This window comes from Polaromonas sp. AET17H-212 (assembly GCF_002379085.1).
Classification (GTDB): domain Bacteria; phylum Pseudomonadota; class Gammaproteobacteria; order Burkholderiales; family Burkholderiaceae_C; genus Polaromonas.
This window is the reverse complement of sequence record NZ_NBZW01000002.1, coordinates 337156-392752: the sequence shown is the minus strand read 5'-3', so window position 1 is coordinate 392752 and position 55597 is coordinate 337156. Positions and strand designations below refer to the sequence as shown.

The window sequence follows — 55597 nt, the reverse complement described above, 5'->3', positions numbered from 1 at the left end:
CACCTACCCACCCACACCTTCCACGGCCTGGCCCCCGGCCCGAAGCTCTTGGTGCTTGGCGCGGTGCACGGCAACGAGGTCTGCGGCGCAAAAGCCATCGCGCAGCTGTTGCAAGACATCGACAGCGGCCAACTGGCCATCGAACGCGGCACGGTGACCTTTGTGCCGGTCACCAACCCGCTGGCCTACCAGCGCAAACAGCGCACCGGCGACCGCAACCTGAACCGCAACATGGCGCCAAGTGCGATTCCGCAGGATTTTGAAGACCGCATCGCGAATGTGCTGTGTCCGCTGCTCGATGCGCATGAAGTGCTGCTGGACCTGCACTCCTTCCACACCGGCGGTGCACCGTTTGTGATGATCGGCCCGCAGAACAACACGGGCACGCTGGAGCCCTTCAACCAAGCCGAACAGGAAATGCAGCTGGCCCTGTGCACCGGCGCTCCGCGCATTGTCGAAGGCTGGCTGGACACCTATGCGCGTGGTGTGCAGCGCCGTGCGGCAGCGCCGGTACCTGCAGGCTCGGCCCGCGCCCAGACGCTGGTGACCAACCCCAACTACGGCGTGGGTACCACGGAGTACATGCGTTCACGCGGCGGCTACGGCGTGACGCTGGAATGCGGCCAGCACGACGATCCGCAGGGGATTGAGGTGGCGCGCCACGCGATTGTGCAAACGCTGGCACTGCTGGGCATGGCATCCCTGCCGCTGGAACCCTTGCCTGCCGAGCGCGAGATCCTGCGCCTGGTCGATGTGACAGACCGCGAGCACGCGGGCGACCGCTTCAGCCGCGAGTGGCGCAGTTTTGATGCGGTGCAGGCCGGTGAGGTGATTGGTGTGCGCTACAGCGGCGCCGAGGTAAAGGCGCCGCATGACGGTTTTGTGGTGTTTCCCAACCCGCGCGCCGAGCCGGGGCAGGAGTGGTTTTACATGGCGAGGCGCCGGGGCTGATTTCAATCAAAAAGTGCCCGCAACCCAATAAACACGAGCGCTAGCAGCTATGATATCAGGAGCATTGACGGCCCAAGATCAGGCCTCAGGGTGGCCACCACGCTTTCGACGTTGAAGCAACGCCCAGACCATGAGCGCCACAATGACCAGGTTGAGCATGAGCAGCAAGGCGCCATGCCAGCTTGGCCGGCGCAGCAGTTCGGCAATTTCAAACGGAACATAGATGCCGCCGCTGACCGCCGCCAGAACCTCGGCCCAGGCCTTCTCTCCGTAGAGACCCCAGGCTTCGACAAAACGCACCAGCGCATACAGCGCCGCACCGGCGGCCAGCAGCATCAGCCGGCTGTCGTGCAGGTTGGACGCGGCTTCCAGAAAAATCTGCGGGTAACGCGAGGCCGGGTTCAGGTGCCAATGTTCAATGAGCCTGGCCGCCGCGGCGTGCACGTCGGTGTGGATCAGCAGCAGCAGGCCGCTGCCGGCCACCAGCACGACCGCGCCCTTGAAGGCCTCGAACAGCGCAACCGTCCTGATCGCCGCAGAACGGGCTCTGGCGGAAGTTTGCGGGCCAAGTTCGGGAGCGCCCATGATGTTTCAGCGTGTGCAGCCTCAAGCCTGCTTACTCGTAACGCTTGCCGGCCGCCATCAGCTCGTCCGTGCCGATGACCTGATTGAGCCCGTCAAAGTCCAGCATCTGCTTTTGCCACGGCGCGGTGGTCTGGTGCTGGTGCAGGCTCGCGTAATAACCTTGCAGCGTGTGCGTCACGGCGCGCACCGTGCCGCCGGGGAAGATAACGATGCGGAAACCGCGTGCGCCGAGTTCGGTGGCGCTTTGCACCGGCGTCTTGCCGCCTTCGACCATGTTGGCCAGCATGGGAATGCGCTGCGCAAAACGGGCGCAGGCCGTGTCCATCTGCTCGGGCGTGCGTAATGCCTCGATGAACAGGGCATCGACGCCGCACTCAAAATACCGCTCGGCGCGCTCCAGCGCCGCGTCCAGGCCCTCGACGGCAATGGCATCGGTACGCGCCAGGATCAGCGTCTCGGCGCTGGTGCGAGCATCGAGCGCGGCCTTGAGCTTACCGACCATCTCCTGCACCGGCACCACGGCCTTGCCGTCGAGGTGGCCGCAGCGTTTGGGAAAGGTCTGGTCTTCGAGCTGGATCATGGCGGCGCCGGCGCGCTCGAAACCCCGGACCGTGCGCATGACATTGAGCGCATTGCCAAAGCCGGTGTCGGCGTCGACGATGACCGGCAGGCTCACACGCTCGGTGATGCGGGCCAGCGTGTCGGCCACTTCGGTGAAGGTCGTCAAGCCCACGTCAGAGCGGCCCAGGCGCGTGTAGGCGATCGAGGCGCCTGACAGGTAAAGCGCCTCGAAGCCGGCCTGCTCGGCCACCAGCGCGCTGAGCGCGTCGTAGACACCGGGGGCCAGCACGGGCCGGGCTTGCGCCAGGCGCTGCTTCAATGAAAGCTTGGGGTTCATGGCTTGGTTTCCAGTAACGTGGCCGCGCTGCGCGCCGCGATGTAGCCGCCCGCAATCGCGCTGAGCAGGCCGTTGCCCGAGAGATAACCCCAGACCGCGTTGCCCGAGACACCGCGCGCGGCGCCGCCGGCGGCCAACAGATTTTTTAACGGGCTGGCGTCTTCGTGCAGCACGTGGCACTGAGCGTCGATGTCGAGCCCGCCCTGGGTGTGAAACAGCGCGCCTGTCACCTTGACGGCGTAGAAAGGTGCTTGCAGCGCACGTTTGAAGACGCGGCCGTCGGGCGCCGCGGCGCCAGGGGCCACAGCCGCCAGCGTGGCGTGCAAGGCGCCGACATCGCAGCCGATCAGTGCGGCCAACGCCGCCTCGTTATCGCAGCGTTTGAGGGCGCCGGCGGCTTCGGCCTCGCGGAAATCGGGAAAGCTGCGCGCGAACGTGAGCAAGGCCTCGTCGAACACATTCCAGGCCACGCTGCCGGGCTGGGCCAGCACCTGCACGGCGGCTTCCGAATAACCGCCGGTTTCGTCGTGAAAGCGCCGGCCCAGCGCATTGATCTGCAGCGCGCCTTCCATCATCAGCGCCCACGAGATCAGCGCGCCCTGCGGCACGGCCCAGGAGCCGTGGCCCTGGTAGCCGCCGAGGTCGGCCAGGCGCGCACCCAGCGCGCGGCCCCAGGCGATGGCGCTGCCGTCGTTGCCGGTGTGGCCGGCAAAGGTGGCGCCCTTCATCTCGGGCAAGAGCTGCTGCACCATGGCCGCGTTGCCGCCAAAGCCGTTGCAGGCCAGGACCAGCACGTCGCAGGACAGCTGCTCCAGCGTGCCGTCGGGCCGTTCGTAGGCGACGCCCAGGACTTCATCGCGCGCATTGAGCCAGAGCTCGCGCACCAGCGCGCGGGTCACGATGGGCACGTCGGCCGTTTCGGCGGCCTGCTGCAGGCGCGCCATCAGGCCGGCGCCGGTTTTTTCGGGCACGGCGTGCATGCGGTGCCGGCTGTGGCCGGGGTAAAGGAAATCGTCGAGCAGCACAAAGTCCAGCCCGTGGCGCGCCTGCAGGGCGTCGATCGCCGGGCCGATCGCCTCGGCATAAGCCGTGGCCAGCTGCGGAGCCGCCGTGCCATGGGCCTTGGCCTGGATGTCGGCCGCAAAACGCTGCGGGCTGTCGTCAATGTTTTTGGACTTCTGCACGCGCGTGTTGGGTGCGGGCACAAAGCCCGAGGACAGCGCGGTCGAGCCGCTGGGCACGGCGTCGCGCTCGAGCACCACACACTCGATGCCGGCGTCACGCAGCATCAGCGCCGCGGTCAGGCCGCAGGCGCCGGCGCCCACAATCGCGACCGGCACATGGACCGGGGCATCCATGCGTTCGGCGCGGCGGATCACGGGCAGTGTCATGACAGCGACTGGATGAATTCTTCGCAGCGCATCACCTGCGCGATCGTGCCCATGTCGGCCAGCGAGGTCGCATGGACGTCGGGCTTGAAGGCCGCGCAGCCGTCGCTCAACACGATGGTGTGGTACTCGCGCATGTGGGCATCACGCACGGTACTGGCGACGCCGCCGTTGGTGACAATGCCGCAGACGGCCACGGTGTCGATGCCCGCATGGCGCAGCACCCAGTCGAGCTGGGTGTTGAAAAACGCCGAGTAGGCGACCTTGCAGACCGACACATCGATCAGCGGCTGCAGCTCGGCCACATTGGCCTGGCCGGTGCTGCCGGGGGCGAAGTCGCCGCGGCGCAGAAACGGGCGCAAGGCTTTGAGATGCGGCGAAACCATGGGTTCGCCCTGGGCATCGGGCCAGAGCGTGAACTGGCTCGCCGCCACCAGGCCGCCGCCCGCCTTGAGTGCACGCACCACGCCGGCCACGCGGCCGGGCAGTTCACGCGCGGCCGCGCTGGCCGCGCCGCCGCGCGCATAGGCCCCGTCGGGCGCGAGGAAATCGTTTTGCAAATCAACGATGATCAGTGCGATTTTTTTCGGTGAAGTTTTCATGGTGGTATCAGGAGGGTTTGACCAGCAGGTTGCCAAAGCTGTCGACCGTCGCGTGAAAGCCGGGCTCCAGCCAGACCGTGGTGTCGGGCTGCTCGAGGATGGCCGGGCCATCGATGCGCGCACCCACCGGCAAGTCGAGGCGCGGGTAACGCACCGCCGCCCACCAGCGCCCGGCGTGGAACACCTGCTGCTCACCGCTAGGCTGCGTCGAGCCGGCGCCCGTCGGGGCCAGCACCGCGAGGTCGAACTTGGGCCGCACGCCGATGCGGGCGTAGCGCAGGTTCATGACACGGATCGCGATGCCACCCAGCACGCGGCCAAAGGCGGCGAGGTAAGCCGCTTCAAACGCGGTTTGAATCACTGCCGCGGTAATCAGGTCCACCTGCGTCACCGGCAAAGGCACTTGCACCGTGTGGGTCTGGCCCGCGTACAACATGTCCAGCGCAATGACTTGCTGCACCTCGGAGAAACGCACGCCGGCCGAGTCCAGTCGTTGCTGGCAGGCCGCCGCGACGCTGGTGATGCGCTGGCGCAGGTCGGCGATGTCGAGCTCGGCCAGGCCTTTGTTCAGGGTCTGCACCGCATCGTGCCGCATGTCGGCCATCACGCAGCCCAGCGCCGAGGTGACGCCGGGGTAACGCGGGACGATGCCGGTGGTTACGCCGACTTCGCGCATCATGGCGCACACATGCAGCGCGCCGCCGCCGCCAAACGGCATGTAGGCAAAGTTGCGCGGATCATGCCCGCGTTCGATGGACACCACGCGGATCGCGCCGGCCATCTTGGCGTTGGCCACCGTCAAAATGGCCTCGGCCGCCGCCATCACGTCCAGCCCCAGGAGCTGCGCCACATGTTGCTCGATGGCGGCGCGCGCCTTGCCGGCGTCCATGGCCGCGAGCAGACCGCCACCCAGCGGGCGGTCGGCGGCGATCCGGCCCAGCAGCACGTTGGCGTCGGTCACGGTCGGGCGGGTGTTGCCGCGGCCGTAACAGGCCGGTCCCGGGTTGCTGCCGGCCGACTCGGGGCCGATCTGCAGCATGCCGCTGGCATCGACCGAGGCGATGGAGCCGCCACCGGCGCCTATGGTCTCGATCTGGATCATGGGTGAGCGCACCACCATGCCGAACTCGATGGAGGTCTGCGCCGACAGCGCCGCTTCGCCCTTGGCGACCAGCGACACGTCAAACGAGGTGCCGCCCATGTCGCCGGTGATGGCGTTGGGGAAACCGGCCGAGCGGGCAATCGCCGCGCAGGCAATCACGCCGGCCGCCGGGCCCGACAGCGCGGTGCGCACCGGCACGTCGCAGGCGGTCTGGCGCGACATCACGCCGCCGTTGCTCTGCACGATCAACAACTCACCGGCAAAACCCTGGCTGCGCAGATCCGACTCCAGGCGCGTGAGGTAGCTGCCGACCACCGGTTGCAGCGCGGCGTTGAGCGTGGCCGTGGAGCAGCGTTCGAACTCGCGGATCTCGGGCAGGACCTCGCTGGCAGCGGTCACATGGGCGTTGGGCCAGAGCTCGCGCACGGCCGCGACGGCGGCGCGTTCATTGGCCGGGTTGGCATAGGTGTTGATGAAGAAGACGCAGACCGCCTCGCAGCCCGCGGCCAGCAGGGCTTGCGCCTGGGCGCGAACCTGGTCCAGGTCCACGGCGGTGTGGATACTGCCGTCGGCCAGCACGCGTTCATCGACCTCGAGCCGCAGGTCGCGCGGCACGATGGGCTCGAAGCTGCCGCGCAACCCCCAGGTCTGCGGCCGGTCGCGCCGGCGCATCTCCAGCACGTCGCGAAAGCCGCGCGTGGTGATGATGCCGGTGCGCGCCACCTTGCGCTCGAGCAGCGCATTGGTGCCCACCGTCGTGCCATGCACGATGGTGGCGATGCTGGCCGCGGAATCGGCGACGCGGGCCACGCCGTTCATGAAACCGCGCGCCTCCTCGCCGCGTGTGGAAGGCACCTTGACGATGCGCGCGCTGCCACTGGCTTCGTCCAGCACAAACAAGTCGGTGAAGGTGCCGCCGACATCGACGCCGACGATCAATTGCCCGGCGGTGCTCATGCGCCCTCCTTCTTCGCGGCGCCTGCCGTCACATAGCCGAGCGCCTGATCGCGCTCACGCGAACCCTGCAAGCGATCCGCAGGTGCGCCGAAACCGCCGCCGCCCGGTGTCTGCAGGCGCACGCGTTCGCCTTTTTTCAGCTTGATGCCGACCATCTTGGAGACCATCGGGGGTGTTTTCCATTCATTGTTGTTCTCGTAGCTGAAGACATTGACCGCAGCCTCGCCACCGCCCGCAATGCCCTTGGGCGCGGACTTGCCGCGCTCGCCGAAGATGAAGACCTCGGCGTCCTGCTCGAGCAGTTCGATCTCGTAGTTCGCGCCCAGTCCGCCGCGGTACTGGCCGTCGCCGCCGGAGTCGGCGCGCAGTGACCACTCGGTGAAACGCACCGGGTACGCCGCTTCCAGAATCTCCAGCGGCGGAATCGTGGCGGTGGAGATCGGCGCATTGCCGTGGCTCAGCCCGTCGCCGCCCGAGTGGCCGCCGTGGCCGCCGCCGAAGAAGCTGAACATCACCCAGCGCTGGCCCTGGCGGGCCGCATCCGTGCGGTGCCCGGCGATCGACAGCGCGTTGATGGTGCCGTAGGCCTGGGCCACGGCGCGTGTCGGATCAGCCTGCGCCGCCGCGCTGAAAATCACGTCGATCATGCGCAAGATGGTTTCGGTGTAGCCGCCCACGGGCCGCGGCCGCGCCGCGCTGATGACCAAGCCGTCGGGCAGCACGAAGTCCACCGCGTCGAGCACGCCGGCATTGGCCGGCACGTCGGGAAACAGGTGCTTGAGCGCCACATAGCAGGCGGCAATCGCCGTGGCGCGCGAGATGTTGACCGGGCCGGCGCACTGCGGCGAAGTGCGCGAAAAATCGAGTGTCATGCGTTCGCCCTGCACCGTCATGTCGAGCGCAATCGTCAACGCTTCGTCCTTGACGCCGTCGTTGTCCAGGATGTCACCGAAGGAGTAGCGGCCATCGGGCAGCGAGGCAATGTGCGAGCGCATGAGGCGGACGGCGCGCGCGCGCAGCTCACCCATGGCCTGCAGCACCAGCGCGTCGCCATACTCGTCGAGCAGGCCATGCAGACGGCGCACGCCGAGCTCGAGCGCGGCGAGCTGGCCGTTGAGGTCGCCCCAGAGGCTGTCGGGCAGACGGGTGTTGGCCTGCAGGATGGCCAGCACATCGGCGTCGAGTGCACCGGCGCGCACGATGCGCACCGGCGGAATCTGCACCGCTTCTTGCCAGCACTCGGTGGCCGCCGGGTTGTAGTTGCCGGGCACCGCGCCGCCCACGTCATGCCAGTGCGCGGCCGAGGCCAGGTAACAAAACAGTTTGCCGCCGCGAAAAAAGGGCCGCACCAGCTTGAAATCGTTGGCATGGGTGCCTCCCTCGTAAGGGTCGTTGAACAGCCAGGTGTCACCGTCGGCCATGCCGTCGGCCGGATCGCCGGGCGCGCTGCGCTCGCGCGCCACCCGGGCTGCCGCGCGCACGGCAAAGGCCATGGCGCCGACAAACACCGGCAGGCCCGACTTGCCCTGCACCAGCGTGTCGCCCGAGCCGGCGTCATACAGGCCGTGGCAGGCGTCGTGCGCCTCGGCAATGATGGGGTTGAAGGCGCTGCGGTACAGCGTGGCGTCCATCTCGTCGGCGACCTGCTCCAGCCGGCCCTTGAGGACGGCCAGGGTAACGGGGTCCATCACCGGCCCAGTGGAAATATCAGTCATTGAACAGGCTCCTTGCCAAATCGGATTCGCAGTTGGTTCATCAATCCGCCGCTGCGTGCCATGTCCAGCAGGAAGTCGGGGATGGGCTCGCAGGTCAGGCGCTCGCCAGCGCCTGAAATCACCGCGAGATGTGTGGTATCGAGTGCGACCTGCTCGGCTTCCTGCAAACGCTCAGCCTCCGGACAGGTCAGCAGCAGCAGGCCCACATTGAAGGCGTTGCGGAAATACAGGCCGCTGAACGACGGGGCAATCACCGCCGCCACACCAAGCTTGACCAACACGGCGGCCGCCTGCTCGCGCGAGGAGCCAATGCCGAAGTTGGAGCCGGCCACGATCACGTCGCCCGGCCGCACCTGGCCGGCGAATTCGGGGCGCACGGATTCGAGGCAGTAGGTGGCAATCTTGTCGATGCCGTGTTTCATGGCATGGCCGGGCGCCAGCACGTCGGTGTCTATGTCGGCACCGAGCTTCCAGACACGGTGGGTGGCCGCCGCCTGCGTCATGCCAGCACCTCACGCGGATCGGTGATGACACCGCGCAGCGCCGAGGCGGCCACGGTGTAGGGTGAGGCCAGGTAGACCTGCGCGGTCGCCGAGCCCATGCGGCCCTTGAAGTTGCGCGCCGTGCTCGAGATCACCGTGGTGTTGTCACCGATGGTCTCGCCATAACCGGCGCAGGCGCCGCAAGCGGTAGGAAACAATTCGGCGCCGGCATCAAGCAGCACCTGCAGCACGCCCTCTTCGCGCGCGGCGTTCTGGTCCTTCTGGCTGGCCGGCGCCACCATCAGGCGCACGCCGGTCGCCACGCGCTGGCCGCGCAGCACCTCGGCGGCGGCGCGCAAGTCGTCGAGCTTGGCGCCGGTGCAGGCGCCGATGTAGGCCACGTCCACCGGGGTGCCACTGTAGCGGCCCACCACATCGGCATTGGCCGGGCTGTGCGGCGCGGCCACAAACGGCGCCAGAGTGCCGGCATCGAATTCGTGGCGGGTCAAAGCAGCGCCTTCATCGGTATGCCAGCCGCTCGTGTCGGGCGTCGGCGCACCGGCCGCCGCCAGCCACGCCGTTGTCGTTTCATCAGGCGCGATCAGGCCCGCCTGCGCACCCAACTCGGCACTCATGTTGGACAGCGTCATGCGCTCCTGCATGGCCAGCGCCTTGACGGCAGGGCCGGCAAACTCCACCGCCTGGTACTGCCCGCCGTTCATGCCGAAGCGGCCAATCATGTGCAGCATCATGTCCTTGGCGGTCACGCCTTTTTGCAGGCGGCCGCGCCAGTGCATCTGCAATGTCTGCGGCACACGCAGCCAGATCTCGCCGGTCACCACCACGCCCAGCATCTCGGTGCTGCCGATACCGAACATGTAGGCGCCGAACGCCCCGCCGGTGGGCGAATGCGAGTCACCACCGACACAGAACATGCCGGGCCGGATGTGGCCGTGCTGGGCCACCACCACATGGCAGATGCCCTGGCTGTCGTACACATGGGGCAGGTCCTGCTCACGCGCCCAGTCGCGCGCAATGCGTACGATCTTGCGCGACTCGTCGTCACGCTCGGGCACGTAATGGTCCATCACCAGCACCACACGCGACTTGTCCCAGATCTGCGCGCCGAGTTCTTCCAGCATGGGCTTGAGCCGGCGCGGACCGGACGAGTCGTGGAACATCGCCAGATCGACCTTGCAGGTCACGATGTCGCCGGGCGAGACCGACGACCGTCCGGCCGCCCGGGCGATCAGCTTTTGGGCGAGGGTCTGCGGCGCAGGTGCTGGCGTGTTCATTCCGGTTTGGCTCCCGAAAACTTCACCACCCTGGCCCAGCGCTGGATTTCGCCCTGCACGAACTTCGAAAATTCTTCCGGTGAATTGCCGACAGCCTGCGCGCCTTCGGCATCGAGCCGGCGGCGCACCTCGGGCGCGGCAATCGCCTGCCGCGCGGCATCGCTGATGCGTTTGGCCAGCTCGGGCGCCATGCGTGCAGGGCCGAACAGGCCGAACCAGGCGCTCGACTCGTAACCGGGCAACACTTCGGCAATGGCGGGCACGTCCGGAAAAGCAGGCAGGCGTTTGGCGCTGGTCACGCCCAGCGCCTTGAGTTTGCCGGCCTTCACCTGCGCCTGGGCGTTGCCGATCGCGGCAAACATCAGTTCGACCTGGCCGGCGATCACGTCCTGAATCGCCGGCGCGGTACCGCGGTAGGGAATGTTCACGATGAAGGCGCCCGACTGCATCTTGAACAGATCGCCCGCCAGATGCAGCGATGAGCCCACCGCACCGATGGCAAAGTTGAGCTGCCCCGGTTTGGCCTTGGCCAGGGCAATCAGCTCGCGCACGTCTTTGGCCGGCACCGAGGGGTGGGCCACCAGCACCGAGGGCGAGGTCGCCACGCAGGTCAGCGGCGTGAAGTCGCGGATCGGGTCAAACGGCAGGGAGGGGTACAGCGAGGCATTGATGGCGTGGCTGGTGAAACTCATCAACAGCGTGTTGCCATCGGGCGCGGCCTTGGCCACGGCCTCGGCCGCGATATTGCCGCCGGCGCCGGGCCGGTTTTCGACGATCACCACCTTGCCCAGCAAGCGCCCCAGTTCGGTGGCCAGCGTGCGGGCCAGCGTGTCGGTGGAGCCACCGGCCGGTGCGCCGACCAGGATGCGGGTGGGCAGAGCTTGCGCAGACACTCCGGCCGCCAGCAGAGCCGCAGACGAAAGCAAAATCTCACGACGTTTCATGTTCAGACTCCAATAGGGATCAAAGGCCCAGGTAGGCGCGGCGCAACTCGTCGCTGCCGAGCAGGTCCGCCGGTTGGCCGGAAAAACGGATACCGCCGTTTTCCATGACATAGGCGCGGTCGGCGATTTCCAGCGACTGGCCGACGTTCTGCTCCACCAGCAGCACCGCCAGGCCGTCCTCGCGCAGCTTGCGGATCAGGCCGAACATCTCGTCCACCAGCAAGGGCGACAGCCCGAGCGAGGGCTCATCCAGAATCAGCAGGCGCGGTTCGGCCATCAGGCCGCGGCCGATCGCCAGCATCTGCTGCTCGCCGCCGCTCATGGTGCCGGCCAGCTGCGGCAGGCGCTCCCGGAGGCGGGGGAAAATGCCGAAGACCTTCTCGAGGTTGCTGGCGCGGCGCTCACGCGCACGCGTGAAGGAGCCGAGCTCGAGGTTTTCCAGCACGGTGAGGTTGGGGAACACCTTGCGCCCTTCCGGCACCTGGATCAGGCCGGCTTTCACCACCTCGCGGTAATGCGCGCGGCTCAGGTCCTGGCCGTCAAACAACACGCTGCCGGCCCAGGCCGGGTAGATGCCGCAGATCACGTTGTTCAGCGTGGACTTGCCGGCGCCGTTGCTGCCCAGCAGCGCCACGGTTTCGCCGGCCTGGACCGTCAGGTCCATGCCGCGCAGCACTTCGACCTGGCCGTAACCGCCGCGCAAGCCGCGGATTTCAAGCAATGCAGTCATGTCCTTGCTCCTGCCAGGGCGCCGGCACGCAGGCGCGCGGCCGTGCCGTGGCCCAGATAGGCCTCGACCACCTTCTCGTCGGCGGTGACCACGGCCGGTGTGCCCTGCGCAATCAGCTGGCCCTGGGCCAGCACCCAGACATGTTCTGCCAGGTTCATGACGGCCTGCATCACATGTTCGATCATGAGCACGGTGACGCCGCTTTGCGCGATGCCGCGCACCACCGGAATCATCTCGGCGATTTCCTGCGGGTTCAGGCCGGCCAGCACCTCGTCGAGCAGCAGCAGGCGCGGCCGCGTGGCGAGCGCCCGCGCGAGTTCCAGCCGCTTGCGACCGGCCACCGTCAGGTCGGACGCCGGCTTGTCGAGCAGGGCCGTCAAGCCGACGCGCGCGGCGACCTCTTCGGCCTGGCGCAACGCGCTGCGCCTGTCCTTGAGATGCAGGTGCGCACCGACGGCGATGTTCTCGCGCACGGTCTGCGTGGCAAACGGCTGCACGATCTGGAAGGTGCGCGTCATGCCCTGGCGCGCATTGAGGTGCGGCGCACGGCCGGTGATGTCCTGGCCGTCGAACACCACGCTTCCGCTGTCGGGCTTCAGGAAGCCGGACATCAGCGCAAACAGCGTGGTCTTGCCCGCACCGTTGGGGCCGATCAGGGCGGTCAGGCTGCCGCGGGGCACGTCCAGGCTCACGTTCTGCACGGCCTGCAGGCCGCCAAAGGACCGGGACAGGCCCTGGATGGAAAGCAGGGAATCAGCCACCGCGGCCTCCTTTCTTGTGTCCGCGCCCGCGCCACAGCGACCTGGCCGTCGCGCCGAGCCCGCCAATGCCACGCGGCATGAACATCACGATGGCCACCAGCACCACGCCATAAATCACCATGTTGATGCCGGGCAGCTCGCCGAACAGGTTGCGCGTGATGTCGGCCAGCACATGCAGCACCAGCGCACCCAGCACCGGGCCCCAGAGCGTGCCCAGGCCGCCGACGATGGCGGCGACCAATGCCTCGACCGAGGTGTGGGCGCCGTAGGCAATGCCGGGGTCGATGTACTGGAACACCTGCAGATAAAAAGCGCCGCCCGCCCCCATGAAGCCGCCCGACAGCGCAATCGCGCCGAGCTTGATGCCGAAGGGGCTGACGCCAATCGCGCGCGCCGCGTCCTCGTTGTCGCGCACCGCCTGCAGGTAGGCACCAAAACGCGAGTTCTTGAGCCACCAGCTCACCAGCAGCGCGGCCGCGACAAAGCCGAGCACGACGTAGATGTAGCCCTTGCGCGAGCCGAACTGCATGTTGGCAAAGGACTCCTGCAGCGGCAGCATCAGGCCGACGCCGGCGCCGGTAAACGGCACGGACAGGGCCAGGATGCGGAACACCTCGGCAAAGGCCAGCGTCACCAGCGCGAAATACGAACCCTTGAGGCCGTAGCGAAACGACAGCGCGCCGACAAAAACACCAACCCCGGCGCTGCCGGCCACCGCCAGGCCCAGCGCCAGCCAGGCATTGAGCCCGCCCTGCAGCTGGGCGATGGCCTGGATGTAGGCGCCGGTGCCGAAGAACAGCGCGTGGCCAAACGAGAACTGCCCGCCAAAACCGCCCAGGATGTTCCAGGCCTGGGCCAGCAGGGCCGCATACAGCGCCATCATCACGAAGTTCAGGATCACGCCAGAATCCGTCACCAGCGGAATGCTGGCGACCAGCGCCACAAACAGCACAATGCCGGTCAGATCTTTCATGCTGCTGCTCATGCCTTGGCTCCAAACAGGCCCTGCGGGCGAAACAGCAGCACCGCAATGAAGATGGCAAAAATGCCGATCTGTCCGAGCGACTCACCGAGGTACAAACCGCCCAGCGACTCGACCACGCCGATCAGCAGGCCGCCGAGCAAGGCGCCGCCAAAGCTGCCCATGCCGCCCAGCACCACGATGGTGAAGGACACCAGCACAAAGCCGCCGCCGACCTGCGGGTTCACGTAATAGGCCGGCAGCAGGAAACAGGCGGCAGCGCCCAGGCAGGCCAGGCCGATGCCGAAACTCATGGCATAGACATGGTCGACGTCGATGCCCATGAGCTTGGCACCGTGTTTTTCCTTGGCGACCGCGCGGATGGCACGGCCCAGATCGGTCTTGCCGACAATCCACAGCAGCAGGCCGGACACCGCGAGCGCGCCGGCAAAGGCCACCAGCTTGGGCAGCGCGATCATGGCCGGGCCGATCGCCACGGTGGTCAGCGTGTAGGCGGTGTCGATGGTGCGCGTGTCGGACTTGAAGAACAGCAGGGCCGCGTTCTCCAGGATGATGGACAGGCCCAAGGTCACGAGCAGGATGTTTTCGTCCTTGCCATGGCTGGCGCGGTTGATGATCAGGCGCTGCAGCGCGTAACCAAGCACAAACATGCCGGGCACGACCAGCGGCAGCGCCAGGTAGGGGTCTATGCCCAGATGCTGCTTGAGCATGTAGACGGCATACAGCGCGATCATCAGGGCCGCTCCGTGGGCAAAGTTGATGATGTGCAGCACACCGTAGATCAGGGTCAGGCCCAGCGCGATCAGCGCATAGACCGCGCCCGTGGTCACGCCATTGAGCAGGGAGGGAAAAAGGATGCTGAGGTCAAACATGGGTCACACAGGAAAGTGGCGCGGCCGCTGGCACCGGGCCCGGCCAGGCGCATGAAGGCGCTGGCGCAGGCACGGTGCGAACGGTGCTTTTTCAGGCCCGCAGCGGGAACAGGGGATCGGCTTCGCGGTAGTCGCGCGGGATGATGACCTTGATGTCGTTCTTCAGGACCTGCGTCATCAGCGGCTGGGCGCCCATGTTCTGTCCGTTGACGAATTTGGTCGCACCGTAGGGCATGATGTGATCGGAGAAAGTGCTGTTCTGCAGCGCGTTGATGATGGCCGCGCGGTCGGCTGACTTGGCCTTGTCGATGGCATCGGCCAGCAGGCGCATCGAGGTGTAGGTCATGAACACCTCGTAACTGAAGAACAGGCCCTGGGCCTCGACCCGCTTCTTGAGCTCGGCCGAGCGCTTGTCCTTGGGGTTGAACCAGTGGTTGCAGTCGATGATGCCGTTGGCCGCGTCCGGAAATTCCTTGACGAACTTGTAGCTCGACGCCGCGCCGCCGAGCACCGAATAAATCGCCTTGGGGCTGACTTTCTGCTGCTGCATGGTGCGCACCAGCAGCGCGTACTCGTTGTAGTAGTTGGCCGGGATCACGATGTCGGGATTGACCGCCTTCATGCGCAGCACGATGTTGTTGAAGTCGCGCGTCGGGTTCGCGTGTTTGATCACTTCCTTGACCTCGTAGCCGTAGCCGGGCAGCTCGCGCGCCAGCAGGTTGGCGGTGCCGGTGCCGAACAGCGACTCTTCGTGAACAATCATCACGGTTTTGGCGGGCTTGCCGGCGGCGGTGTTGAGCACATGCAGGTTGGCCACGGCGGTCTCGGCGCACTTGCGGTAGCCGGGGCCGAAGCGGAAGGTGTTTTTCAGGCCGCGCTCGACGATCTGGTCGGCCACGCCGACATCGACCACGTGCGGCAGGTTGTATTTGGCGGCCGCCTGGGTGGTGGCCAGGCAGATCGCCGAGGCAAAAGCGCCGACAACAGCGGACACACCCGCTTCATTCATTTTTTCAACCTCGGCAACGCCGGCCTGCGGCTGGGACTGCGCGTCACCGAGCAGCGCCTCGAGCTTGGCACCACCCATGGACTTGATGCCGCCGGCCTTGTTGATGTCCTCAATCGCCATCAGCGCGCCCAGGCGGCACTGCTGGCCCGAATAAGCCAGCGCGCCGGTCACGGGGTGCAGCACACCGACCTTGATGGTCTTGGGCTGCGCGCCCCCGACCAGGGGAAACGCCAGAGCCGAAGCGGCCGCAGCAGATTGGGACATGAAATGGCGACGGGTACTCATGGCATTCTCCTAAAGTGGATTAATGGAACTTGGCGGACAACTCTTTGCTGACCCACACCTTGGCATCGATGCTGCCAACGCGCGACAACTGCATTTCATACTCGTACCTGTCCGGGCGGTACAAACCATGCAACCATTGAATCGGACGGTCCTGGTCGTCGTAGACCAGGCGGCGCACGGCCAGCAGGGCCGAGCCGACCGCGACGTCCAGATGTTGGGCCACCATGACATCTGCCAGCCGCGCGGATATGGTCTGGTGGGCACGGCCGACCTTGACCCCGGACTCTTCGAGCAGAACGAGAATCGGTTTTCTGGCCAGCTCGCGCCGCCCGAACTTGCGGGCGATGTCGGCCGGCACATACGTCGTGATGTGGGACACCGGGCCTTCCCGTGTGCTGCGCACCCGGATCGCTTTCTGCACCGGGTCGCCCGCCTTGAGTTGCAGGGCATTGGCGACGCTGGCGGACGCGGTGACCAGCTCCACCTCCAGCACGTTGACCGAGGTTTTCAGCCCCATGCTGACCAGGTTTTCCAGCAGGCCGGTGAGCTGGGCCCGCTGCCCGGCCTGGCCGTGCGGTGCGGCCTGCGAGGCGCCAAGGTCCAGGGCCCGCGTGCCACGACCCGGCTCGCGCGAGATCAAGCCCTCGGACGCCAGTTGCTCCAGCGCCCGGCGCACCGTGACACGCGCCACGCCGAACTGCTGCATCAGCGCCAACTCGCCGGGAAATCCGTCGGCAAACCGGCCTTCATGCAACTGCTCGCGGAGCACCAGATAGATCTGGTGGTACTTCGTCATGGGCAATGCGGGTGACATGTGCCGATGGTAGGAACAGTCCTATTGTTCTGTCAATAGGACATTTGCATCGTCAAGCCAACCAAGGGTTTCCCCGCACCATGCAGCATTAAACCGCACCAGATGCGGGCGCCGCGCACCAGAACCGGCATCAAAACAGGCCTCGGAACCGGCGCCGGTCCGGCCTCCCCCACGCCGCGCCTGCTCCTTTGCGCCAGAGCCAAGCGCGCGACGACCTCGGGCCGCGCCGCCGGCCTCCCTCAGCTTTTGGCGTACTCCGAAAACGTCTTGCGGAACTTGGCGACCTTGGGACTGGCCACCGCCATGCAGTAGCCCTGGTTCGGGTTTTTCTCGAAGAAGTCCTGGTGGTACTCTTCGGCCGGCCAGTAGTTGGCCACCGGCAGCACCTCGGTGACGACCGGTTTGCCGAACAGCTTTTGCGCGTTCAGTTCATGGACCATGTCCTCGGCCACCTGCTTCTGCTCGGGCGTCGAGTAATAGATGCCGCTGCGGTACTGCGTGCCGCTGTCGTTGCCCTGGCGGTTCAGCGTGGTCGGGTCGTGGATCACGAAGAAAATTTCAAGAATCGCCCGCAGGCTGATCTGTGCCGGGTCATAGACCAGCTTAACGACCTCGTTGTGGCCGGTGGTGCCGGTGCACACCTGTTCATAGCTGGGCTGGCTGACATGGCCGTTGCTGTAGCCCGACTCGACGTCCACGATGCCGCGCACCTGCACAAACACCGCTTCGGTGCACCAGAAGCAGCCGCCGCCCAGCGTGATGGTCTGCAGGCTGGTGCCGCTTGATGGGTCTTGGGTCATGGGTCATCCTTGTTTGGTTACGATCGGTCAGTTCCGGCTTGTGTTGGCGGCCTGACCGAATGGTAGTGAATTCAGGCGTTGATCATCCGGCAAACCGGAAAACCCTGGGGCCGTCCTGCCGCCGACCCCGCCCCTGTCTCCCGAAGCTCATGAGTCCAATCGGCCGCCAGCCCTTTCTGCACCTGCGCAAGCAGCTATTTATTTGAGAGCATTCTGAATGATGTCCCTGGGTGAACTCAAGCCGATTCTCGCCACGCTGGTGCTGCCGCCCGCGGCGCCCCTGCTGCTGGTCCTGCTGGGCCTGTTGCTGGCCCTCCGCAAAAAGGCGCTTGGCCTGCTGCTGGCCTTTGCCGGTCTGGCCCTGCTCTGGCTCCTGAGCTGCCACGCGGTCGCCGTGTGGCTGGCGCAGAGCATCCTGCCGCAGCACACGCCGGTGACGGCGGCCACGCTGAAAAGCAGCGGTGTGCAGGCGATTGTGGTGCTGGGCGGCGGCGTGCATCCGGTGGCGCCGGAGTATGGCGAGGCGCAGTCCTCCGCCGCCGCGGCCATGCGCCTGCGTTACGGCGCCTGGCTGGCGCGCCAGACCGGCCTGCCGGTGGCGTTTGCCGGCGGCATGGGCTGGGGCGCGGCGGATGCACAAGTTCTGTCGGAAGGCGAAGTCGCACGCCGCATGGCCGAGCAGGACTATGGCCTGAAGCTGCGCTGGGTCGACGACCGGTCACGCGACACGGCGGAAAACGCCAGCCTGCTCAGGCCGCTGCTGCAAAAGGACGGCGTGCAGCGGATCGCGCTGGTCACCCATGCCTGGCACATGCCGCGTTCGGTGCTGGCGTTCGAGCGCGCCGGCTTCGCGGTGACCGCGGCGCCCATGGGTTTCATGCTGCCCAGCCGCAACGGCGTGCTGGAATGGCTGCCATCGTCCGATGGGCTGGACGCGTCACGGCTGGTGCTCAAGGAGTGGCTGGCCCTGCGCATTGCCCGGCCTTGATCTGCCGCAAGCTTTACCGAACCTTCACCTGCCCGTGCCCGGATAAAGTGGGCAGGTCCCTTGACGGACCGGGAGCAAGGCACTACATTACTAACCAGTCAGTCAGTAACTCATGTCCATCTCCAGATTCCTCAGCGATACCACCGCCACGCTCTCGGCCAAACGCGAGCGGCGCAAGGAAGCGCGCCCCGGCGAACTGCTGGACGCCGCGCTCGACCTGTTTGTCGAAAAAGGTTTTGCCGCGACCCGCGCCGAAGAGGTGGCCGCCCGCGCCGGCGTTTCCAAGGGCACGCTGTTCCTGTATTTTCAGAGCAAGGAAGAACTGCTCAAGGCCGTGGTGCGCGAAAACATCTCGGGCCGCTTCAAGGAGTGGAACGACGAGTTCGAACGTTTTGAAGGCACGGCCGCCGAAATGCTGGCCTACTGCATGACGGTGTGGTGGGAACGCGTGGGCGCCACCCGGGCCTCAGGCATCACCAAACTGATGATGAGCGAAGCCGGCAATTTCCCGGAAATCACCGCCTTCTATCAACAGGAAGTCATCCTGCCCGGCCAGGCGCTGATTCGCCGCATCATGCAGCGCGGCATCGACCGCGGCGAATTCCGGCCGATGGACCTGGACTACGCCATCTACAGCGTGGTTGCACCCATGATTTTCCTGATTCTGGCCAAACATTCCGCGGCCACCTGCGCCGACCCCAGCCTGCCGGGCAACGCCACCAAATACATCGCCACCCAGGTCGACACCATCCTCCACGGGATCTGCGTGGCGCCCGCCACCGCCAAGGCGAAAAAATGAAACCCTGGATCAAATGGGCCATCGCCCTCCTCCTCTTGCTGCTGCTGGCCACGGCCGTGTGGGGCACGCTGTCGGCACGCAAAAAACAGCAGCAGGCGCTGGCCGATGCCACGGCGGCCAAGGCGCAGACCGTGGTCGAACTGGCCGCCACCGATGTGTTCCAGGCCAAAACCGTGGAGCTCAGCCAGGGCCTGCCGGTGTCCGGTTCGCTCAAGGCCGTCAACTCGGCCTTCGTCAAGACGCGGGTGGCCGGCGAACTGCAGGGCCTGACGGTGCGCGAAGGCGACACCGTCAAGGCCGGGCAGGTGCTGGCACGCATCGACGCCAGCGAGTACCAGTCGCGCATGCGGCAGGCGCAGGAGCAGGCCGATTCGGCCAAAGCACAAATCGACATCGTGCAGCGGCAGTACGACAACAACCAGGCCCTGGTCAACCAGGGGTTCATTTCCAAAACGGCGCTCGACGCCTCGCTGGCCAACCTCAACGCGGCCAAAGCCAACCACCGGGCCGCCCTCGCCGCGGCCGAGGTGGCCAGGAAATCGCTGGACGACACGGTGCTGCGCGCGCCCCTGTCGGGCCAGGTCGCGCAGCGCCTGGCCCAGCCCGGGGAACGCCTCGGGGTGGACGTGCGGGTGCTGGAAATTGTCGACCTGAGCCGGCTTGAAATGGAAGCCAGCCTGAGCGCGGCCGATGCGCTGACGGTGCGCCCCGGCCAGAGCGCCGTGCTGCAGATCGAAGGCAGCGCGCAAACCGTCAAGGCGACGGTGGCACGCATCAACCCCAGCGCCCAGGGCGGCAGCCGCAGCGTGCTGGTGTACCTGGGCATCGACAACACGGCCACACCCCTGGGCCTGCGCCAGGGCCTGTTTGCACAGGGCACGCTGGGCACGACGCGCATGCAGGCCCTGGCCGTGCCGCTGAGCGCCGTGCGCACCGACAAACCCGCGCCGTATGTGCAGGTGGTGGACAACAACCGGGTCGTGCACAAGCCGGTGGAGCTGGGCCTGCGCGGCAGCAGCGCCACCGACGCGGGCCAGGGCACCCTGGTGGCCGTCAAGGGGCTGGCGGAAAACGCCGTGGTGATCGCCGGCGCGGTGGGTGCCTTGCGCGAGGGCACGGCGGTGAAGTTCACGCAGGCGCCCGCCTGGACCCAGGCCGCACCCGCTGCGCCAGCCTCCGCCAAAACCGCGCCGTAAGCTGGTATGTGGTTCACGCAGGTCAGCCTGAAAAATCCGGTCTTCGCGACCATGGTCATGCTCGCCATCGTGGTGCTGGGCCTGTTCTCCTACCAGCGCCTGCAGGTCGACCAGTTTCCGAACATCGACTTTCCGGTGGTGGTGGTCACCACCGAATACCCCGGCGCTTCGCCCGAGATCGTCGAGAGCGAAGTCACCAAGAAAATCGAGGAAGGCGTCAACTCGATTGCCGGCATCAACGCCCTGACCTCGCGCAGCTACGAAGGCCAGTCGGTCGTCATCATCGAATTCCAGCTGCAGATCGACGGCCGCAAGGCTGCAGAAGACGTGCGCGAAAAAATTGCCTCGCTGCGTCCGCTGCTGCGTGACGAGGTCAAGGAGCCGCGCGTGTTGCGTTTCGACCCGGCCAACCGCGCCATCTGGTCGGTCGCCGTGTTGCCCATGGCGGCAAGCGCAGATGGCAAAGCGCCGGCAGTAGTTGGCGCAGCGGCCCTGCCCACCGCGGTCGAACTGACCAACTGGGCCGACCAGGTGCTCAAGAAACGGCTGGAAAACGTGCGCGGCGTCGGCTCGGTCAGCCTGGTGGGCGGCAGCAAGCGTGAAATCAACATCTACCTGAACCCGCAGGCCATGGAAGCCCTGGGCATCACGGCCGACCAGGTGGCAAGCGCCGTGCGCAGCGAAAACCAGGACCTGCCGGTGGGCGCCATCCGCTCGCTGGCGCAGGAACGCGTCGTGAAGATCGACGCCCGCATGAAACGGCCCGAAGACTTCGGCAAGATCATCGTGGCGCGCAAGGTGTCCGCCGCCGGCGCGGGCAGCACCGTCACCGTGGAGCAGGTCGCCACCATCCGCGACGGCTCGCAGGAGATCGACAGCCTGGCGCTGTACAACGGCCAGCGCACGCTGCTGCTGACCGTGCAGAAGGCCCAGGGCGAGAACACCATTGCGGTGGTGGACGGGCTGAACAAGGCGCTCAAGGAGCTGGAGGCCCAGCTTCCGCCCGGCACGCGGCTGGAGCCGATTGGCGACGGCTCGCGGCCCATCCGGGTGGCGGTTGAAAACGTGCGCCGCACGCTGATCGAAGGCGCGCTGCTGACCATCCTGATCGTCTTCCTGTTCCTGAACTCGTGGCGCTCCACGGTGATCACCGGCCTGACGCTGCCGATCTCCATCATCGGCACGTTTTTGTTCATGAACCTGTTCGGCTTCACCATCAACATGATCACGCTGATGGCGCTGAGCCTGTGTGTGGGCCTGCTGATCGACGATGCGATTGTGGTGCGCGAGAACATCGTGCGCCATGTGCAGATGGGCAAGCTGCCCTACCAGGCCGCGATGGAGGGCACGCAGGAAATCGGCCTCGCGGTGCTGGCCACCACGTTTTCCATCGTGGCGGTGTTCCTGCCCATCGGTTTCATGGGCGGCATCATCGGCAAGTTCTTCCACGAGTTCGGCGTCACCATCGTGGCGGCGGTGCTGATCTCGATGTTTGTCAGCTTCACGCTGGACCCGATGCTGTCGAGCATCTGGCACGACCCGAGCATTCATGCGCACGGCCAGCACGGCAAGCCGGTCACGTTTTACGACCGGACCATAGGCCGGGTGACCGGCTGGTTCGAACGCGCCACCGACTCGCTGGCCGAGACCTACCAGCGCATCCTGCGTTGGGCCCTGGGCCACCGGCTGGCCACCGTGGGCCTGGCCCTGGCGATTTTTGTCACCAGTGTTTTCATGGTGCCCCTGCTCGGCACCGAGTTTGTGCCCAAGGCCGACTTCTCGGAAACCTCGCTCAACTTCTACACGCCGGTGGGTTCGTCGCTGGAGGCGACCGAGGCCAAGACGCGGCAGGTCGAAACCATTCTGCGCGAATTCCCCGAAGTGAAGTACACGCTGTCGACCATCAACACCGGCAGTGCGCAAGGCAAGATGTACGCCAGCATCTACGTGCGCCTGGTGGACCGCAAGGCCAGGAGCCGCAACGTGGACGAGATGTCCGGTGTGCTGCGCGAGCGCCTCAAGCAGGTGCCCGGCATCACCGTCACCCACGTCGGCCTGCTCGACGCTGTGGGCGGCAACAAGCAGGTGGAGTTCTCGCTGCAGGGCGCCGACCTGAAGGAGCTGGAGCGCCTGACCGGCCTGGTGATGGCCAAAATCAACGGCATCCCCGGCCTGGTGGACCTGGACTCCAGCCTCAAGGCTGACAAACCGACCCTCGAGGTGGACGTCAAGCGTGATGCCGCGTCCGACCTCGGCCTGTCGGTGGCGCAGATCGCGGCCTCGCTGCGCACGCTGGTGGCCGGGCAAACGGTGGGCAACTGGCGCGCACCCGACGACCAGACCTACGACGTGAATGTCCGGCTTGCACCCGATTCCCGCAACGCAGCGCAGGACCTGGAGCGCCTGCCCTTCATCAGCAGCGTCATCGGCAGCAACCCCGACGGCTCGGCCCGCACGGTGCGCCTGAGCCAGGTGGCCACGGTGAAGGAGGCCACCGGCCCGAACCAGATCAACCGGCGCGACCTGACACGCGAAGTCGCCATCAATGCCAACGTCTACAACCGCTCGGCCGGCGAGGTCTCCACCGACATCCGCAAGGCGCTCGACAGCATCAGCTTTCCGCCCGGCTACCGCTACCAGTTTGGCGGCTCGACGAAAAACATGGCCGAGTCCTTTGGATATGCGATCTCGGCGCTGGTGCTGGCGATTTTGTTCATCTACATGATCCTGGCCAGCCAGTTCAAGAGCTTTCTGCAGCCCATGGCCCTGATGACCTCGCTGCCGCTCACGCTGATCGGCGTGGTGCTGGCGCTGCTGCTGTTCCGCTCGACGCTGTCGATGTTTTCCATCATCGGCGTGGTGATGCTGATGGGGCTGGTCACCAAAAACGCGATCCTGCTGGTCGATTTTGCGATCCGCATGCGCGATGAAGGCATGGAACGCAGTGAAGCCCTGCTGACGGCTGCGCGCGTGCGCCTGCGCCCGATTTTGATGACCACGCTGGCCATGATCTTCGGCATGGTGCCGCTGGCCTTTGCCTTGACCGAGGGTTCCGAGCAGCGCGCGCCCATGGGCCAGGCCGTGATTGGCGGGGTGATTACCTCCTCCTTGCTGACGCTGGTGGTGGTGCCGGTGACCTATTGCTACCTGGATGACCTGGCGCAATGGTTCAAACGAATCTTCACCGGCCGGCGCGCCCTGCCCGCCCCTGTGGCTGCCTCCCAACTAAAATGATGGGTTTTCCCCGACCGTCTCACCGCTTATTACAGGCCACACCATGAACTACGAACAAGCCCGTTTCAACATGATCGAGCAGCAAATCCGCCCCTGGGAAGTGCTGGACAGCCAGGTTCTTTCCCTGCTGGCCGTGGTCAAGCGCGAGGACTTTGTGCCGCCCGCGATGCGCGCCCTGGCTTTTGTCGACATGGAGATCCCGCTGGGCGCCAAACCCGGCCAGTGCATGCTGGCGCCCAAGGTCGAGGCACGCATCCTGCAGGACCTGGCCGTGCAAAAACATGAAAAAGTGCTCGAAATCGGCGCCGGCTCGGGTTACATGGCCGCCCTGCTGGCGCACCGCGCCCAGCAGGTCATCACGCTCGAGATCGACCCCGACCTGGCCCAACTGGCCCGGGACAACCTGAAAAAAGCCGGCGTCTACAACGCTGAAGTGCGCACCGGCGACGGCGCCGCCAAACTCGGCCAGGCGGTCTCCGGCAGCGACCCGCTGAGCGGCCCCTTCGACGTGATCGTGCTCAGCGGCTCGGTCGCCGAGGTGCCGCCCGCGCTGCTGGCGATGCTGAAAATCGGTGGCCGGCTCAGCGCCATCGTGGGTTTTGAGCCCGTCATGTGTGCCACGCTGGTCACCCGCGTCGGTGACGCCGCCTTCCGCACCGAGCAGGGCTGGGACACGGTTGCGCCGCGCCTGCTCAACTTCCCTGAACCGTCCAAATTCAACTTTTAAACCGAGCCGTCCCGATGATTGACCAACTGTCCCCTGCCGACTTCACCGCCTGGCTTGCCAGCCTTCCGGCCGGCGGCCCCGCACCCATCGTGCTTGATGTGCGCGAGCCGTGGGAAGTGCAGACGGCGTCGGTCAAGGAAGACGGTTTCAGGCTGCTGCACATTCCGATGCGCGCCGTCCCCGCGCGGATCTTTGATCTCAAGGAAGAACTGCCGGCCGACCAGCCGGTGGCCTGCCTGTGCCACCACGGCGCGCGCAGCCAGCAGGTGGCCAGCTTCCTGGCGCAAAACGGCTTCACGCAGGTGGTCAACCTGCAGGGCGGCATCAACGCATGGTCCGAGCAGCGCGATGCCTCCGTCCCGCGCTACTGACCCTTGGCCTGCCCTCTTTACCGACTTCACATCTCATCAGGACACCCCATGAAAACGCTCTTGAAAAAACCGGCCCTGTTGCCCCTGTCGCTTGCGTTAAGTGCCGTGCTGGCGGCTTTTGCGCCAGCCGTCCAGGCGCAGAACCTGGTGGAGCTGTACCGTTCGGCGCGCGAGTACGACGCGTCCTACCAGTCGGCACGCGCGCAGTACGAGGCCAACCTGGCCAAGGCCGAGCAGGCCAAGGCCGGCATTTTGCCAACCGCCGGGCTGTCGCTGGGAGCGTCGCGCACCAATTTTGAAAACACCAACCCGGTCGTTGACCGCAACTTCCCGACGCAGACGGCCTCGCTGAACGCCTCGCAGCCGCTGTACCGGCCCGGCAACTGGGCCACCTACGAACAGGGCAAACAGCAAGTGGTGCTGTCCAGGGCTCAGCTCGAGGCCGCCGAACAGGACCTGATCGTGCGCACCAGCCAGGCCTATTTCGATGTGCTGGCCGCGCAGGACACACTGGCTTTTGTCCGGGCGCAAAAGGCCGCGGTGGGTGAACAGCTGGCTTCGGCCAAACGCAACTTCGAGGTCGGCACCTCCACCATCACCGACTCGCGCGAGGCGCAGGCGCGTTTCGACCTGGTGACCGCCCAGGAAATTGCCGCCGAAAACGACTTGCGCGTCAAGAAGATCGCCCTCGACCAGCTGGTCGGCAAGACCGACGCCCAGCCCAAAGGCCTGCTGGTGCCCGTCGAGCTGCCGCCGCTGGTGCCCGCCGACGTGAACACCTGGGTCCGGCAGTCCGAGGACATGCACCCGACGGTGCGCCAGGCCCAGGCCAACCTGGAAGTCGCCAAGCTCGAAATCGACAAGGCCGAAGCCGGCCACAAGCCCACGCTGGACCTGACCGCCAGCTACGGCGTGCAACGCAACCCCCAGGGCAGCGCCACCAGCCCGCTGGACAACCGGAGCAACAGCACCACGGTCGGCCTGGCGCTGAACCTGCCGCTGTTTGCCGGCTTCGCCACGCAAAACCGCATCCGCGAAACGCTGTCACTTGAAGAAAAAGCCCGCACCGACCTCGAAGGCGCCAAACGCGGCGTCGCCCTGGGCACCCGCACCGCCTACTTCGGCGTGTTGTCGGGCCAGGGCCAGGTCAAGGCGCTGGAAGCCGCCGAAGCGTCCAGCCAGAGCGCGCTGGACGCCAACAAGCTGGGCTACCAGGTCGGCGTGCGCATCAACATCGACGTGCTCAACGCGCAAAGCCAGCTGTTCCAGACCAAGCGCGACCTGGCACAGGCGCGTTACAACGTGCTGATCGGTGGGTTGCGCTTGCGCCAGGCCAATGGCACGCTGACGCCGGAAGATTTGTTGCTGATCAATTCGCTGCTGGTGCAGTAGTCGGCATGAAGGGTCTTTGGGGCCCTGCGTCTTCTGCGCTGAAAGACGGAAGCTTAGACGGCTTGCCACAGAAGCAGCCGTTCGTGTGACACCAGGCGACGGCCTGCTTCAGACTGTTTGCTGCCTGTCAGGTCTACGAAAAGCGGACCTTCAACGCGTGGTTAGGCGCCTTCATCCTTGCGCACCTATCGGGCAATTGCCAATTACCTCCTGGCCTGCCCTGACGGGAGCTACAAGCGGCTGAGAACCTCCAGCATCGCCGGAGAAATATCGGTATGGTGATGGACTATCTTCCACGCTCCGGCTTCTTGCTGATAGATGTTCGTGACGCGATGCTCGATGCTGACCTGCTGCCCGGCAAGCTTGAGATGTCCCTGCTCGATGCCCGCTTCGTAGGCCACATCCCCCGCGACCTGGATGAGTTGATCTTTCAGTTCAATCTTCCCGTCTGAGGCCAGTTGAGCCACTTTCTCAAATGATTCCCTGACTGCATCCCAGCCGACTTCCCGGCCGCCGATCGGGTGCATAGCCGTCACGGCCGCGCTGTGCGACCAGATGTCTGCCAGTGGTCCGCCATCCCCATTGACCATGCGGTTCAACCCGGCGTAGAACTGCTTTGATGCGTTGCGAACTTCGTCTTCTGTTGACATGAACCATTCTCCTTTTACCAACGTTTGATCGGGCTTGCGGCCCGTTCTGAATCGCACCCGCAGCTGATGCCCGCACGATGGGCGAGAGTATCAACTCTCCTGGCTGATACGCAATTTCCTCTCTGGACGGCCGGCGACGGCCGGCGACGGCCACTGCACAGTTGTGATTCGACCGGCGCCTAAAACGCGGCAGCCGCCGGTTTGCCGGTGGCTGCCGGCTCGAACGAAGAGTTTTAGGTATTTCGCTGTAAATTGTCCATTAGCGCTCGAGGAAGTAGATATCTGGCTTGTCGACCACCCCAACTTCTTGCATTTTCTCGCGTAGGTCTGCGGACGCTGCAAACGCCTTCGCTCGATTGAGATCCTGCGTTTCAAAAAGGATAACAACTTCGTTGGCGTCGTCTGAATTGCGAAGTAGGTATTTCTCTGTGAGACCTGCTTCGGTGCGTTTTGGCTGGTGAGCGTCGTAACCAGTCTTCCAAGTCTTGAAGTCCCTGACTTTGTGCCTGATCAGCAAGAATGCCATGACTTACTCCTTTTGTAGCGAGTGTCAGCAGATTAGGGGCGTCTAGGCGTCGCTGACAAATGCCTAACGCGATGTAGACCGAACGCCGCTGAGGTAGATATCGGCAGCACATCATTAAAAACATGCGCAAACCCGAGCCTATCTTTAAACGTTTGCGAGCATAAATTTTGAATAAAAAATTAACCACACCAAGTTAAATCCTGAACCAATTAACGATGAAGCGCTTGATAAATGTCAAAGGAACGGAATGACTGGCAAATAGACAAAACGTAACGCCCGTCGCTTGAGTGACGGCAATCGCTGCGAAGCGGAAACTTGCGGCAGCATTTAGAAAGTCTGCAATGGGCTAATTGCCGACATCTAGTATCGAAAATAACTAACTATCAAAAAGACAATATTGTCGATAGCCAGCCCAGTTGCTCAACATGCCAGACAACCCTGACAGAGGTGCCAACAAGCCTTGAGCGCATCCATCACCATGCACAACAGCCACCAACTCAAACTCCCCCAGCGCCCTCGCCTGCCCGTTGAGCAGAACCTCCACCCGATGCAGCCCCGCATGGTGTTTGCGCGTGGTCATCTCCGCAGTGGACACCGTCTTGCTCAAGCGCACCGTTTCTTTCGGTGCCAGCCTCACCACCTTGAGCTTGAAGACCTTGGCACTGGTCTTGCCGCTGGCCTTGACGTAGTGGATGCAGAAGTCCACCAGCACGTCCTGCGGCTTTGCGCTGGTGTTGGACACATCAAACGCGATGTTGACCTTCTCGCCCATGGGCACACGCGCGGGCGTGATGCGGGCATTTGACACTTCGACCTTGGCGCTTTGGCCGAAGCCCAGCACCTCCAGTGCGCCGGCCTCGCCGCGCTTGACGGCTGAACGCAGCGCGTGCTGGACGATCCAGCGGCGCTCTTCGCTGGCGCCCTTGAGCCACTGCTTCGCGGTTTTCGCCAGCAGGTCCGGGTGGTCCTTGCCGATGTCGTTGAGGTTGTTGGCGACCGAACGGCGCACGTACAGCGCGGGGTCGTCCTTGAGCAGTTCCAGCAGTGCCAGCACCGGCGCCGGACTCTTCTGGAAGGCCGGCAGGCGGCTGGCCCAGGGCAGGCGCGGGCGTGTGCCTTCGGACACCAGCCGGCGCACATGTTCGCTCGGGTCGCTGGCCCACTGTTTCAGGCGTGCCAGCGTGGCGGCTTCGTGCTGTTGCAGAAAGGCGCGGATGCTGAACTCGGCGGTGAAGCGCTGCGTCAGCGCATGTTGCGCGCGCATCGACGCCTCAAAATGATCGAGGCCGAACTCCGCCACAAACATCGTGTGCGGCAGGTACAGTAAAGCGCCCAGGGTCAGCCCCGCATCGCGCCCGTGGGGCTGGTCCAGCGAGGCCAGCAGAATCTCCAGGGCTTTCGGGTAGTCCGGCGGCAGGTGCCGCTGCAGGGCGCGCGCGATGTGTTTGCCGCGTGGCATCAGGGCCAGCGTGTCATAGCCCTGGAGTACGTCACGCATGAATTTCTTGGCCTCGAAGGCCGGGTGCACCGCGGTGATCATGCGGGCAATCGCCTGGGGCACATCGGCGCCGTACTGGTTGACAAGCGGCTCTGCCATGCCTTCGGTCCTTCAGCTCTTCAGAAGTTGTTCCAGCGCATGCACCGTGTTGGCGGCCGCGCCGCGATGTTGTGCCGAAAACTGCCGGCCGGCGGCTGCGGCGGCCTGTTGTGCGGCGGGCCGGCGCAGCAGGGAGCGGGCGGCACGCACGGCTTCCGCCATGTCTGCAACCCGGCGCGCGGCACCGGCGGCTTCGGCGAGTTCGGCGACTTCGGCAAAGTTGAAGGTGTGCGGGCCCATGATGACGGGGCAGCCGCAGGCGGCCGCTTCGATCAGGTTCTGCCCGCCCAGCGGTGCGAAGCTGCCGCCCAGCAGGGCCACGTCGCTCAGGGCGTAATACAGCGCCATCTCGCCCAGCGAGTCGCCGAGCCAGACATCGGCGGCGGCTGGCGGCGCACCGTTCCAGCCGGAGCGGCGCGCCACCGTCAAGCCGTGTTTTTCAACCAGCGCCTGCACCTCGTCAAAACGCTGCGGATGGCGCGGCACGATCAGGATCTGGAAGTCGGCGTCGGTCGGCGCCGGCTCGCCATCTGCTCTCTTTTCAGGAGCTGGTGGCGTCCGTGTGGAAAGGGCCAGCGCCTTGATTTTCTCCAGAAAACTGTCTTCCTCGCCCTCGCGCGAGCTGGCCAGCATCAGCACCGGGCGGCCCAGTGCCTGGCGCCATTGCCGGCCCAGCGCCTGCTGCGCTGCGTCGGGGGCGGCGTCGAACTTGAGGTTGCCGAACACGGCGCGCACCGGCGCACCGAGCGCGCGCAGGCGCTGAGCATCGTTGTCGCTTTGGGCGTACACCGCCGCCAGCGCCGCATAGGCCGGCCGCGAGAGAAGTGCCATGCGCAGCGCCTGCTGCAGCGACTTGTCGGACAGGCGCGCGTTGACCAGCACCAGCGGCACGCCACGCGCCTGCGCGCAGGCCACGGTGTTGGGCCAGACCTCGGTTTCCAGCAGCAGGCCCAGGCGCGGCCGGAAGTGCGCGAAAAAGCGCGCCACGGCGGCCTGGCTGTCCCAGGGCTGCCAGACCTGCACGTCGCCCGCGCGCAGCAGGCCCGCGCCCTCGGCCCGGCCGGTGGCCGTGCCGTGGGTCAGCAGGATGCGCAGCCCGGGCCACTGCGCACGCAGGGCCGCCAGCAAAATGCCCGCGGTGCGGGTTTCTCCCAGCGACACGGCGTGCACCCACACCAGCTCGGAGGTGCTTTCGGCAGCCTGGGGGTAATGGCCGAAACGTTCCTCGATGGCGTCGAGGTAACCCGGCTCGACTAAGCCCCGCCTGCGCAGCTTGCGCCGCAGAAAAGGCTGGGCGGCCCACATCAGCAGTGAATACAGCTGGCGGACCATCAGGGAAGCGGCGCCCATTCGGACACCTGCGCCGGGAGCGGCTGGCAACTGAGCCAGGCGTCCCAGACCGCCTGCACCGACGGTGTAGGCCGGGCAAAAACGCTGAGCTGGCGCTGGGCACCTGAGCCCGCAGGCACCGGTAATGGCCCGGTGCGCCAGGCCGTGTCGAAGTTGTAGATCTGCACATGCGGCAGGTCGAGCGCAACGGCAATGTGGCTCAGGCCGCTGTCCACGCCGATGACGCCGACGCATTGCGCTAGGTGCTGCGTCAGCGCGTCGAGCGACAGGCGCGGCCACACGATGCCCCGATCTTCCGCACTACCGGCGTTCAAGCCCGCAGCAATGGCCTGACTGGTCGCCAGTTCGTCCGTGCTGCCGTGCGGCAAGGCAATGCGGTAGCCGTGCGCAATGAGCTGCCGGCCCAGCCTGACCCAGTTTTCCAGCGGCCACTGCTTGTCGGCGCGCGAGGTGCCGTGCACGAACGCTATTATTTCAGGAGCACCCTGCGCACGTTTCATATGGGCTGAAAGCACTTTTAATCCAAAATCCGGAACCGGCGGCAAGGCGTAGCCCAGGGCGCGCGCGCACAGCTCGCGTCCGCGTTGCATGGCATGGATGTGCGGCGCCATGGCAATCGCCACGTCGGCGACCCAGCGCGTCGGCGCCTCGTAGGCCGAACCCTCGGTCTGGTTGGCCAGCGCATAACGCTTGCCGCCCGGCGCCAGCCGGGCCAGGCGCGCCACCAGGGCGGACTTGGTCAGGCCCTGCAGGTCGATCACCGCGTCGTAGGGCTGGGCCTGCAGTTGCTTTTTGAAAGCGCCCCACTCGGCTCGCGTCGCCGACGCCAGCGGCGCTTTGCGCCAGCGGCGCAGCTCGCAGGGGATGACGTGCTGCAGATGCCCACTCGCCCGCAGCGGGGACAGCAGCGGCGCAAACGACCTTTCCACCACCCAGTCGATCTGCGCGCCGGGGCGCGCCGCCAGGATGTCCTGCACCACCGGCAAGGTGTGCACCACGTCGCCGAGCGACGAGAGTTTGACCAGGAGGATTCTCACTGCGCGGTGTGCTCAGTGCGCCGCCACCGCAAAACTCGCATCGGGCTTGACGCTGCGCAGCAGGCCCAGCATGTCGGCCTGGATACGCGCCAGCGCCTCCGGTGTGCGGCCTTCAAAACGCAGCACCAGCACCGGCGTGGTGTTGGAGGCACGAATCAGGCCGAAGCCGTCGGCCCAGTCGATGCGCACGCCATCAATCGTGGAAATTTTGGCGCCGGCGTTGAGGGCTTCGCGCAAGGCGCTGGCGCCCGAGGGATCGGGACCGGCCGGCGAGGGACCGGCATCGCGCATCGCCTCCATGGCCAGGGACACCAGCGCGTCCACCACGGTGTGCGGTTCGCCCTCGCGGCAGGCCACGTTGAGTTCGGGCGTGCTGAAGCTGGTGGGCAGGGCATTGAGCAGGGCCCCGGCGTCGGGCGCGCGGCTGACGATTTCCAGCAGGCGGGCGCCGGCATAGGTGCCGTCGTCAAAGCCGTACCAGCGCTCCTGGAAGAAGATGTGGCCGCTCATTTCGCCGCCCAGCGGCGAATTGACTTCCTTCATCTTCGCCTTGATCAGCGAGTGGCCGGTGCGGTACATCATGGGCACGCCGCCGGCGGCCTCGATTTCGGGCGCCAGGCGCTGCGAACACTTCACGTCGAACACAATGGCGCCGCCCGGCGCGCGTGACAACACATCGCGCGCAAACAGCATCATCTGGCGGTCGGGGTAGATGTTGTTGCCGTCGCGCGTGACGATGCCGAGCCGGTCGCCGTCGCCGTCAAAGGCCAGGCCCAGTTCGGCGCCGCCGGACTGCAGCGCGGTGATCAGGTCCTTGAGGTTTTCCGGCTTGCTCGGGTCGGGGTGGTGGTTCGGAAACGTGCCATCGACCTCGCTGAACAGCTCGGTCACCTCGCAGCCCAGCGCGCGGAAGATGCCGGGCGCCGAGGCCCCGGCAATGCCGTTGCCGGAGTCGATGACAATTTTCATGGGCCGTGTCAGCTTGATGTCGGCCACGATGCGGTCGCGGTAGGCCGCGAGCACATTGACGTTGGTGATGCGCCCCGTGCGGGCCGGTGCGACCCAGCCTTCGGCCTCCATGCTGCGGCGCAGGGCCTGGATGTCCTCGCCGTAAATGGCGCGGCCGGCCAGCACCATCTTGAAGCCGTTGTAGTCCTTCGGGTTGTGGCTGCCGGTGATCTGGATGCCGGAGCTGGCCAGCGTGCTGGCCGCGAAATACAGCATGGGCGTGGTGGCCATGCCGATGTCAACCACATCCACACCGCTGGCCACCAGGCCGCGCATCAGCGCCGCGCTCAGGGCCGGCCCGCTGAGGCGCCCGTCGCGTCCCACCGCCACCGTCTGTTCACCCTGGGCCAGGGCGATGCTGCCGAAAGCCCGGCCCAGGGCCTCGGCGACCGGTTCATTGACAGTAGAAGGCACCACGCCGCGGATGTCGTAAGCCTTGAAAATGGATGCGTCAAGCTGCATGGGGTGGGCACTCCTGGGGTTGCGAAACAGCGCCGATTGTAGGCGCCGGGCGCGCGCGGGAGATGTCCGAAAACGGCTAGTCAAAACCCGCCCGCCACGTATCATCGAGCCCATGACCCCGGATGCCACCCCACTCGCCGACGATGCCTGCTACCTCGCGCTGAAAGCGCGGGACGCCCGCTTTGACGGCCGCTTTTTTACAGGGGTGACCTCCACCGGCATTTACTGCCGGCCGGTCTGCAGCGTCAAAACGCCCAAACGCGAGAACTGCCGCTTCTTCGGCCATGCCGCCCAGGCCGAAAACGCGGGCTTCCGGCCCTGCCTGCGCTGCCGGCCGGAACTGGCGCCGCACTCGGTGGTCTGGTCGATCCAGGACGCCTCTTACATCCTGGCGCACCAGGCGGCCCGCCTGCTGGATGAACCCGAGGCCTGGACGGAAGCCGCACCGTCCGTCGAACTGCTGGCCGCCAAGCTGGGGGTCAGCGACCGCCACGTGCGGCGGATTTTCGAGACGCAGTTCGGCGTGTCGCCCCTGCAGTACCTGCAGACGCGCCGGCTGCTGACGGCCAAGCAGCTGCTGGCCGACACCGCCCTGCCCGTCACGCAGGTGGCGCTGATCAGCGGCTTCGCCAGCGTGCGGCGCTTCAACGCGGCCTTTGTCGGCCACTACGGCCTGAACCCGACGCAGATGCGGCGCCAGGGCGCCACCTCGCCGGACACCGGCATCACCGTCAGGCTCGGTTACCGCCCGCCCTACGACGTGGCGGCGATGACGGGTTTTTTCAGCAAACGCCAGATCAACGCTATCGAATTTGTAGCTGACGGCGCAGGCGGAATGGGGATGGGACGCACTTTTCGCGTTGAGTCTGGCGGCAAGGTGCACGCCGGCTGGATCCACGCCAGCTTCGACGAAAGCCGCTGCCACGTCGTGCTGCGCATCAGCGACTCGCTGCGCGAGGTGCTGCCGCTGGTGATACGGCGGCTGCGCGCCATGCTGGACCTCGACGCCGACCCGCAGGCCATCAACGCCGTGCTGCACGCCGGTTTTCCGGGCGGCGACGGCCTGCGCGTGCCCGGCGCGATGGACGGTTATGAACTGGCAGTGCGTGCGGTGCTGGGCCAGCAGATCACGGTGGCGGCGGCGCGCACATTGGCACAGCGCATGGTGGACAAGTTCGGCGAACCGATCGACACCCCCTGGCCCGCGCTGACGCGACTTTTTCCTGCCGCGGCGGTGCTGGCGCAGGCCAGCGGCGACGCGCTGGGCCAGCTCGGCATCGTCAAGCAGCGGCAGACCGCCATCGTCGGCATCGCCCAGGCGGTGGCCGACAAGCGCCTGCAACTGCACGGCGGCGCCGACGTCAACGCCACCATCGCCGCGCTGAAGGCCCTGCCCGGCATTGGCGACTGGACGGCGCAGTACATCGCGATGCGGGCGCTGCGCTGGCCCGACGCCTTTCCGGCCGGCGACGTGGCGCTGCACAAGGCGCTTGGCGTGCAGGGGCTGAAACACCCGGCCAGGGAAGCCGAGCTCGCCTCGCTGGCCTGGAAGCCCTGGCGCAGCTACGCCGTGATCCGGGCCTGGAGCGGTGCCATGCAGGCCACTCCTCCGCCAGATGCTACGCAATTGATAGCTGATGGCGACCGCACAGCAAGGGCTGGCGCCACAAAAAGCATACAACCCACCTGACACCTGCAAGCACACTTCGCGGCGCTTGCGCCAATGAGAGACACTTCAAGGAGATCACCATGAAATTCGACACCTCCATCGTCCAGACACGTTTCCAGAGTCCGCTCGGAACCATCATCATTGCCGCCACCGCCAAAGGCCTGGCCGGGCTCTGGTTTGAGGGCCAGCGCCACCTGCCGCCGGAACTGGTTGAGCCTTCGGTCTGGCCCAGCGATCCCGACCATCCCGTTTTGAAAGAAGTGATGCAACAACTCACCGCCTACTTCGCGGGCCAGCGCAGCCGTTTTGACGTCCCGCTGGACCTCGCGCATGGCACCGCGTTCCAGCAATCGGTCTGGCAGGCGCTGCTGGGCATTCCGCAAGGCGGCACGGCCAGCTACAGCGAAGTCGGCCGGCGCATCGGCAAACCGACCGCCGTGCGCGCCGTGGGCGCCGCTGTCGGCCGCAACCCGGTCAGCATCATCGTGCCCTGCCACCGCGTGATGGGCGCCAACGGCGCGCTGACCGGTTACGCCGGCGGACTGGACCGCAAAACCGCCCTGCTCAAGCTCGAAGGTGTGCTTCAGGAGCACCGGTCTTGAGTTCAACATCTGCAAGCGCAGCCGCCGCCGCCCGCCCGAAACATTGGGCCATCGACTTCGTGCTGCTGGCCGCCATCTGGGGTTCGTCCTTCCTGTTCATGCGCATAGGCACGGTCGAGTTCGGCCCGCTGCCCACCGCCGCCGTGCGCGTCGCGATTGCCGCGGCCTTTTTGCTGCCGCTGGTGCTGCTGCGCGGGCTCGGCGCGACGCTGGTGAAAAACTGGCGCCATGTGTTTCTGGTCGGCGTGTTCAATTCCGGCATTCCGTTTGCCTGCTTTTCGTTTGCACTGCTGTCGATCACGACCGGGCTGTCGGCCATTCTCAATGCCACCGTGCCGATGTTCGGTGCACTCGTGGCCTGGCTCTGGCTCAAGGACAAGCCCAACCACTCGCGCCTGCTGGGCCTGGTGGTCGGTTTTGCCGGGGTCGCCATGCTGGCCTGGGACAAAGCCACCTTCCAGCCCGACGCCTCGGGCGTGGCGCCGGGCTGGGCCGTGCTGGCCTGCCTGCTGGCCTGCATTTGTTACGCGCTGTCGGCCAGCTACACCAAGCGTTACCTGACCGGCCTGCCGCCGCTGGTCACCGCCGCGGGTAGCCAGATCGGCGCCACCCTGGGCCTGGCGCTGCCGGCGCTGTGGCTGTGGCCGGCAAAGATGCCCGGCAGCAGCGCCTGGCTGGCCCTGCTGGTGGTCGGCGTGCTGTGCACCGGCATTGCCTACATCCTGTACTTCCGGCTGATCGAGACCGCCGGCCCGGCGCGCGCGCTGGCCGTGACGTTTGTGGTGCCGGTGTTTGCCGTGTTCTACGGCGTGCTGTTTCTCGGCGAGGCCGTCACGCTCTGGATGCTGGTGTGCGCCGTGGTCATCGTCTGCGGCACCGCGCTGTCCACCGGTTTGCTTAAAATTCCCCGATGAGTTCCGCCCGCAAAACCAAGATCAAGCTCAAGCTGAAGGCCACCCGGCCGCGCAACCCGCTGGTCGTGCCGGCGGCGAAACGCAAGGCCGGTGCGCACCGCAAGTCGCGCTCGGCGACCCGGCACGCCGACAAGCGGGCGCTGGACAAGCAACTGCGCGAAGGCTGACGGCCGGGCTTGGTGCAGGCTTACTGCAGGGCGCCCGCCACCACATTGATGCTGAGTGCCAGGATCAGCATGTTGAAGGCAAAGGACAACACGGCGTGGACCGTCGTGAGCCGGCGCATCGCGCGCGAGGTCACCTGCACGTCGGACACCTGCGAGGTCATGCCGACCACGTGGGCGTAATATAAAAAATCGAAATAGTCGGGGTCCAGCCCGCCGGGAAACAGCAGGCCGGCCCCGGCGGGCTGTTTGCGCTTTTCTTCCTGGTAATAGCGGTGCGCGTAATGAAACGCAAAAATTGCCTGAATGAACAGCCAGGACGCCGCCAGCGCCGCCATCGACAAGGCAATATGCAGTGTGCGTCCCAGGCCCGAGAGGTCCCGGCTCTGCTGCATCATGAACACAATGGCCGCCACACAGGCCAGGGTCGCCAGCAGCAGCATCAGGAAAATCACCACGCTGGGCTCGTCCTGCGCCTGGGCGCGTTCGCGGGTGCGTCTGGCGTCAAAACCCATGGCCAGCCACCAGGCCAGCAACAGGTAGACGGCCACGCCCGCACACCAGCCGAGCAAGCCGCGCAGCGGCCAGGCCAGCGGCAGCGGCAACGCCGCCGTGGCCAGGCCCGCCGCGAGGCCATACACCAGGCGCTGCGGGCCGGTGGTTTCGGAAAAGTGTTTGCGCATGCGCCCATTGTGATGCCAGCCCAACGCTGTCTCAAGGCTTGCGGCGCGCGGCTCGCCAGCGCGTTGCGGGAGGACGCAAGGGCGGTGCTTGCCGGACCTGCGCGCTATTTCTTCTTCAGGCCTTCAATCACCAGCGCCGCCTCGATGTCGGCCTCCTGCAGCGTCAGGTCCTGCACCACCAGGTCAAAGGCAGCGCCCATCATGACGGCGCGGGTGCGCTCGGGAATCTGTTCCCAGCTCTCCGCCAGCTCGTTGATCAGCACCTCGGCCAGCGTGCCCATGTCAAACACCCGCCCCTCGGTCAGGTCCGGCTGGTCCATCCGCTCGTGAAGCAGACGCATGACAAAATCCCGGTTCATTCATTTCTCCCTGATGGACGGTTCGACGAAAACATCGGCGCCCAGTTGATATTTCCGGCAACGACCAGACCAAGGTTACCGCGTCGGCAGGCGCCCTGCGCCCGGCGACATGAAAAACGCTGGCCATTCCGTGCAACAACGTTCCCGGCAGTTGCCTACAATGGCAAATTACCAGGCCGAGGGACAACGCCATCCCCGGCCGGTCATCCCACCGGATCACACATTCGCATGGCTGAATTTTTCAAGACCTCCGTCATCTGGGTCGTGGACTTCCACTACGAAGGCCGTGCGCGCCGCTGGTTCAGGGCCTTCGGCCCCAACGACGATCCGTTCCAGAAAATGACCGACACCCTGAAAGACCTGTACGGCGACCGCGCCAAGCTGGCGTCGGTGCGCAAGGCGACCGAGGAAGAGGAATTGCAGTACCTGCGCGGTGAAGAGCCGAAAAACAGCTACTGCCCGACCGGGCGCTGAAAGGCAAGCCGCATGAGCTCGCCCTCTGTGCCGGCCGGCCAGGGCTTTCGGGGCGGCGAGGGATAGCGCGGCGCCGGGAGCGGCCGCTTACGGCTGGATATTCGCGCTCTTGACGATGTTCTCGAATTTCTTGCGCTCGCTCTTCAAATAAGCGGCGAATTCCGCCGTCGGCATGCCGCTTGGCTGCGCACCTTGTTTTTCGAGCGCTTCTTTGACGTCCGGCATTTGCAGCACCTCGGAGATATCCTTCTGGATACGCTGCACCACGGTGTCTGGCGTACCCGCAGGCACAAACACGCCAAACCACTGGTTCAGCTCAAAGCCTTCCAGCCCCGGGGTGGCCGCCAGTGGCGGGATTTTCGGTGCAGCAGCCGAGGCCGTTTTGGACGAAACACCCAGCGCTTTCAATGCAGCGGTCTGGATATGCGGCAGTGCCGTGGGCAAACCGGCGAACCCGATATCGACATGACCGGCCAGCAGATCAGCGATCGACGGCGCCACGCCCTTGTAAGGGACATGGATCATTTTTACACCGCTGAGTTGTTCCAGCAGCACAGCAGCCAGGTGTTGTGGTGTCCCCGGGCCGGATGAGGCATAGGTCACTTTGTTGGGATTTTTCTTCACGTAGGCAACAAGCTCGGCGGCCGTGGAATACGGGCGCGACGGACTCGTCACCAGCACGAAGGGGAGACGCACGGCGAGCGTGACCGGGACCAGATCGGTCTCCGGGTTGTATGACATTTTTTCCATGATGAACTGGTTGATCGCGACCTCGGCGGTCGCCGACATCATGATGGTCAAGCCGTCCGGTGCAGCGTGCGCGACGTAGCTGGCGCCTATGGATCCGCTGGCGCCCGGCTTGTTGTCGACGATCACGGGCTGTTTCCAGCGCTCGGCCAGCTTCTGGCCGACCAGGCGTGCGACCGGATCGACGCCGCCGCCCGCCGGATACGGCACCACCAGTCTGACGGGCTTGGCCGGCCAGGTCTGCGCGCCGGCTGCGGCGATGCTGCCGATGGCGATCACGCAGGCGGCAAGGAGTTTCGATACGTTCATGGGACCCTTTCGGTTTGTGAATTTGTCGTCTGGTACTTCGACACAGAGGTAGCGGAACAAGATGAAAGTGATGGATTCGGGCCCAGGGCGAGGCGCAAACCGCAGACATAGCCGTCGCTATGGCGAGGATTTGCAACGACGGCCTGGGTGCGAAGGCGCGCTTTCATGTTTCGATATTTCTGGGTCGGAGTACCAGGGGAAGAGGAGGAAGAGGAACTAACTGAGGACTTCTGCGATGCGTTGCGCGATCAGCGATGACACGCGCACATTGGACTCCTGTGTGACGCCGGCAATGTGCGGCGTCAGAAACAAATTGGGACAATCGGCCAGCACAGAGTCAGCGGGCAGCGGCTCCTGTTCGAACACATCGACCGCCGCCGCGGCAAGCATGCCCGACCTGAGCGCCCTGACCAGCGCCGGTTCGCTGACCAGGCCGCCCCTGGCCGTGTTGATGAGAACAGCACCTTTTTTCATGATCGCCAGCTCGCGATCGCTGACCAGATTGGCGTTTTCGGGTGTGAACGGCAGATGCAGGGTCACGACATCGGCGGCACGAAACAAGGCATCGAGGTCCGGGCAGCGCACAGCGTTGATCCAGGCCGGATGCGTGGAGGGAAGAACCGGGTCGTAGGCGATGACGCGCATGTTCATCGCCTGTGCCAGCTTGCCGACGCTCTGCCCCACGGAGCCGAACCCGACGATAGCCATGGTCTTGCCCGCGGCCTCCAGGCCGGAGGCCAGTTGGGCGCGCGGCCAGAGGCCCTGAGCCACGCTGGCTGACGAAAAGAGAAAGCCGCGCATGAGAACCATGGCCATGCTGATGACATATTCCGCCACCGCTGCCGCATTGGCACCCACTGCCGGAATGACGGCAACACCCTGTCTGGCGCAGCAGTCCTGGTCGATGTTCTCCAGGCCAACGCCCAGGCGGCCGACGGCGACGAGCTTGCCGGCACCGGCAAGCAGGTCCCGGTCGACCTGGGTACGGTTGCGCACAATCAGCCCATCCGCATCCTGCAACGCCCTGGCCAGCGCCGGGCGCTGCAGCGCGAGCTCAGGGTCGTACAGAACATCAAAAGACGTTCGCAGGCTGTCCACCGCCGCCTCGTCCATGAATTCGGAAATCACTATTTTTTTCGTCATGATGCTTTGTCTTTCTGGGTGGATTCAAACCTTGAGGTGCCGGGGTGCGTTCAAGCGTAGTGATGCCTGGTCAGGAAGCCGCGCACGGCGTCCATGTCAGGCGCGACACCCAGCCCCGGATGATCCGACAGGATGACGGCGCCCTCGTTGACGGCAGGATAGGGAGTGGCCAGCAATTCGCGCAAGGGATTGGGGTTCGAGTCCACCTCCACGTAGCCGGCACCACCGACTGCCGCCTTCAAATGCATGGACGCCAGCAAGCCGATTCCGCCACCCAGCCAGTGCGGGCAAAACATGCGGCCCTTGTCCATGGCCTGGCGCGCAACGGGCAGGCAGCCGCTGAAGCCGCCCCATTTCCCCAGGTCGGGCTGGATCACGGAAAACGCACCGCAGTCGATGGCATCGGTGAACTGCTGCTCACCGCGCATGTTTTCGCCGGCGGCCAGAGGAATCGGGGATTGCCTGGCAATGCGGCCCCAGTCAGCCAGGGAATAATCCGCGGCAATCGGCTCTTCGAGCCAGGCCGGCCGGAACTCGGCCAGCCGGAGGCTCATATCGGCCACTTCATCCGGTGTCCACGCCTGGTTGGCATCGACCATCAAGGTCGCATCCGGGCCGAGCAGCTCGCGCAAGGCGCGCAGGTTGGCGACATCCCGCTCAGCGCCGAAACCCACCTTGAGCTTGAAAGCGCGAAATCCTTCATCCCGTTTGGCAGCGGCAAGTTTTTCCGGCTGCGTCGGACTCAGGCCGGATGCATAAGTTTGTATGCAGGCCGTTCCACCCAGCAGCCGCCAGAGGGGCTGGTCCACCTTTCTCGCCACCAGGTCCCAGAGCGCGATGTCGGCGCCAGCGATGGCCTGTGCGATCGTTCCAGGCTCACCGCACTGAATGCCGAGGATGTGCAGACGCCGGGACAGTTCCCGGAAAGCATGTTCGGGGGTTTTCCATTCTTGCGCTAGCAGGATGGGCGCGATCGCCGACTCGAGAACGCGCGCGCGGTGCTCAGCGCCTACGCCGGGAAAGTTGCACCAGATCTCGCCCCAGCCGACGGCGCCCTCGCGGTCCTCGACGCGCACGAGCACGGCGGGGCGGTCATACATGATCCCGAATGAAGTCTGTACCGGCTCGTCAATGGGGACGCGAAATACCATGGCCTCGACTTTGGCCAGCTGAACAGCGGGGAGCTTGTTGAACGAAGTGATAGGAGCAAGGGTCATGCGTGTCTCTGAAATAATGGATCAGACGGCTGTTTTGCGCGATCTGGACTTTTTCGGTTTCGCCGCTCCGTGCATGAGGTCGGTTTCAACCTGGATCATCTGGGCCGGATACTGAATATGGGCGTAATAGACAATGCGCCCATGCTGGTCCTGCAAGGCTCGGCAAACGTCCGCGATCGGAGCGCCCACGCCTATGTCCAGGTGAGCGGCCGTGTCTTCGTCGGACACGGTAATGCGCATGATTTGCTTGGCTTGTGCGATCTGCACCTCGGGCAGCGACGCCAGCTTCGGGATGATGGGCGCACTGCTGAAGGCCACGGGATCGAGTTCAAAAATATCCTTGGCCAGATAGATCTCTATCAGGCAGTAGGGCACGTCATTGTGGAAATGCACACGCCTGAGCCGGCGGTACGCCGGGGCCACGTCGCCGAACGGGAACAGGGGGATCAAAGGCTGGTCGTCCTGATCGATCGCCAGCAGATGGATCTTGAGGCTGGAAACGGCCGCCACCAGGTCATCGAAATTGGTCGGCATCTTGAACCAGCGCTGTTGCGACAAATCCTTGGCGACGAAGGTGCCGCGGCCACGCGTGCGGCGAATCAGGCCCTGCTCTTCAAGCTGCGCCAGCGATGCCCGCAGTGTGATGCGGGAGACGCGGTACTCCAGCTCCAGTTCGTCCAGCGTCGGGATTTGCTCGCCAAAGTGCCATTCCGCGCTCTCAATCTTTTTCCGCATCAGGCCGGCCACCTGCAGATAGAGCGGCATGCGGCTTTTCTGGAAGACAGAAGGCTTATTGTTCACATATGTATGATAACAAGCACTTTGAAAAAAAGAAAAGCGCTGTCAGCGCTGCGCCACACCAAAGGGGCTTCGGGGTAGCACCGATGGTGCTGTAAATGGTGTCGCAGAAAAAGAAAAAAGCCGTTATAAATCAATGACTTATAACGGCTTTTCGCATGCTTGGCGGAGTGGACGGGACTCGAACCCGCGACCCCCGGCGTGACAGACAGTAAATTCAAAAAATGCATCAACTTAGTGCGATCACTTGAGACGTTTTGAAATCGAATTTAAGAGCATAACTTATTGATTTAAAACGACTTATTTGTCTAAATACGTCTCAAGCCATCCGAAGCAGTTTTTTTCAAGCGCGTGTCAACTGTTCCCACGGTGTTCCCACGGAAGCGTTTTTTGGGGTATTCTGTTCCCATTACGCCGGGGGTAGCGGGTTAGCAGAATTCATGGGAACAGTGTCCGCTCAAGCCCCCGCCGAACACCCTTCGCCGGGAGGCATGAAATGGCACTGCACCAGTTGACGGATCGAGCGGTCAAGACCGCCAAGCCAACGGACAAGGAACGACTGATCGCCGATGGCGGCGGGCTGTTCCTTCGCGTACTACCCACCGGCTTCAAGTCGTGGCTGCTGGTGTACAGCTTCGATGGCAAGCGCAGCAAGCTCGCCCTCGGCAGCGCGACGGACGTGTCGCTCGCAGTTGCACGGGATACCGCAGCCCAGGAACGCGCCCGCATCGCCGCCGGCGCTGATCCCCGCGTCGCGCTCATGGAGCGCGAGGCCGAGCAGGCAGCACAGCGGGAAGCCCTCATTGCGGCAGAAATCCAGCGCAAGCGGGAGGCGGCCACACTGCAGGAGATGTTCGACGCTTGGATCGCCAATGGGGTGCAACGCGCCGACGACAACGCGGAATTGCGCCGCACCTTCGAGAAAGACATCCTGCCCAAACTCGGCAAGCTGCCTGTCCGCAGCATCACCGACACTGAACTGCGTGACGCGCTGCGCAAGGTCGGTCGGGTTCGCAAGCGCAGCCGCACGGCGGAGCGCATGCTGATCGAAGTGCGGCAGATGTACCGCTGGGCCATCAAACGGCAGCCGTGGAAGGCCCTGCTGATCGATGGGAATCCGGCCGAACTGGTCGAGACCAAGCAGGTGGTTCCTGCAGGGTACGAACCCGTCATCCGTGAGCGCATCCTGCAGCCCGCCGAAATCCGCGAGCTGCGCAACATCTTTGCCGCAACGCGGGAACAGTACGAAACAGCCGACAACCGGCGCAGCGCTGACCGCCCCCTGCAGCACGAAACGCAGCTGGCTCTCTGGCTATGCCTCGGAACCGCATGCCGCATCGGCGAACTGCTGATGGCCCGCTGGGAACACGTCGATCTCGAGGCGGGCACCTGGTTCGTACCGCGTGAGAACACCAAAACGCGCGTGGATTGGCAGGTCTACCTGTCGGACTTCGCGCTGCGCCATTTCAAGGTCCTGCATGCGATTACCGGCGTGGGCGACGACAAAAGTGAATGGTGTTTCCCTGCCCGCCACCAAAAAGGGCACGTTAACGTCAAGACCGTGTCCAAGCAGGTCGGTGACCGGCAAATGCAATTCAAGAACCGCAAGCCACTCAAAAACCGACGCAATGACGACACCCTGGTTCTTTCCAAGGGTGAGAACGGCGAATGGACGCCGCACGACTTGCGCCGTACCGCCGCCACCATGCTGCAAGCACTGGGGGTTAGCCTGGATGTCATCGACCGCTGCCAAAACCATGTGATGCCCGGCAGCAAGATCCGTCGGCATTACATGCACCATGACTACGCCGATGAGAAGCGTGATGCCTGGTGCAAGTTAGGCGCGCGAATCGATGCCATCCTGGCCGAAGCCTGATTGCCGCCCGGCCGTTGCGAGCCCCCTGGCATCGCCGCCAATTCGGAAGGCTGCGTCTTGGATCCAGCATTCTTGTCATCGGATCGACCAGGTGCCCGATATCCGCCGGGATCGTCGATCCAGGCTCGGAGCGCCGCCGGCGTCCAGCCGCAGGCCCGTCCGCCCAAGTGCACGGGCGCCGGAAAAATGCCGTCAGCGATCCGCCGGTACAGCGTCGCCCGGCTCAGTGAAGTGATGCGCATCACGTCGGCGATGCGGAAGAAAGCGGGCGCAGCGGTCATCGCCTTTGAAGCGCCAATCCCGGTCAGCTCGCCCCCGTCGGATTCGTTGGTAGACATCCAGAGTCCTCCTGAGAACATGATGTTCACAGGTTGCCTCACAACGCGGGCAACAAAAACTCACCGTGGCGTACTGGAGCACAGCCCCCTTGGGGCCCCAATCGGGAAGCGGTCAGGAGGCTCCTCCGTACAAAGCGCAGCGTATCGCTGCCATCAGGTTGAGATGGATTTCGCAGAGCGCGCCTTGTACCCATTCACGCATCATGCCGATCATTTTCCATTGTTGCTTAACCCAAGCGAATGACGCCGGGCCAGCAGAAAAAGACTATGGCGATTAGCAATGACGAAGTCATCCGTCATTTCGTTGGTGCGCCGGCAGGTCCTGGCCGGGCTTCAGGTTCTTCTTTTAGCAGGGTGACCTTCTTGCCCTCATTGAGCGCCGCTTCCTCTGCTTTATGGGTCATCAGGATGATGCTGATGCGGCGATTGATGGGATTGACCGGATCCTGCGTGTCCAGCAAGACTGCCGACGATAAACCGACGACCCGCAATACCTTTGTTTCGTCCATGCCACCAGCGACAAGTGCCCTGCGCGACGCGCCGGCCCGGTCAGCGGACAACTCCCAATTGCTGTAGCCCTTTTCGCCACTGGCGTAGGGTGTGGCGTCAGTGTGCCCGGAAAGACTGATCTTATTCGGCACATCATTCAACATGCTCCCAAGCTCATGCAGGATTGACCTCGTGTAGGGCTGCAGCTCGGCTTTGGACAGGGCAAACATCGGTCGGTTTTTTTCATCGACGATCTGAATCCGCAAGCCCTCTGTCGTGATATCGATCAATAACTGTTTTTTGAACGGCGTCAGCAGCGGCTGGGTTTCGATGGCAGTCTCGATGCGTGATTTCAGGGCCTTCAGGCGCGCCGTTTCGGATTGCTCCAGAGGCTCTTTCCTGAGCTGACCATCTTTCTCGCTCGGATCCTTGCCGCCCCCCGGGATCACGCTTGAGCGCTCGCCGCTGCCCGAACCGCCTGCCAGCGCGACCTTGAGCGGCGTTTTAAAGTACTCCTCGATGCCTCTGAGCGTGCCCTTGTCGGTTGAGCCGATGAGCCACATCAATAAAAAGAACGCCATCATCGCCGTCACGAAATCGGCATAGGCGATCTTCCACGCGCCGCCGTGGTGACCGGCGCGTTTCTTCTTGATGCGTTTGATGATGATGGGGCGGCGCTCTTCTTCGGCCATGTCGATGTTCGCTCAGGGGGTTTCTTGAATAAAGCTATGGTCAAACGCAGGCCGGTCCGCCTGTCGCCAGTCACTTGGTTCTGGCTTTCCTGATATGCGCTTCCAGTTCAAGAAAAGAGGGGCGTTCCGTTGAAAACAAGACCTTGCGGCCGAACTCGACCGCCAGCACCGGTGCGTAACCGTTCAGGCTCGCCACCAGCGTCACCTTGACACACTGGAGGATCTTCGAGGATTCGTTCAGCTTCTGCTCCAGCAGGGTGGACAGCGGCCCGACGAAGCCGTACGAAAGCAGGATTCCAAGGAAGGTTCCGACCAGCGCCTGGGCGATCAGGACGCCCAGCTCCGCCGGCGGCAAACCAACCGACTCCATGGTGTGAACGACACCCATCACCGCCGCCACAATGCCGAAGGCCGGCATGGCATCGCCCATCTTGGCGATGCAGTGCACGGGTACTTCACCCTCGCTGTGGTGGGTCTCGATTTCGTTATCCATCAGGTTTTCAATCTGAAACGCATCCATGTTGCCGGACACCATGAGACGCAAATAATCGACAATGAATTCGAGCGTGTGAGGCTCGCCCATCACGCCCGGATACTTGCTGAAGATCGGACTTTCCTCCGGCTTTTCGATTTCCCCTTCAATCGACATCAGTCCTTCTTTGCGCACCTTGGTCAGTATTTCAAACAGCAGGGACATCAGCTCCATGTACAGCGCCTTGGTGTACCTGGCCCCTTTGAAAACAGTCGGCAGCGCTTTGAGCGTGGCCTTGATCGCAGCCAGATTGTTGCCGACCAAAAAAGCGCCCACTGCGGCACCACCGATCATCAGAAACTCGATCGGTTGCAGGAGCGCCGCCAAATGCCCGCCCGCCAGCAGGAAACCGCCAAAGACCGAAAGCGTGACGGCAACATATCCAAGGATGACTAACAAACGCGCTCACTCCACTCGTAAAGAGGACCCGCCACGGTTAGCGGCCCTCTGTTTACCAATTAATATAACAAGCCGTTTGCTGCCGCAAATGGCCGAGCAATGGCATGAAAGATGGTCTTCATTCGATTTACGGCAAGCAGCACGAAAACTTTAACCAGGACAAGGGCAGGCTTCGGCGCCGGCGCAAGCTGTGCCAGGCGTTGCCTACATGCGCCAGCTGTAGAGCGCAGGTCCGCCGGGGTCGGGCCATGTGATGTCATCTGGCGCCATGCCCGGGATCGAAAACTCGTAACTGAGAAGCAGCGTGCCGGACCGCATTTCCGCTTTCGCCTTGTCCCTGAGCGCCGGCATCGCGGCGGGTGACAGATAGGCGAACACAACGTCATACCGGGCAAAATCCAGGCTGAAATAATCTCCCCGGATGAAGCGGCCGCTGCTGCGCCGGCTGCGTGTGCGCAGGAAACTGGCCAGCCAGGGCAGCGGTGCCACTTCGATCCCGACAAACGTGCTTTCCGGCCGGCGTCCGGCCAGATCCAGCACCAGGCCACCCACGCCGCTGCCCACATCGACGAACCGAATCGCCTGGTGCTGCGGCAGCAAGCCGGCCACGGCTTCCCAGACGGCCGGGCCGGACGGATAGAACGGAACCTGGGTGCGGAACGTGCTCCAGTACAGGCCCAGAAGTAAAACGAATACGACGAGGAAAAGACCGGGTGGCAGATCAAGCGACAGCAGCGCCATCGACGCGATCGGAAACAGGAACTGGATCGGCAGCCACCACGGCGCAAGGCCTCGCCAGTGCGAGAGTGCCGCTGCCAATGCGCCCTGAAGCAGCGCAGCGGCTTCAAGCGGTACCGATACGCCAGCCAGCCAGCGGCCACAGACCATCAGCACCATCACAAATGCCACGCCATGCAGTACCAAGGCTTCAACGGCTGGCACAAAGCGCAATGACCGGCCGCGTGGATTCAGACCAGCCCTGCCGCGACGGCGTGATCAGCTTCTTCCCTGGCTTTTCTGGTTTTCCCTGCCCTCGAAGGCATATGGCACAGGCCGCAGATGTACTTGCTGCGCACTTCCAGCGGATTAACCACAAATGCGCCGCCGCACGCGCCACAATGAGCGCTCGTCAACATCTTGCTGCTAAAGAAACGGACCAGGGTCCAGGCGCGCGTCAGCGAAAGCACCGGCTCTTCGCCCGGACCCGGCCCCATCTGCTCAAGGTAAAGTTTGTAAGCCTTCAAGATGGCCTCAATCCCGGAAATCTGGGCCTGTGCAAGCAGATACTTGTAAATGCCCATAAAGAAAGAAGCATGTATGTTGGGCTGCCAGGTGATGAACCAGTCAACCGAAAATGGCAGCAGGCCTTTCGGCGGTGAAACGCCCTTGAGTTCTTTGTACAAATTCAACAGGCGTTCGCGGGAAAGCCAGGTTTCCGACTCCAGCAGTTGCAGACGAGCGCCGAGATTGATCATTTCAATCGCCAGCTGGATGTCCCGGGATTCCGCCACCACGCTTTTCTTGGTCATTCGGCGCTTTCTTGGTGATGGGCAATCATTCGAGACCGTCAAACAATGTCTTCGACCGTGTGGCCTGTCATCAGAATCGCCGCGTGGGACCGGGCCAGCGCAGAGTCTTTGCCGTGGTCGGTCAGCATGCCGAGGATGGCGCCATCATCGAAGCGGAACCTGGCCAGCATCATGCTGGTGCTTGCCAGCTTCAACAGCTGTGCATTGCTGAGCCGCTCCAGCAGATCGGCGATTGCCAGACTGACCCCCAGCCGAAAAGTAGCTGCGGCCTTATCGGAACGGATCATCTGCTGCGCGAGCATCAGGTAGCTGAGATTGGCATCACGAATTTCGGCCTTCATATCGTCGACGTTCATGCTTCAAACCCTCTATGTAAAACCAGCCATTGCCGTTTTACCAATGATACACAAGTTAACGCGAATTTATCATTGTTTGCTTGAATTTGTCGATATCATCATATTTAGTGAAAAGTATTACACAATTGAATTTGACATGAGGATTACGGTTTTGTGCGCGTACTGTGGCCTGCGTGCCGCGCCCTCGAGCTGACCCCTGGGCCACCTTCGCTGATTCTGGAGATAACAAAAAAAGAATGTTGCATGGCTGCCTGGCTCACTGATCCGGACGCTAAACTCGGCGTCTGACGTGGGGAAGACTGTGACCTTGCGCGGCATCATGGCCGAGTCGACGACCTCCAGGCGTATCCGTTGCCTGAACGAGCGTTCCCCCCGGCGCAAGGGAAAATCTTACTGTACTGAAATGCGCGAAGCGCCAGTTTATTTTCCGCTGAGCAGCGACAGAAACTCACGTCGCAAGCTTGCATCGGTCAAAAATTTGCCGCGCATCACGCTGGTGGTCATTTTTGCGCCTGTATCTCTTACGCCGCGCCAATGCATGCAAAAATGGTCGGCCTCCATCACGATGGCCAGTCCATCCGTCTGCATCTTGTCTTGCAACACATCAGCCAATTGCACCACCGCTTCTTCCTGAATTTGCGGTCGGTTCATGATCCAGTCGGCGATGCGTGCATATTTCGACAATCCGATCAAATTGGAATGTTCATCGGGCATGACCCCCACCCACACTCGCCCCATGATCGGGCAAAGATGATGCGAACAGGCGCTGCGTATGGTGATCGGCCCGATAATCATCAGCTCGTTCAAACGTGACGCGTTCGGGAATTCTGTTAACGACGGCATGGGAACATACCGGCCCCGAAAGACTTCATGGAGGAACATCTTGGCAACCCGGCGTCCCGTTTCGTTCGTGTTGTGATCGCTGTCGGTATCGATCACCAGACTGTGCAGGACGTCGTGCAGCTTTGCTTGCACTTCGGTTAACAGGGCTTCCATTTCGCCGGGCTTGATGAAGTCGGCAATATTGTCGTTGGCGTGAAACCGAACCCCGGCTTCCATGATGCGCTCGCGTATCTTTTTGGAAACAGAAACAGCATCAGAAGGCGCTGGGGAAACCATGGGTTTTCTTTCTGGGTGTGGTTGAACCTCAGCGGCACCGCCGCGGATGCCCAGTAGAGGAAGGAGCAGCGAAATTGGCCAGCCCCCGTATTTTTTAAAAAAATCCATGAATTTCCAATCCGTATTGTTTTATTGATCCGCAAAAATCCTGCGGACAAGGTCAGCGGTCATCGGCGCGCGTTACATCCGATCAGCCCTTGGGTGCGCTGAAGACGGCCGCCGCGACCGGCTGAAATTTTTCCAGTTCTTCCTGTAGTGGCTTGAAACAGCTGCGCGCCGCATCAATTTGTCCTTCTGCGGCATGCACCTCCATTTTTCTTGCCCATTCGACCGCCGGCTTGGCGCCGAAGTAGCGAAGCGCCCCCTTCAAGGTGTGCGCGGCGCGTCTGATTTCCTCCTCGCCACCTTGCAACAGCGCATTCTCGATGGAAGACAAATTTTGGGGGATGGCCTCCACCGTCATGGCGCCTATGATGGCCAGTATTTCAGCATCCGATTGCGCGATCGCCGCAGCATAGTCGAAGCCGTTCACTGGCAACTTGCCATCAGGCCCATCAGGCAACTTGCGCTCCGACCCTGGTCTGCCGAGGTGCCGGGTGCGCACCACAGCGTCAATGGCGGCAAACAGCCTGGCGGAAGTGATCGGCTTTGAAACATAGTCGTCCATGCCAGCTGCGAGGCAGCGTTCCCGGTCATCGTCCATGGCATTGGCGGTCATGGCGATAATAGGAATGTGACCGCCAAGCCGGCGCTCATTTTCCCGGACGTGCAGGGTGGCCTCAATGCCCCCCATTTCCGGCATTTGCATATCCATCAGCACCAGATCGTAATTGTCACGCTCCAGCGCCTTCAGCGCCTCGCACCCATTTTCCGCCACGGTGACGTGGTGCCCGGCTTTTTCAAGCAGTACGATGGCCAGTTGCTGATTGATGGCGTTATCTTCCACCAGCAGGATGGCCAGGCGGACTGTTGTTTCGGATTGAACCGCGGATGTCGCCAAGCGTTGCGCGTTATCGTTCTCCATGCCGAGTGCAGCCTGGATCGCCTCCAACAAGCCAGACTGTGTGACGGGTTTGGTCAGGAAGGCGGCAATTCCCAATTCGCGCCTGTGCGCGGCGGCCACCGCGGTTGGGCTCGACGTCATCATGATGATGATGGTGCCGTCCAGATCGGCATTGCCGCGGATTCGCTTGGCCGTGGTGACACCATCCATCACCGGCATTTTTTCATCCAGTAACAGCAGAGCAGCCCCTCCCCCTTGCGCCCTGGCGCTGGCAAGAGCCGCCAGCGCCTGCTCGCCGCTGTCGACGGCGATCGGGTGCATATTCCAGCGGCGCAAGCTGTCGCTCAGGATACGGCGATGGGTCGCGTTGTCGTCCACGATCAGCACCGGCAAGCTGTCCAGTCCAGGAGGGCCGGCGACGGATTCTGCATCTGCTCCCAGCCCAAAGCGGGCGGTGAAATGGAAGGTGCTGCCCGCGCCAGGCTCGCTGTCCAGCCAGATTTTTCCGCCCATCAACCCCACCAGCCGGGAGCAAATCGACAGCCCCAACCCGGTGCCGCCGTATTTTCGCGTGGTCGAGCCGTCGGCCTGGGAAAAGGCGTCGAAGATGCTTTCCTGTTTGTTTTGGGGTATCCCGATGCCGGTATCCCGAACCGAAAAATGCAGAACAGTTTCGCCCTCCGGCGAGGGTTCCAGAATAACGGCAAGAACGATTTCTCCCCGCGCCGTGAATTTGACCGCGTTGCCCAACAGATTAAGGACAATCTGGCGCAGGCGTTCCGGGTCGCCGACAAGTTGATGTGGCACCGCGGGGTGGATTTCATGCAGCAACTCCACGTCCTTGTGGTCCATACGCACAGCGGTGGATTTGATGATGTCGGGCAAGACATCCTGCAGGGTGAACGGAATGTGTTCCAGGGTCATCTGGCCGGCCTCGATTTTGGAGAAGTCGAGGATGTCGTTGACGATTATCAGCAGCGAATCGGCCGAGGACTTCACCAGCCTTAAATAGTCGTGCTGGTCCTGTTTGTTTTCCGTGGCTATCGCCAGCTCGGTCATGCCAAGGATACCGTTCATCGGCGTACGGATTTCATGACTCATATTGGCGAGGAATTCACTTTTGGCACGATTCGCAGCCTCGGCCAAGCGCATGGCGCTCAGCAGTTCGGTTTCGATTGCCTTGCGCTCGGTGATATCAATACTGACCGAAATGAAACGCGCCTCACTCTGATGCGAGTTTTGCAGCGGCACGATGGCGCAGTCGCTCCAGATCAGGGTGCCCAGCTTGGTCCGATTGCAGAATTCGCCCCGCCAGACATCGTTGCGGGCGAGCGTATCCCACAGCTCGGCCATGAAGGCTTTGTCATGCAATCCGGAATTGAGCAAGCGATGGTCCTGACCGAGCAGTTCCTCCCGGCTGTAGCCGCAGGTTGCAATAAATTTGTCGTTCACCTGGGTGATGAGCCCGGCACCATCGGTGATGCTGACAAGGGCGTGCTGGTCGATCGCCTGAATGTAGCTGGAAAGCTCGGAAAAACTCCGATCGGCGCGCCCCAGTGCCACGGTCAACGCGTTCGCACGTTCGTGCAATGCCCGGTTCGATTGTTCAAGCTGGCCGGCCAATGCTCCCAAGTCGATCCGGCGTGCCTCCAGCTGGCGAATTTGACGGATGACGATGATGGAAAACAGCAAAGTCAGCGCGGACTGGAACAAAATCAAGCCGGTGCTGATAGCGATCTGCCGCTGCACTTCATGGGCTCTGGCCTCGGCACGTGCCCCTGTCATGCCGTTTGCGGCGAGCGATAACTCGCGCAGCGGATCGCGCAACTGCTCCAGGCCCTGAAACATAGTCCGCATCGCCTGGGCGTCCCGCGTGGTGGCGGCATTTTCGGAAAAATAAGATTCCGTGGCGCCAAAAAAAACACGTAACAACGCCACGGTCGAATCGAACTGCTCGTAGCTTGCCAACAAGGCGGCGCCGCGGCCGTCCATCACGACCCCAAAGCGACTAAAAAATATATCGAATCGAAGCTGCAGCTTGTCCCGATCGATAGCTTCCGGTTGGTTGAGCTCATCGAGCAAAGCTTCACGCAGGCGCAGGGACTCGGTCTCCAGCTGGAAAAAACTCCATGCAAGATTGTCTTCCTCCATCCGCAAGGTATTGCTGAGCAAGCGGCTCTGATGAAACTGAATGTAGAGCACCGCTGAAAAAACAAGGAGCAGCGTTGCGCTGATCACAATCAGCCAGCGTTGGCCACGGTTCACGTCCTTCATAGTGCTCCCGAATCGCGTATTTAAGAGGGCTCTTCGCGCAATTCAGCGGGGGTTCCCATTGAAGGGGCTAACCTGTCCATTGCAATGGCGCGCACCCCGGCGCGTTGCGCTGGCCTGGCCACGATGCGGGTCTCAAACGGACCGGTGTCCAGGGGTGTCTTTCACGATGCGCAGCGCCTGTTTGTTGTTTTGCACGCAGCTTTACCCGCCGCCAGACCCGGCTTCAAGGGATGCCCTTCAATGGAAATTTTCACTGAAATGCATAAAGCGCCTTCAAGATTACTTGATCTCGATTGCCTTAAGCTGCCATGCAGCACGGGAGTAGTAAATCTTGGTCTGAAGATCTTTATTTTGGTCGTAGGGATAAATGATGAACAAAGGCCCTTTTTCACGGACCGGCATTGTCTTGTCGTCCATGAGGCGAGCCACGATCACGTTGAGGCTGGCATCCTTGGCGGGGATTTCGGTTTTATAGTCGTTCAGTGCAAAAGCCGTCAGGGTCTCGCCAGAGGCACCCGCTGCAGTCAGCACATCTCGCAGCAACGGGCCGGTAAACTTGACCGGCTCCTTGAACCATGGCGTTTTGGTGGTGAAGCTGTGCTGCGGAAGTTTCTCCAGCATGGCCATATCAAAAACATAGCGGTCGCCATCATTTTTTTGGCTGATCTTGCCGGTCAGGATCAGGATCGGTTTGCCCGCAGGTTTGTCAGCGGCGAAAGAGGGATGCCCAAAAGCTGCGGCGAGCAGGACGCATTGTGCAAGGAACAGACGGCGTAAGATTTTCATGGTGATTTCCGATCATGGTGGTTAAAAATATCGTTTCTGACTGAATCTGTCCCGTCTCATGCGGGAGGATCGACCTGATGAGCGCAACCCCTGTCATCATTCAAGGCAATTCGTGGCCGCGTGATGGGCGGCATGGGGTGCAGCTTCTGGTTGACACTCGCCTCCAGTTGCCTGTTGGCCATGGCCAGTTCCTGATTCGCGGTTCGGACCAGGAGGTTCAGACGCCGGTTTTCGTCTTCCTTTTCCTTGTACTGAAAAGCTTCTTCGACGTGCTTTTTCAACAGACTGTCCTCCCACGGCTTGGTGAGGAAACGGTAAACCGCGCCCTCATTGATCGCATTGGTGACGGACTCCAATTCGGTGTAGCCCGACAGGACGATCCGGACCGTATCCGGATGACGTTCCTTCGCCGTGCGCAGGAACTGGACGCCATTCATGCCCGGCATGCGCTCATCCGACAGGATGACATCGACATGATGGCGCGCCATCATGTCCAAGCCCTCTTCTGCGCTGTTGGCAAGCAAAATCTCGCAGTCATTGCGACGCAACAGCCGCTTCAGTGCGAACAGCATGTTCGGCTCGTCATCCACCAGAAGCAAGGTTCGCGAGCGCTTTTTCAGGCGCAAGAGATGCGCCGGCAAGCGCCGGTCCGCCAACAGCAAGGCGGCAATATCCGCCGGCCCCAGCGGTTTTGAAAAGAAGTCCCCTTGTATTTCATCGCACATGTTCTGGCGCAGGAAGTCGCACTGCGCTTCGGTGTCAACACCTTCGGCCATCACCCTGATGCCAAGACTGTGCGCCATCGAGATCATGGCGTTGGATATCGCCACATCATTGTTGTCGGTGGTGATGTTCTTGATGAATGACGCATCGATCTTGACGGTATCCAGCGGAAACTGCTTGAGGAAACTGAGCGATGAATAGCCGGTGCCGAAGTTGTCCAGCGTCAGGGTGATCCCCAGCGCCTTGACTTGCCCCAGCGTATCCGCGGTAAATTGCGAATCGCTCATCAGCACACCTTCTGCTATCTCAAAGGAAAGCAGGCTCGGTTCAACCCGCATTCCCGAGAGCGCGCTTTCGATTTTCTGCAGCAGCAGAGGATCACGGAACTCGCTGGACGAGACGTTGACGGCGACCCGCGGGACACTGCAGCCGGCGTCAAGCCATGTCCGCATATCCAGGCAGGCCTGGCGCAGTACCCACTCGCCGATGCTCAGGATCAAGCCCGATTCTTCGGCAATTGGAATAAATCGATCGGGAAGTATCACGCCCCATTCGGGATGCTGCCATCGCAGCAATGCCTCGATCCCGGCAATCCGCCCCGTCTGCAGATCAACTTGTGGCCGGTAAACCAGATCCAGCTGATGATTGGGAATGGCCAGGCGCAGTGCGCTTTCGAGCGTGACGCGCTCGATGAAGGCCGCGTTCATGTCGCTGGAAAAGAACTGGAAATTGTTGCGCCCCATTTGCTTGGCGCGTAACATCGCCATGTCGGCACGTTCCACCAATTTTTCGGGATCGTCCGCACTAGCCGGATACGCCGCCAGCCCAACACTGCACGCCAGGAAGAAATCGTAGCCCTCAACCGTTAGCGGCTCCGAAACAGCCTCGATGAGATGTTGCACGGCGTCGGCTATCGATTCTCCTCCTTTGCCATCGGTGCCGTCGGTACGCCCGGGCAGGATCAACACGAATTCGGAATCGCCGAACCGCGCCGCGCTGTCGGTATTCCGCAAGGCAGACTGCAGGCGCGCGGCAACCCGCTTGATCAGCTGGTCGCCAATCTTGTGGCCGCGACTGTCATTGACGAACTTGAAACGGTCAAGGTCGAGAAAAAGCACCCATACCGGGTGCGCGCCGCGGTCGGCATCGCCAATCGCCTGGCGCAAACGTTCATACAACAAGCTGCGATTGGCCAGCCCGGTCAGGGCGTCATGGCTTGCCTGGTATTGCAGCTGTGTTTCGAAGTTCTTGCGCGCGCTGATATCCCGTGCGGACACGATAAAAAGACGCCCCGCGTCGGTGTGGAGATCCTTGGTTTTGATTTCCAGCGGAAAATGCACGCCGTCCTTGCGCACGCCGACCAGCTCCGCGCCCCCTCCAAGAAGCCTGGACTCGCCCGCACGCCAGGAAGATGCAGGGCTGTCATCATGCTCAATTCGGATCAGAGCCGGTATCAGCTGGCTGACATGCCTTCCGATCATCTCGGTGATGGCATGGCCAAATATCGTTTCTGCAGCCGGGTTAAAGGTTTCAATCGCCCCCTGCTCGTTCATCGTGATGATGGCCTCATCAACGCTGTCGAGGATCACGCGAATACGCGCTTCACTGTCGCGCAAGTGCGCCGTGCGCTCCCGCACATCCTGTTCGAGAGAGCGATTATGGTTGGCGATAAAGTCGCTGTATTGCTTCATGCGCAGCATGTTGGCGACCCGCATGCGCAACTCGGCACGATCCACCGGTTTGGTGAGGAAGTCCTGCGCGCCGGCCTCCAGCCCCTGATACATCGCCTGACGGTCGTCCAAAGCAGTGATCATGATGATCGGGATGTTCTTGGTCGCCGGATCTGCCTTCAGTTTTGTGGCCACCTGGTAGCCATCCATGCCAGGCATCAGG

The 55597-nt window shown here is 63.5% G+C and carries 52 protein-coding genes (1 of these 52 cut by a window edge); 14 read left to right on the top strand and 38 right to left on the bottom strand.

Features of this window, described 5'->3' with window-relative positions; genetic code table 11:
* The coding region (locus B7G53_RS04060) for a succinylglutamate desuccinylase/aspartoacylase family protein (RefSeq protein WP_096663923.1) at positions 1-951 on the top strand (951 nt) is incomplete at its 5' end.
* A 78-nt stretch (positions 952-1029) separates the two neighbouring features.
* Here the strand turns inward: B7G53_RS04060 and B7G53_RS04055 are convergent.
* From B7G53_RS04055 to msrA, 16 genes are all read right to left on the bottom strand, one after another.
* The gene (locus B7G53_RS04055) at positions 1030-1536 is read right to left on the bottom strand and encodes a DUF2127 domain-containing protein (protein ID WP_096663796.1); all 507 of its coding nucleotides are present in this window, start codon (positions 1534-1536) and stop codon (positions 1030-1032) included.
* Positions 1537-1567: 31 nt separating this feature from the next.
* The gene (locus B7G53_RS04050) at positions 1568-2434 is read right to left on the bottom strand and encodes an isocitrate lyase/PEP mutase family protein (RefSeq protein ID WP_096663793.1); all 867 of its coding nucleotides are present in this window, start codon (positions 2432-2434) and stop codon (positions 1568-1570) included.
* A complete protein-coding gene (locus tag B7G53_RS04045) occupies positions 2431-3825 on the bottom strand; it encodes an FAD-dependent oxidoreductase (protein ID WP_096663790.1) in 1395 nt (464 codons plus the stop codon). The genes B7G53_RS04050 and B7G53_RS04045 overlap by 4 nt, the downstream gene beginning before the upstream one ends.
* Positions 3822-4424, bottom strand: coding sequence for a cysteine hydrolase family protein (locus B7G53_RS04040; RefSeq protein ID WP_096663787.1), 603 nt, complete (start codon positions 4422-4424; stop codon positions 3822-3824). The genes B7G53_RS04045 and B7G53_RS04040 overlap by 4 nt, the downstream gene beginning before the upstream one ends.
* 7 nt (positions 4425-4431) lie before the next feature.
* Complete coding sequence (locus B7G53_RS04035) at positions 4432-6483, bottom strand: hydantoinase/oxoprolinase family protein (protein WP_096663784.1); 2052 nt, start codon at positions 6481-6483, stop codon at positions 4432-4434.
* Entirely contained in the window at positions 6480-8198 is a 1719-nt protein-coding gene (locus B7G53_RS04030; RefSeq protein WP_176491277.1) for a hydantoinase B/oxoprolinase family protein, read from the bottom strand. The genes B7G53_RS04035 and B7G53_RS04030 overlap by 4 nt, the downstream gene beginning before the upstream one ends.
* On the bottom strand, positions 8195-8701 hold the full coding sequence (locus B7G53_RS04025) for a LeuD/DmdB family oxidoreductase small subunit (protein ID WP_096663776.1): 507 nt from the start codon (positions 8699-8701) through the stop codon (positions 8195-8197). The genes B7G53_RS04030 and B7G53_RS04025 overlap by 4 nt, the downstream gene beginning before the upstream one ends.
* Positions 8698-9975, bottom strand: coding sequence for a 3-isopropylmalate dehydratase large subunit (locus B7G53_RS04020; protein ID WP_096663773.1), 1278 nt, complete (start codon positions 9973-9975; stop codon positions 8698-8700). The genes B7G53_RS04025 and B7G53_RS04020 overlap by 4 nt, the downstream gene beginning before the upstream one ends.
* Positions 9972-10919, bottom strand: coding sequence for a tripartite tricarboxylate transporter substrate binding protein (locus B7G53_RS04015; protein WP_096663770.1), 948 nt, complete (start codon positions 10917-10919; stop codon positions 9972-9974). Before B7G53_RS04015 ends, B7G53_RS04020 begins: the two co-directional genes overlap by 4 nt.
* Positions 10920-10938: 19 nt before the next feature.
* Positions 10939-11649, bottom strand: a complete 711-nt coding sequence (locus tag B7G53_RS04010; RefSeq protein WP_096663767.1) for an ABC transporter ATP-binding protein — start codon at positions 11647-11649, stop codon at positions 10939-10941.
* Positions 11646-12410 carry an ABC transporter ATP-binding protein gene (locus tag B7G53_RS04005; RefSeq protein ID WP_096663764.1) on the bottom strand — a complete coding sequence of 255 codons (765 nt, stop codon included), beginning with the start codon at positions 12408-12410 and terminating at the stop codon, positions 11646-11648. The genes B7G53_RS04010 and B7G53_RS04005 overlap by 4 nt, the downstream gene beginning before the upstream one ends.
* Complete coding sequence (locus tag B7G53_RS04000; RefSeq protein ID WP_096663920.1) at positions 12403-13383, bottom strand: branched-chain amino acid ABC transporter permease; 981 nt, start codon at positions 13381-13383, stop codon at positions 12403-12405. The genes B7G53_RS04005 and B7G53_RS04000 overlap by 8 nt, the downstream gene beginning before the upstream one ends.
* A gap of 8 nt (positions 13384-13391) precedes the next feature.
* Positions 13392-14264 carry a branched-chain amino acid ABC transporter permease gene (locus tag B7G53_RS03995; protein WP_096663761.1) on the bottom strand — a complete coding sequence of 291 codons (873 nt, stop codon included), beginning with the start codon at positions 14262-14264 and terminating at the stop codon, positions 13392-13394.
* A gap of 91 nt (positions 14265-14355) precedes the next feature.
* Entirely contained in the window at positions 14356-15558 is a 1203-nt protein-coding gene (locus tag B7G53_RS03990; protein ID WP_096663758.1) for an ABC transporter substrate-binding protein, read from the bottom strand.
* Between the two features lie 19 nt (positions 15559-15577).
* On the bottom strand, positions 15578-16372 hold the full coding sequence (locus B7G53_RS03985) for a GntR family transcriptional regulator (RefSeq protein ID WP_176491275.1): 795 nt from the start codon (positions 16370-16372) through the stop codon (positions 15578-15580).
* 239 nt (positions 16373-16611) lie between these two features.
* Complete coding sequence (gene msrA, locus B7G53_RS03980) at positions 16612-17172, bottom strand: peptide-methionine (S)-S-oxide reductase MsrA (protein WP_096663755.1); 561 nt, start codon at positions 17170-17172, stop codon at positions 16612-16614.
* A 217-nt stretch (positions 17173-17389) separates the two neighbouring features.
* Between msrA and B7G53_RS03975 the strand changes: the two genes are divergently transcribed.
* From B7G53_RS03975 to B7G53_RS03945, 7 genes are all read left to right on the top strand, one after another.
* Entirely contained in the window at positions 17390-18160 is a 771-nt protein-coding gene (locus B7G53_RS03975; RefSeq protein WP_255249901.1) for a YdcF family protein, read from the top strand.
* 112 nt (positions 18161-18272) lie between these two features.
* The gene (locus B7G53_RS03970) at positions 18273-18959 is read left to right on the top strand and encodes a TetR/AcrR family transcriptional regulator (protein ID WP_096663752.1); all 687 of its coding nucleotides are present in this window, start codon (positions 18273-18275) and stop codon (positions 18957-18959) included.
* On the top strand, positions 18956-20155 hold the full coding sequence (locus B7G53_RS03965; protein ID WP_096663749.1) for an efflux RND transporter periplasmic adaptor subunit: 1200 nt from the start codon (positions 18956-18958) through the stop codon (positions 20153-20155). The genes B7G53_RS03970 and B7G53_RS03965 overlap by 4 nt, the downstream gene beginning before the upstream one ends.
* Before the next feature lie 6 nt (positions 20156-20161).
* Positions 20162-23389 carry an efflux RND transporter permease subunit gene (locus B7G53_RS03960; protein WP_096663746.1) on the top strand — a complete coding sequence of 1076 codons (3228 nt, stop codon included), beginning with the start codon at positions 20162-20164 and terminating at the stop codon, positions 23387-23389.
* A gap of 43 nt (positions 23390-23432) precedes the next feature.
* Positions 23433-24116, top strand: a complete 684-nt coding sequence (locus B7G53_RS03955; RefSeq protein ID WP_096663744.1) for a protein-L-isoaspartate O-methyltransferase family protein — start codon at positions 23433-23435, stop codon at positions 24114-24116.
* A gap of 14 nt (positions 24117-24130) precedes the next feature.
* The gene (locus B7G53_RS03950) at positions 24131-24487 is read left to right on the top strand and encodes a rhodanese-like domain-containing protein (protein ID WP_096663741.1); all 357 of its coding nucleotides are present in this window, start codon (positions 24131-24133) and stop codon (positions 24485-24487) included.
* 48 nt (positions 24488-24535) lie between these two features.
* Positions 24536-25879, top strand: a complete 1344-nt coding sequence (locus B7G53_RS03945; RefSeq protein WP_096663738.1) for a TolC family outer membrane protein — start codon at positions 24536-24538, stop codon at positions 25877-25879.
* 230 nt (positions 25880-26109) lie between these two features.
* Here the strand turns inward: B7G53_RS03945 and B7G53_RS03940 are convergent, their stop codons facing one another.
* The 6 genes from B7G53_RS03940 to B7G53_RS03915 form a co-directional block, all read right to left on the bottom strand.
* Positions 26110-26529, bottom strand: coding sequence for a YybH family protein (locus B7G53_RS03940; protein ID WP_217992583.1), 420 nt, complete (start codon positions 26527-26529; stop codon positions 26110-26112).
* A 259-nt stretch (positions 26530-26788) separates the two neighbouring features.
* Positions 26789-27055, bottom strand: coding sequence for a hypothetical protein (locus B7G53_RS03935; protein ID WP_096663735.1), 267 nt, complete (start codon positions 27053-27055; stop codon positions 26789-26791).
* A 376-nt stretch (positions 27056-27431) separates the two neighbouring features.
* Positions 27432-28652 (bottom strand): DNA alkylation repair protein, encoded by a 1221-nt coding sequence (locus tag B7G53_RS03930; protein ID WP_217992582.1) that lies wholly within the window; start codon positions 28650-28652, stop codon positions 27432-27434.
* Between the two features lie 12 nt (positions 28653-28664).
* Positions 28665-30002, bottom strand: coding sequence for a 3-deoxy-D-manno-octulosonic acid transferase (locus B7G53_RS03925; protein ID WP_096663732.1), 1338 nt, complete (start codon positions 30000-30002; stop codon positions 28665-28667).
* Positions 29984-31039, bottom strand: a complete 1056-nt coding sequence (waaC, locus tag B7G53_RS03920; protein WP_096663729.1) for a lipopolysaccharide heptosyltransferase I — start codon at positions 31037-31039, stop codon at positions 29984-29986. Before waaC ends, B7G53_RS03925 begins: the two co-directional genes overlap by 19 nt.
* A 12-nt stretch (positions 31040-31051) precedes the next feature.
* Positions 31052-32509, bottom strand: coding sequence for a phosphomannomutase/phosphoglucomutase (locus B7G53_RS03915; protein WP_096663726.1), 1458 nt, complete (start codon positions 32507-32509; stop codon positions 31052-31054).
* Positions 32510-32621: 112 nt separating this feature from the next.
* On the opposite strand from B7G53_RS03915, the gene B7G53_RS03910 reads away from it, so the two are divergent.
* The 4 genes from B7G53_RS03910 to B7G53_RS22785 are packed head-to-tail and all read left to right on the top strand — an operon-like array spanning position 32622 to position 35861.
* Positions 32622-34199: a DNA-3-methyladenine glycosylase 2 family protein gene (locus B7G53_RS03910; RefSeq protein WP_096663723.1), complete on the top strand. Its 1578-nt coding sequence runs from the start codon at positions 32622-32624 to the stop codon at positions 34197-34199.
* A gap of 59 nt (positions 34200-34258) precedes the next feature.
* Positions 34259-34780, top strand: coding sequence for a methylated-DNA--[protein]-cysteine S-methyltransferase (locus B7G53_RS03905; RefSeq protein WP_096663720.1), 522 nt, complete (start codon positions 34259-34261; stop codon positions 34778-34780).
* A complete protein-coding gene (locus B7G53_RS03900) occupies positions 34777-35694 on the top strand; it encodes a DMT family transporter (protein ID WP_096663718.1) in 918 nt (305 codons plus the stop codon). Before B7G53_RS03905 ends, B7G53_RS03900 begins: the two co-directional genes overlap by 4 nt.
* A complete protein-coding gene (locus B7G53_RS22785) occupies positions 35691-35861 on the top strand; it encodes a hypothetical protein (protein WP_176491274.1) in 171 nt (56 codons plus the stop codon). Before B7G53_RS03900 ends, B7G53_RS22785 begins: the two co-directional genes overlap by 4 nt.
* 20 nt (positions 35862-35881) lie before the next feature.
* Here the strand turns inward: B7G53_RS22785 and B7G53_RS03895 are convergent, their stop codons facing one another.
* Together B7G53_RS03895 and B7G53_RS03890 are read right to left on the bottom strand one after the other, a co-directional pair.
* Positions 35882-36541, bottom strand: coding sequence for a DUF1345 domain-containing protein (locus tag B7G53_RS03895; protein WP_096663715.1), 660 nt, complete (start codon positions 36539-36541; stop codon positions 35882-35884).
* A gap of 104 nt (positions 36542-36645) precedes the next feature.
* Complete coding sequence (locus B7G53_RS03890) at positions 36646-36900, bottom strand: hypothetical protein (RefSeq protein ID WP_217992581.1); 255 nt, start codon at positions 36898-36900, stop codon at positions 36646-36648.
* A 228-nt stretch (positions 36901-37128) separates the two neighbouring features.
* On the opposite strand from B7G53_RS03890, the gene B7G53_RS03885 reads away from it, so the two are divergent.
* A complete protein-coding gene (locus B7G53_RS03885; protein ID WP_096663709.1) occupies positions 37129-37374 on the top strand; it encodes a hypothetical protein in 246 nt (81 codons plus the stop codon).
* Between the two features lie 87 nt (positions 37375-37461).
* On the opposite strand, the gene B7G53_RS03880 is transcribed toward B7G53_RS03885, so the two are convergent.
* The 4 genes from B7G53_RS03880 to B7G53_RS03865 form a co-directional block, all read right to left on the bottom strand.
* Entirely contained in the window at positions 37462-38430 is a 969-nt protein-coding gene (locus B7G53_RS03880) for a Bug family tripartite tricarboxylate transporter substrate binding protein (protein ID WP_096663706.1), read from the bottom strand.
* A 216-nt stretch (positions 38431-38646) separates the two neighbouring features.
* The gene (locus B7G53_RS03875) at positions 38647-39573 is read right to left on the bottom strand and encodes a hydroxyacid dehydrogenase (protein WP_096663703.1); all 927 of its coding nucleotides are present in this window, start codon (positions 39571-39573) and stop codon (positions 38647-38649) included.
* 50 nt (positions 39574-39623) lie between these two features.
* The gene (locus B7G53_RS03870) at positions 39624-40790 is read right to left on the bottom strand and encodes a mandelate racemase/muconate lactonizing enzyme family protein (RefSeq protein WP_096663700.1); all 1167 of its coding nucleotides are present in this window, start codon (positions 40788-40790) and stop codon (positions 39624-39626) included.
* A 21-nt stretch (positions 40791-40811) separates the two neighbouring features.
* Positions 40812-41555 (bottom strand): GntR family transcriptional regulator, encoded by a 744-nt coding sequence (locus tag B7G53_RS03865; protein WP_096663697.1) that lies wholly within the window; start codon positions 41553-41555, stop codon positions 40812-40814.
* Between the two features lie 529 nt (positions 41556-42084).
* Here B7G53_RS03865 and B7G53_RS03860 point away from each other — a divergent pair.
* Positions 42085-43464, top strand: a complete 1380-nt coding sequence (locus tag B7G53_RS03860; RefSeq protein ID WP_096663694.1) for a tyrosine-type recombinase/integrase — start codon at positions 42085-42087, stop codon at positions 43462-43464.
* Here the strand turns inward: B7G53_RS03860 and B7G53_RS03855 are convergent.
* The 10 genes from B7G53_RS03855 to B7G53_RS03810 form a co-directional block, all read right to left on the bottom strand.
* Entirely contained in the window at positions 43392-43802 is a 411-nt protein-coding gene (locus B7G53_RS03855; RefSeq protein ID WP_255249900.1) for a helix-turn-helix transcriptional regulator, read from the bottom strand. The two genes, B7G53_RS03860 and B7G53_RS03855, sit on opposite strands and share 73 nt — an antisense overlap.
* Before the next feature lie 296 nt (positions 43803-44098).
* Positions 44099-44983: a flagellar motor protein MotB gene (motB, locus tag B7G53_RS03850; RefSeq protein WP_096663690.1), complete on the bottom strand. Its 885-nt coding sequence runs from the start codon at positions 44981-44983 to the stop codon at positions 44099-44101.
* Positions 44984-45053: 70 nt separating this feature from the next.
* Positions 45054-45914 carry a flagellar motor stator protein MotA gene (gene motA, locus B7G53_RS03845; protein WP_096663687.1) on the bottom strand — a complete coding sequence of 287 codons (861 nt, stop codon included), beginning with the start codon at positions 45912-45914 and terminating at the stop codon, positions 45054-45056.
* Positions 45915-46118: 204 nt separating this feature from the next.
* Positions 46119-46811 (bottom strand): class I SAM-dependent methyltransferase, encoded by a 693-nt coding sequence (locus B7G53_RS03840; protein WP_141396282.1) that lies wholly within the window; start codon positions 46809-46811, stop codon positions 46119-46121.
* A 71-nt stretch (positions 46812-46882) separates the two neighbouring features.
* Complete coding sequence (gene flhC / locus B7G53_RS03835; RefSeq protein WP_096663680.1) at positions 46883-47443, bottom strand: flagellar transcriptional regulator FlhC; 561 nt, start codon at positions 47441-47443, stop codon at positions 46883-46885.
* 38 nt (positions 47444-47481) lie between these two features.
* A complete protein-coding gene (flhD, locus tag B7G53_RS03830; RefSeq protein ID WP_096663678.1) occupies positions 47482-47799 on the bottom strand; it encodes a flagellar transcriptional regulator FlhD in 318 nt (105 codons plus the stop codon).
* Between the two features lie 420 nt (positions 47800-48219).
* Positions 48220-48918, bottom strand: coding sequence for a GTP cyclohydrolase I (gene folE / locus B7G53_RS03825; RefSeq protein ID WP_096663675.1), 699 nt, complete (start codon positions 48916-48918; stop codon positions 48220-48222).
* 190 nt (positions 48919-49108) lie between these two features.
* Entirely contained in the window at positions 49109-52195 is a 3087-nt protein-coding gene (locus B7G53_RS03820; RefSeq protein ID WP_096663671.1) for a hybrid sensor histidine kinase/response regulator, read from the bottom strand.
* A gap of 279 nt (positions 52196-52474) precedes the next feature.
* Positions 52475-52981 (bottom strand): molybdopterin-dependent oxidoreductase, encoded by a 507-nt coding sequence (locus tag B7G53_RS03815; RefSeq protein ID WP_096663668.1) that lies wholly within the window; start codon positions 52979-52981, stop codon positions 52475-52477.
* Positions 52982-53037: 56 nt separating this feature from the next.
* Positions 53038-55597, bottom strand: partial view of an EAL domain-containing protein gene (locus B7G53_RS03810; RefSeq protein WP_096663665.1) — the 3' portion only. The gene runs 170 nt beyond the window's last position; the window shows 2560 of its 2730 coding nt (coding positions 171-2730); its start codon lies off the right edge, out of view; it ends in the stop codon at positions 53038-53040.

What these genes read in the sequence shown, in the direction of transcription:
- B7G53_RS04055 (WP_096663796.1), bottom strand. Translation starts at nt 1,536, where the DNA reads ATGGGCGCTCCCGAACTTGGCCCGCAAACTTCCGCCAGAGCCCGTTCT.
- B7G53_RS04050 (WP_096663793.1), bottom strand. Translation starts at nt 2,434, where the DNA reads ATGAACCCCAAGCTTTCATTGAAGCAGCGCCTGGCGCAAGCCCGGCCC.
- B7G53_RS04045 (WP_096663790.1), bottom strand. Translation starts at nt 3,825, where the DNA reads ATGACACTGCCCGTGATCCGCCGCGCCGAACGCATGGATGCCCCGGTC.
- B7G53_RS04040 (WP_096663787.1), bottom strand. Translation starts at nt 4,424, where the DNA reads ATGAAAACTTCACCGAAAAAAATCGCACTGATCATCGTTGATTTGCAA.
- B7G53_RS04035 (WP_096663784.1), bottom strand. Translation starts at nt 6,483, where the DNA reads ATGAGCACCGCCGGGCAATTGATCGTCGGCGTCGATGTCGGCGGCACC.
- B7G53_RS04030 (WP_176491277.1), bottom strand. Translation starts at nt 8,198, where the DNA reads ATGACTGATATTTCCACTGGGCCGGTGATGGACCCCGTTACCCTGGCC.
- B7G53_RS04025 (WP_096663776.1), bottom strand. Translation starts at nt 8,701, where the DNA reads ATGACGCAGGCGGCGGCCACCCACCGTGTCTGGAAGCTCGGTGCCGAC.
- B7G53_RS04020 (WP_096663773.1), bottom strand. Translation starts at nt 9,975, where the DNA reads ATGAACACGCCAGCACCTGCGCCGCAGACCCTCGCCCAAAAGCTGATC.
- B7G53_RS04015 (WP_096663770.1), bottom strand. Translation starts at nt 10,919, where the DNA reads ATGAAACGTCGTGAGATTTTGCTTTCGTCTGCGGCTCTGCTGGCGGCC.
- B7G53_RS04010 (WP_096663767.1), bottom strand. Translation starts at nt 11,649, where the DNA reads ATGACTGCATTGCTTGAAATCCGCGGCTTGCGCGGCGGTTACGGCCAG.
- B7G53_RS04000 (WP_096663920.1), bottom strand. Translation starts at nt 13,383, where the DNA reads ATGAAAGATCTGACCGGCATTGTGCTGTTTGTGGCGCTGGTCGCCAGC.
- B7G53_RS03995 (WP_096663761.1), bottom strand. Translation starts at nt 14,264, where the DNA reads ATGTTTGACCTCAGCATCCTTTTTCCCTCCCTGCTCAATGGCGTGACC.
- B7G53_RS03990 (WP_096663758.1), bottom strand. Translation starts at nt 15,558, where the DNA reads ATGAGTACCCGTCGCCATTTCATGTCCCAATCTGCTGCGGCCGCTTCG.
- B7G53_RS03985 (WP_176491275.1), bottom strand. Translation starts at nt 16,372, where the DNA reads ATGTCACCCGCATTGCCCATGACGAAGTACCACCAGATCTATCTGGTG.
- msrA (WP_096663755.1), bottom strand. Translation starts at nt 17,172, where the DNA reads ATGACCCAAGACCCATCAAGCGGCACCAGCCTGCAGACCATCACGCTG.
- B7G53_RS03975 (WP_255249901.1), top strand. Translation starts at nt 17,390, where the DNA reads ATGATGTCCCTGGGTGAACTCAAGCCGATTCTCGCCACGCTGGTGCTG.
- B7G53_RS03970 (WP_096663752.1), top strand. Translation starts at nt 18,273, where the DNA reads ATGTCCATCTCCAGATTCCTCAGCGATACCACCGCCACGCTCTCGGCC.
- B7G53_RS03965 (WP_096663749.1), top strand. Translation starts at nt 18,956, where the DNA reads ATGAAACCCTGGATCAAATGGGCCATCGCCCTCCTCCTCTTGCTGCTG.
- B7G53_RS03960 (WP_096663746.1), top strand. Translation starts at nt 20,162, where the DNA reads ATGTGGTTCACGCAGGTCAGCCTGAAAAATCCGGTCTTCGCGACCATG.
- B7G53_RS03955 (WP_096663744.1), top strand. Translation starts at nt 23,433, where the DNA reads ATGAACTACGAACAAGCCCGTTTCAACATGATCGAGCAGCAAATCCGC.
- B7G53_RS03950 (WP_096663741.1), top strand. Translation starts at nt 24,131, where the DNA reads ATGATTGACCAACTGTCCCCTGCCGACTTCACCGCCTGGCTTGCCAGC.
- B7G53_RS03945 (WP_096663738.1), top strand. Translation starts at nt 24,536, where the DNA reads ATGAAAACGCTCTTGAAAAAACCGGCCCTGTTGCCCCTGTCGCTTGCG.
- B7G53_RS03940 (WP_217992583.1), bottom strand. Translation starts at nt 26,529, where the DNA reads ATGTCAACAGAAGACGAAGTTCGCAACGCATCAAAGCAGTTCTACGCC.
- B7G53_RS03935 (WP_096663735.1), bottom strand. Translation starts at nt 27,055, where the DNA reads ATGGCATTCTTGCTGATCAGGCACAAAGTCAGGGACTTCAAGACTTGG.
- B7G53_RS03930 (WP_217992582.1), bottom strand. Translation starts at nt 28,652, where the DNA reads ATGGCAGAGCCGCTTGTCAACCAGTACGGCGCCGATGTGCCCCAGGCG.
- B7G53_RS03925 (WP_096663732.1), bottom strand. Translation starts at nt 30,002, where the DNA reads ATGGGCGCCGCTTCCCTGATGGTCCGCCAGCTGTATTCACTGCTGATG.
- B7G53_RS03915 (WP_096663726.1), bottom strand. Translation starts at nt 32,509, where the DNA reads ATGCAGCTTGACGCATCCATTTTCAAGGCTTACGACATCCGCGGCGTG.
- B7G53_RS03910 (WP_096663723.1), top strand. Translation starts at nt 32,622, where the DNA reads ATGACCCCGGATGCCACCCCACTCGCCGACGATGCCTGCTACCTCGCG.
- B7G53_RS03905 (WP_096663720.1), top strand. Translation starts at nt 34,259, where the DNA reads ATGAAATTCGACACCTCCATCGTCCAGACACGTTTCCAGAGTCCGCTC.
- B7G53_RS22785 (WP_176491274.1), top strand. Translation starts at nt 35,691, where the DNA reads ATGAGTTCCGCCCGCAAAACCAAGATCAAGCTCAAGCTGAAGGCCACC.
- B7G53_RS03895 (WP_096663715.1), bottom strand. Translation starts at nt 36,541, where the DNA reads ATGCGCAAACACTTTTCCGAAACCACCGGCCCGCAGCGCCTGGTGTAT.
- B7G53_RS03890 (WP_217992581.1), bottom strand. Translation starts at nt 36,900, where the DNA reads ATGAACCGGGATTTTGTCATGCGTCTGCTTCACGAGCGGATGGACCAG.
- B7G53_RS03885 (WP_096663709.1), top strand. Translation starts at nt 37,129, where the DNA reads ATGGCTGAATTTTTCAAGACCTCCGTCATCTGGGTCGTGGACTTCCAC.
- B7G53_RS03880 (WP_096663706.1), bottom strand. Translation starts at nt 38,430, where the DNA reads ATGAACGTATCGAAACTCCTTGCCGCCTGCGTGATCGCCATCGGCAGC.
- B7G53_RS03875 (WP_096663703.1), bottom strand. Translation starts at nt 39,573, where the DNA reads ATGACGAAAAAAATAGTGATTTCCGAATTCATGGACGAGGCGGCGGTG.
- B7G53_RS03870 (WP_096663700.1), bottom strand. Translation starts at nt 40,790, where the DNA reads ATGACCCTTGCTCCTATCACTTCGTTCAACAAGCTCCCCGCTGTTCAG.
- B7G53_RS03865 (WP_096663697.1), bottom strand. Translation starts at nt 41,555, where the DNA reads ATGCCGCTCTATCTGCAGGTGGCCGGCCTGATGCGGAAAAAGATTGAG.
- B7G53_RS03860 (WP_096663694.1), top strand. Translation starts at nt 42,085, where the DNA reads ATGGCACTGCACCAGTTGACGGATCGAGCGGTCAAGACCGCCAAGCCA.
- B7G53_RS03855 (WP_255249900.1), bottom strand. Translation starts at nt 43,802, where the DNA reads ATGTCTACCAACGAATCCGACGGGGGCGAGCTGACCGGGATTGGCGCT.
- motB (WP_096663690.1), bottom strand. Translation starts at nt 44,983, where the DNA reads ATGGCCGAAGAAGAGCGCCGCCCCATCATCATCAAACGCATCAAGAAG.
- B7G53_RS03840 (WP_141396282.1), bottom strand. Translation starts at nt 46,811, where the DNA reads ATGGTGCTGATGGTCTGTGGCCGCTGGCTGGCTGGCGTATCGGTACCG.
- flhC (WP_096663680.1), bottom strand. Translation starts at nt 47,443, where the DNA reads ATGACCAAGAAAAGCGTGGTGGCGGAATCCCGGGACATCCAGCTGGCG.
- flhD (WP_096663678.1), bottom strand. Translation starts at nt 47,799, where the DNA reads ATGAACGTCGACGATATGAAGGCCGAAATTCGTGATGCCAATCTCAGC.
- folE (WP_096663675.1), bottom strand. Translation starts at nt 48,918, where the DNA reads ATGGTTTCCCCAGCGCCTTCTGATGCTGTTTCTGTTTCCAAAAAGATA.
- B7G53_RS03820 (WP_096663671.1), bottom strand. Translation starts at nt 52,195, where the DNA reads ATGAAGGACGTGAACCGTGGCCAACGCTGGCTGATTGTGATCAGCGCA.
- B7G53_RS03815 (WP_096663668.1), bottom strand. Translation starts at nt 52,981, where the DNA reads ATGAAAATCTTACGCCGTCTGTTCCTTGCACAATGCGTCCTGCTCGCC.